We start from the raw sequence: 57671 nt of genomic DNA, 5'->3' as shown, positions 1-57671 counted from the left end.
AATCCGCGTGACGCCGATGCCGTAGCAGCCCATTTCCATCGGCCGAGGCTTTCCGGTTTCGTCGAGACAGGCCGCGTTCATCGCTTCGGAATACTTGGTGCCGAGCTGGAACACGTGGCCCACTTCGATGCCGCGGCAGATGTCGAGCACGCCCCTGCCGTCCGGCGACGGATCGCCCTTCTTCACATTGCGGATGTCGGCGACGACCGGCTCCGGCAGGTCGCGGCCCCAGTTCACGCCGGTGGTGTGATAGTCGACGTCGTTCGAGCCGACCACGAAGTCGCTCATGTTCGCGACCGTGCGGTCCGCGATCACCTTGACCGGCTTCTTCGTGTTGATCGGACCGAGATAGCCCGGCGGTGTGCCGAACGTCTCGACGATCTCGGCCTCGGTCGCCATGCGGAAATTACCGAGGCCCGGGAGCTTGGCCGCCTTGATCTCGTTCAGATCATGATCGCCGCGCAGCATCAGCAGCCAGATCGTCGGCTCGGCGCCTTCGTTCTCGGTGGCGAGCACGACCGACTTGATCGTGCGTTCGAGCGGAATGTTCAGCAGTTCGGCAACCGCCTCGCACTTCGCCTTGCCGGGCGTCGCGGTCTTCTTCATCTCTTCTGCCGGCGCCGCGCGCTCTGCGATCAGCGGTAGCGCTTCGGCCGCCTCGACGTTCGCGGCGAAATCGGAGGTCGGGCAATACGCGATGTCGTCTTCGCCGGTGTCGGCGATCACATGGAACTCATGCGAGCCGCTGCCGCCGATCGAGCCGTTGTCGGCCGCCACCGCGCGGAAGTCCAGACCGAGGCGCGTGAAGATGCGCACGTACGCGTCGTACATCTTGCGATACGACTCGCGCAGACCCTGCGCGTCCTTGTCGAACGAGTACGCGTCTTTCATGATGAACTCGCGGCCGCGCATCACGCCGAAACGCGGACGGATCTCGTCGCGGAACTTCGTCTGGATCTGATAGAAGTTGACCGGCAGTTGGCGATAGCTCTTGATCTGGTTGCGCGCGATGTCGGTGACGACTTCCTCGTGCGTCGGGCCCATCACGAAATCGGCCTGCTTGCGGTCTTTGAAGCGCAGCAGCTCGGGACCGTACTTCTCCCAGCGCCCCGATTCCTGCCACAGTTCGGCCGGCTGCACGGCCGGCATCAACAGCTCGATGGCGCCCGCCCGGTTCATTTCCTCGCGCACGATCGCTTCCACCTTGCGGATCGAACGCAGGCCGACCGGCAGGTAGTTATAGATACCGCCCGCGACGCGACGGATCATGCCCGCGCGCACCATGAGCTTGTGGCTGATGATTTCGGCGTCGGCGGGCGCTTCTTTGAGAGTGCCGATAAAGAAACGGGAAGCTTTCATTCAAGGTGTCCAAAAGCGGCGGCTTCCGGTAGGACCGCCAGAAAAGGGGAAAATGAGGGAAATCGACACAGATCCGCGGCGAAGCCGGAAGGGTTCGCCCGACTGGCGGCGCCCTGCCCCCGTGCGGCGCCGAAACCGCCGCGCAAAGCTTCTCTCACAAGGGATAGGCACGGAAAACCGACAGGCTACCGCAAACCCGGGCCTGTTGCGGCGAATCGCTCCATTCTGATGCGATTCGGTGCGTAGGGTCCGTTATCTGTTTATAATCAAAGCAATTTTAAAGGATTCGAAGGTGGTTGTATGCTGGATCGTGAAGGCTTTCGCCCGAACGTCGGCATCATCCTCTTGAACGCGCACAACGAGGTGTTTTGGGGCAAACGACTCCGTGAACATTCCTGGCAGTTTCCGCAAGGGGGCATCAAATATGGTGAGACCCCCGTGCAAGCGATGTATCGGGAGTTACACGAAGAGACCGGGCTGCTTCCTGAGCACGTCAAGGTGATCGGTCGCACGCGCGACTGGTTGCGTTATGAGGTGCCTGACAAGTTCATCAAGCGCGAAGTACGCGGTCATTACCGCGGCCAGAAACAAATCTGGTTTTTGCTCCGGATGGTAGGACGCGACTGCGACATCTGTTTGCGCGCCACCGACCACCCTGAGTTCGATGCGTGGCGTTGGAACGAGTATTGGGTGCCGCTCGACTGTGTGATCGAGTTCAAGCGGGATGTGTATCAGTTGGCGCTAACGGAGCTGTCCCGTTTCATGCGCCGGCCTGCGCCGCGTGCGGAAAAACCTGGCGGGCATCATGGGTCGCGTTATCCCCGGATAGCGTCGTCGATGCAAAGCCCGCCGGATTCCACGGTAAGCACGGTGGTCACCACCGTCACGACCGTAACTTCGGTCAGCGTCGAAACTTCGACGCACGTGCTGGTCGCGCCGGATTGCGGTCCCGGCTCACCGGATGCCAACATGAGATCGGATGATGAGCGCGAAACGGCCGAAGCCGACGAGGCCGTCGCCCCGTTAGTACGACGAGGCGTGCGCGATTAACCATTCCAGGCGGCGGCTCGCGCCGCCTCTCTCTGGCGCGGCTTTCGAGCCGCGTCTGTCTCTCGAGGGAATCAGATTGAAAGCACTTGCATTCGCCGTGGCGTGCGTCGCCACCGGCGCCCTGCTGGCAGGCTGTTCGAGCGCCGGCAAACCGACCAACAAAGACGACAGCGAGTTCACCTATCTGCTGGATCGCAAGAGCAACTGGGTTGAAAACAAGGTCGACACGTTGCCGCCGCTGCCCTCCGACGCGAACCTGCTGCCGTTCGAAGTCTCCGGCAATACGCCGCTGCAATTTGCGATCGACCCGAAGTCCGTCAGCGTCGGCGACGACGGCGTGGTGCGTTACACGGTGGTCGTCACGAGCCCGGGCGGTGCGCGCAACGTCAATTACGAGGGCATCCGCTGCGACACGTATGAATGGCGTCAGTATGCGGGCCTGAACGCCGATCACGACGGCTGGGACACGACGGTCGCAAACCCGTTTTCGCGGATAGAAAACGGCGCGCTGAATGCGTACCAGGCCGCGTTGTATCAGGACTATATGTGCGCAAACAAGATTCCGACCGGCAGCGCGCAGCACATCGTCGAGAACATTCGTTACAAGCGCACGCAGACGTCGCAGATTCATTGAGGCCGGTTGCGCGGCGCGCGCCCGACTCAGGCGCCGTTGCTTATCCGTGACGATTAAAAAGCCGTTCCAGCCTGCGCTGGAACGGCTTAATTGTTGGCTCTTCATACGCGCGATATGCGCGCCGCCTCGCAGATCAAAGCACCACGAGATTGTCGCGATGAATCAGTTCGGGCTCGAGCATATAGCCGAGCACTGACTCAATTTCGCCGCTCGGACGCCGCTGGATCAGTTTGGTTTCCGCGCTGCTGTAGTTCGTCAAACCACGTGCGACCTCGCGGCCTGACGCGCTCAGACACGCGATCACCTCGCCGCGCGCGAATGCACCCTGCACACCGACGATGCCGATCGGCAGCAAGCTCTTGCCGCCGGCGGTCAGTTTTTCGACCGCGCCGTCATCGATCACGACGTGGCCGCGCACCTGCAGGTGATCGGCCATCCATTGCTTGCGCGCCGCCATGCGCGCGGTGCGCGCGATCAGTTGGGTGCCGATCGCCTCGCCGGCCGCCAGTCTCACCAGCACGTCCGACTCGCGCCCACTCGCGATCACCGTATTGGCGCCGCTATGGGCCGCACGCTTCGCAGCGAGAATCTTGGTCAGCATGCCGCCGCGGCCGAGGCTCGAGCCCGCACCGCCCGCCATCGCCTCGAGCTCGGGCGCGCCGGCGTCGGCTTGCTGGACTAGTGTCGCGGTCGGGTCCTTGCGCGGATCTGCGGTGAAGAGGCCTTGCTGGTCCGTCAGAATGATCAGCGCGTCGCCCTCGATCAGATTGGCAACCAGCGCGCCGAGCGTGTCGTTGTCGCCGAACTTGATTTCGTCGGTGACGACCGTGTCGTTCTCGTTGATGATCGGTACAACTCCGAGCCCCAGCAGCGTGAGCAGCGTGGAGCGAGCGTTCAGATAGCGCTCGCGGTCAGCAAGGTCAGCGTGAGTAAGCAGGATCTGCGCTGTCTGGATGGAATGTTCGGCGAAGCGGCTTTCGTACACTTGCGCGAGACCCATCTGACCGACCGCCGCGGCCGCCTGCAGCTCATCGATTTCACGCGGCCGCTTCGTCCAGCCGAGCCGCTGCATGCCCTCGGCGATCGCGCCCGAGCTGACCAGCACCACTTCCTTGCCTTGCGCGCGCAGTGCGGCAATTTGCGCGGCCCAGCGGCCGATCGCCGCATGATCGAGGCCGCGCCCGTCGTTCGTGACGAGACTCGAACCGACTTTGACGACCAATCGCCGTGAATCTGCGATGACGGAACGCATTGTGCGCTGTCTCCCAAGATGACGCGTGATGCATACCGGCACCCGCCGCTGGCGCCGGCGCTCGAGTTGTTATTCCTGCGGATCGGTGCCGGCTTCGCGGGTTGCGGCCGGTACTTGCGTCCCGTCGCGGAAACGCACGTCGGAGGCCAGGTCTTCGGCTTCGGCCGCGCGTTGCGCGTCGGAGTGCTCGGCGAGGTAGTCGAACACGGCGTAGCAAAGATTTTCACAGCCCTGGCCAGTCAGCGCCGAGATCTCGAACACCGGACCGTCCCAGCCGAAGCCTTCGAGGAACGCCGCCACGCGCGCTTCGCGATCGTCCTCAGGCACCATGTCCAGCTTGTTCAGCACAAGCCAGCGCGGCTTCTGATAAAGCTCTTCGTCGTACTTGCGCAGTTCGTTGACGATCGCCTTCGCTTCGGCGACCGGATCGATCGATTCATCGAACGGTGCGATGTCGACGATGTGCAGCAGCAGCCCGGTGCGCTGCAGGTGACGCAGGAATTGATGGCCTAGGCCGGCGCCTTCCGCCGCGCCTTCGATCAGCCCCGGAATGTCGGCAATCACGAAGCTGCGGCTCGGCCCGACGCGCACGACGCCGAGGTTCGGCGCGAGCGTGGTGAACGGGTAATCGGCGATTTTCGGCTTCGCGTTCGACACCGACGAGATAAACGTCGACTTGCCCGCATTCGGCATGCCGAGCAGACCGACGTCGGCCAGCACTTTCAGTTCGAGGCGGACCATGCGGCGCTCGCCCGGCTTGCCGTCGGTCTTCTGACGCGGCGCGCGGTTCGTGCTGGACTTGAAATGGAGGTTGCCGAGGCCGCCGGCTCCCCCTTGCGCGATTTGCATGCTCTGGTTGTGCTCGGTCAGATCGGCGATCAGCTCGCCGGTTTCCATGTCCGTGATGGTGGTGCCGACCGGCATGCGCAGCGTGATGTCATCACCACCCTTGCCGTAGCAATCCGAGCCGCGGCCGTTTTCGCCGTTGCGCGCCAGATGTTTTTTCGCGTAGCGGTAATCAATCAGCGTGTTGATGTTGCGGTCAGCCACCGCGATCACGCTGCCGCCCCGGCCGCCGTCACCGCCATCGGGGCCGCCGAACGGGACGAACTTCTCGCGGCGCATCGACGCGCTGCCATCCCCTCCGTCGCCGGCGATGACTTCAATCCTCGCTTCGTCAATGAACTTCATGTGTTACTCCGTCCCGTGGTGTACTGCCCGATTCGATGCAGGGGTTGATACTGATTGGATGCTGCTATTTTGCCGCGCGCGCCGCGCGTTGATCAATCGACCGACCGGCATAGTCCGCCTATGAGGAGCGGTCGGCTGCGCGGCTTGGGCGCCAAGCTAAAGGGGCGCCGCAATAAAAAAAGCCCCGCGAACTTCGCGGGGCCTTTTTCCGGTCCTGAAGCCCGTGCCTGATTAAACTCAGGCTGCCGGGACGACGGAAACGGTGTGCTTCTTCGCCGCGCCCTTCGTCGAGAACTGGACGTGGCCGTCCTTCAGCGCGAACAGGGTGTGATCCTTGCCCATGCCGACGTTGTCGCCAGCGTGCATGCGCGTACCGCGCTGACGCACGATGATGCCACCAGCATTGATAGCCTGGCCGCCGTAAACCTTCACGCCGAGGCGCTTCGATTCGGAGTCGCGGCCGTTTCGGGACGATCCGCCTGCCTTTTTGTGTGCCATTTGATTTGCTCCTTAACCGGTGCGCTTACGCGTTGATCGCGTCGATGCGCAGTTCGGTATAGTTCTGGCGGTGGCCGCCATGCTTCTGGTAGTGCTTCCGGCGACGCATCTTGAAGATCGTCACTTTGGCGTGACGACCTTGCGACACGACGGTAGCCTTGACGGAAGCCCCACTGACCAGCGGCGTACCGAACTTAATCGATTCGCCTTCGCCCACTGCGAGAACCTGGTCGAGCGTGATTTCAGCGTCAATGTCTGCCGGTATCTGTTCTACTTTAAGTTTTTCGCCGACGGCAACCTTGTACTGCTTGCCACCGGTTTTTATGACCGCGTACATTGAGAACCTCACTCTGTATTCATTTTTCCCACGCACCGCGCGCGGAAACTGTCGATTATACATAGAGTTAGCTGCTCGGTCAAAACCTGCTTGCCAAACCGTCTACCGTCCGGCTTCGCCCTCCCTCGCAGGCGCTCGCAGATGGCGTACCTGCGACGCGCGGCGCCCCGCAGACGGCCTTGGCAGGCGCCCCGCGCGCCATGCGGAGCGCATCCACGCCGCAGCCGACGACCCGGAAGCGCCCCGATCGCCTTATAATTCGCGGCACTACCCAATTCAGCCATCATGTCGTCGACTGCCACCACCTCCCCCAACGTCGCCAGCCTGCTTGCTCCAATCGCCGAAGACATGCAGCAGGTCAATCGCGTCATCCGGCAACGTCTTGCGTCGGACGTGATGCTGATCAATCAGATTTCCGAGTACATCATCAGCGCCGGCGGCAAGCGGCTGCGGCCCGCGCTGCTGTTGCTGGTGGCGGGCGCGCTCGGCGATACGACGGGGCACCGGCACGAGCTGGCAGCGGTCGTCGAATTCATCCACACGGCCACGCTGCTGCATGACGACGTGGTCGACGAGTCCGACCTGAGGCGCGGCCGCCAGACCGCCAATGCGCTGTTCGGCAACGCGGCGAGCGTGCTGGTCGGTGACTTTCTTTACTCACGGTCGTTCCAGATGATGGTCGGCGTGGGCAAGATGCGCGTGATGGAAATTCTGTCGGAAGCGACCAACATCATCTCTGAAGGCGAAGTGCTGCAGTTGTTGAACATGCACGATGCCGACGTCGACGAAGCCCGTTACATGCAGGTGATCCGCTACAAGACCGCAAAGTTGTTCGAGGCGGCCGCCCAGCTCGGCGCGGTGCTGGCCGGCGCGGACGCGAAAACCGAAGCCGCCGCCGCCGAGTACGGTCGTCGCATCGGCACCGCGTTCCAGATCATGGACGACTGGCTCGACTACACGGGGACGGCCGAGTCGATGGGCAAGAACGCCGGCGACGATCTGCGCGAAGGCAAACCGACGCTTCCGCTCATCTATCTGATCGAACGCGGCACGCCCGAGCAGTCGGCGCTCGCGCGCGAAGCCATCGAGCAAGGTGGCACCGACCGTTTCGATACGATTTTCGACGCGATCACGCGCTCGGGCGCGCTGGATCACACGCTCGAGTGCGCGAAACAGGAGGCGCATGCAGCCGCGGCAGCAATATCGTCATTTCCCCATTCCATTTTCAAGGAGAGCCTGCTAGAATTATGCTCTTACTCGACGGCAAGACAGTCTTGAACGAGACTGAAACACCGAATTAGTCTGAATCGAGTCAGCAGTACCCAATCGGGGTGTAGCTTAGCCTGGTAGAGCGCTACGTTCGGGACGTAGAGGCCGGAGGTTCGAATCCTCTCACCCCGACCAGATTCTCCTTGTTAGCTCAAGGTTCAAAACCGCCGCAGCGTTGCTGGGCGGTTTTTTGTTTTGCGCGGCGCTTTTTTTCTTTGCTCTCGTGCTGCCCTTCGCCGCTTTCTTTCCTCCGGCTCGCCAGGCACAGCGCGTACGTTGCCACGTTGTCGTCCTAGCGGCGTCAGCCTTCGTCCACACCGGAGCGCGCGGCCCCCTCTGCTATATTCTCTCCATCCTTTCCCTTATTTTTCACGACGCGTGGAACAACTTCCCTTATGGGCGCAGATCGGCGCCGTCCTTCTGCTGCTTGTCTGCTCCGCCTTCTTTTCCATTTCCGAGACAGCGATGATGGCGCTCAATCGTCATCGCCTCAAACATCTCGCCAGCAAGAACACGCTCGGCGCAAAGACGACTCAGGGCCTGCTCGCAAAAACCGATCAGCTGCTCGGCGTGATCCTCATCGGCAACAACCTGTTCAACACGATCATTCCGGTACTCACGACATCGCTCGCGCTGCATACGTTCGGCCGCAATAGCCTCGTGCTGTCGATCGCGACCGGTATCGTCGCGTTCCTCATTATCGTGTTCGCGGAGATCACACCGAAGATCGTCGGCGCGACGTTTCCCGAGAAAATCGCGCTGCCCGCGAGCCTGCTGATCGCGCCGTTGATGCGCGTCGCGAGACCACTGATCTGGTTTGTCAACCTGTTCGCGACCGGCATCCTGCGCGTGCTGCACATCAACACGAAGGGCGCGCGCGACCAGCGGCTGTCCACCGAAGAACTGCGCACCATCGTGCTCGAGTCGGGAAGCTTCATGCCCACCAAGCACCGCAGCATCCTGCTGAACCTGTTCGATCTCGAAAACATCTCCGTCGATGACGTGATGATCCCGCGTCGCCGTATCGAGGCCCTCGACTTCGATGCCCCGTTCGAACAGATCCTGCATCAACTGGAGACCTGCTATCACAACAAGCTGATCGTCTACCGGGGCGACATCGACCGCGTGCTCGGTGTGCTGCACGTGCGCAAGACGCTGTCAGCGCTGCACAACCAGGAGCTCGAGCGCGATACCTTGCGCGAGCTGCTCGCCGAGCCGTACTTCGTGCCAAGCGGCACGCCGGTGTTCCAGCAGCTGCAATACTTTCAGGAGAGCCGGCAACGCATCGCGCTCGTCGTCAACGAATACGGCGAACTGCAAGGCCTCGTCACACCGGAAGACATCATCGAGGAACTGATCGGCGAATTCACCACGTCGATTCCGCGTAGCGCCAGCTCGCGCGGTGGCTGGAACGAGGCGGGCGAATGCATCGTCGCGGGAAGCATGCCGTTGCGCGAGCTGAACCGCTGGCTGCAACTCGGGCTACCCACCGATGGCCCCAAAACGCTGAACGGCCTGATTCTCGAAATCCTCGAAGACATCCCCGACGGCGACGTCTGCGTGCACATCGGAGACACCAAGCTCGAAGTGATGCGCAGCGACGATCAGGCGATCCGCACCGTCAAGCTTTTCAAACCGCCGTCGCGCACGAAGGCCGGTAAAGCAAGGTCAGGCTGAACTTCGCGCCGCCGCACGCTGATTTACGGTCAGCATCGCACAGGCTCGCGAAAGGCGCCATTAGCCGAATGGCCGAATGGCATTCGGACGCCCGCAACCGGAAGATGACGCCGTCATGTTCTAAAGGCGGCTCATCACCGGTCTCTCATGCAAACACCTTTTGCCACCGCCGCGGCATTGCCGCGCCCACTCGCTGTCGACGGCGAATCCAGCGCAACGAGTCTGAACGATCCCGACAACGCCCCGGCCGTGCGTCTGTTGACCGACACGTTGCACGAAGCGACGCGGCGCAATGCGTCGGATATCCACATCGAGCCGGCCGAGCATGGCTGGCGTGTGCGCCTGCGTATCGACGGCGTGCTGCATGAAATCCCGCGGCCGCCCGCCCATCTGCGCGACGCGTTCGTCACGCGTGTGAAAGTGCTCGCGCGCATGGACATCGCCGAGCGACGCGTGCCGCAGGACGGCCGGCTACGCCTGGCGACGTCGCCAGGGCGGCTCGAGGATTACCGCGTCAATTCGCTGCCGACACTGTTCGGCGAAAAGCTCGTGCTACGACGGCTCGACGCGTTGCCCGCCGATCTTTCGCTCGATTCGCTCGGCCTCGATCCGCGGCAGCGCGAAGCCGTCGACGCCGCGATCCGCGCGCCGCACGGTCTGATGCTCGTCACCGGACCGACGGGCAGCGGCAAGACACTATCGCTGTACTGCTTCCTGAACCTGCTGAATGGCGAGGCACGCAACCTCTGCTCGGTGGAAGACCCAGCCGAGATCCAGTTGGCCGGCATCAACCAGGTCAGCGTGCGCGAAAAAGCCGGACTGACTTTCGCGGTCGCGCTGCGGGCTTTTCTGCGTCAGGACCCGGACGTGATCATGGTCGGCGAAATCCGCGACAACGAAACCGCCGACGTTGCCGTGAAGGCCGCCCAAACCGGTCACCTCGTGCTGTCCACGCTGCATACGAACGACGCGCCCGCGGCCATCGCGCGGCTCATCGACATCGGTGTCGAGCCGTACAACCTTGCCGCCGCGCTGCGCATGGTGACCGCGCAGCGGCTGGTGCGGCGACTGTGCGTCGCATGCCGCGCGCCCGCGCCGCATTCGCCGGCGGCACTCCACGCCGCGGGCTTTGGCGAACATGAGCTCGACGGCTGGCAACCGTATGCGGCGACCGGCTGCGCGGTTTGTCATGGCATCGGCTATCGGGGGCGCGTCGGCATTCATCAGGTGATGCCCGTCTCCGACGCGATGCGTGAGCAGATCGTCGCGAGCGCGGGCGCGCACGAGTTGGCCCGCCTCGCGCAGATGGAACAGGTCGCGACGTTACGCGACGCGGCGCTTGCGCGCGTGCGCGACGGCACCACGAGTCTCGCCGAAGCGCTCGCCGCGACGGAGGTCGCATGAGTACCGCCGCGCTGTCACCAACCCGGTCCGTCTCAGCCGACCTACGCTTCAGATGGCGCGGCGTCGACGCGGACGGCACGCGCCAAAGCGGCACGCTGATCGCGCCCGACGCGAGCGCCGCACGCACGATGCTCAAACGCGACAACCTCTTTATCGTCGAACTCGCAACGCAAGGGCCGGCGCCACGCCCGAAGACGAGCGCGGCCGCTGTCACGCTGTTCACGCGACAACTGTCCAGTCTGCTGCGTGCCGGTTTGCCGCTCGCGCCCGCGCTCGAACTACTCGCGCAGGCGTCGACGTCGGGTCAGCGGCAAGGCATGCCGCGCATCGTCGGCACTGTCGCGCGCGACATCACCGCCGGCCTGCGGTTTTCGGCGGCCTTGCAGCGGCACCCGGCGCAGTTCAATGCGCTGTATTGCCAGCTCGTCGAGGTGGGCGAAGCGGCGGGCGCGCTCGTCACCGTGCTCGCCCGCCTCGCCGACGATCGCGAACGCGCCGCTGCGCAGCGCGCGAAGGTGCGCGCGGCTCTCACCTATCCAGCCGCGATCCTGCTGCTCGCGCTCGCGATAACTGCCGCATTGCTGGTGTGGGTCGTGCCGACGTTCAAGCAGATCTTCGATGGCTTCGGCGCGAAGCTGCCCGCGCCGACGCAGTTCGTGCTGGCGCTCTCGGCGGCCGCCGCGCGCTGGAGTGTGCCGCTGTTCATACTGATGCTCGCAATGAGCTCGGCCATCACGCTCGTGCTGCGTCGTTCGGTAAGCGCGCGCATCCGCTTCGCGCGCCTGTCGCTCGACCTGCCGGTGGCCGGCCCGCTGCTGCGCACGCTATGCGCGGCGCGCTGGAGTCGCGCGCTTGGCACCTTGCTGTCCGCCGGCACGCCGCTCGCCGACGCATTCGATTCGCTCACTCAGGCGACCGGCAATGCCTTCTTCGATCGCGCGACGGCAAGCATCGCCATCAGATTGCGGCGCGGCGAACGGCTCGCCGCGGCTATGCTCGCGGCCCGCTGCTTTCCTCCCGAAGTCGTGCAGCCCGTTGCGGTCGCGGAGGAATCCGGCGCGCTCGACAGCATGCTGCTCGATGTCGCGTCGCTTGCGGATCGCCAGGTCGACGACAGGATCGGCACGCTATCGAGCCTGTGTGAACCGCTCGTGATCGTCGTGCTCGGCACCCTGGTCGGCGGCCTCGTCATCGCGATGTATCTTCCCATTATTCAACTCGGCAACGTGGTGTAGCATCGCAGCCGAATCCACTTCGTCACCATGCAGGCTCCTCTTCCGCTCGTGTCACAAACTTCCTCCAGCCTGCTCGCGGGCTTACTGCCGGGCCGCTTTGCCAGCGATATCGGCCTCGCGCTCGCGAGCCTACCCGCCGGCGTGCAGATCGCATTCGCGATCGTGCTTGGCCTCGTGATTGGCAGCTTCCTGAACGTGGTCGTGCATCGATTGCCGATCATGCTCGAGCGTGCATGGCGCGCCGAAATCAGCGAGACCACCGACGTGCCGCCGCCCGACCACGGACTGCCCGCGCGCTACAACCTGTGGGTGCCGCGCAGCGCGTGCCCGCATTGCGGCCATGTGCTGAGCGCGTGGGAAAACTTGCCGGTGCTGAGCTACCTGCTGTTACGCGGCCGTTGTTCCGCGTGCGGCACGCATATCAGCGCACGCTATCCGCTGCTCGAAATCGCGAGCGCCGCTTTCGCGGCAGGCGCACTGATAGCGTTCGGCCCGACGCTGATGGCACTCGCCGCGTTCGGCCTGTGCGCGACGTTGCTCGCGATGAGCGCGATCGACGTCGACACGCATTTGCTGCCCGACTCCTTGACGCTGCCGCTGTTGTGGGCCGGCCTGATCGTCAATTTCAACGGCATGTTCACGAATCTGCATGATGCGGTGCTCGGCGCTATCTTCGGATATCTGGCGTTGTGGGCCGTGCATTGGGCGTTCAAGCTCGTGCGTGGTATCGAAGGCATGGGCTATGGCGACTTCAAGCTGCTCGCCGCGCTCGGTGCGTGGCTCGGCTGGCCCGCGCTGCCGCAGATCGTGCTGGTGGCCGCGGTGGCCGGTGCCGTGATCGGCCTCGCGGCGACGTGGCGCGGCCGAATGCGCTTCGAGGAGCCGCTGCCGTTCGGGCCGTTTCTCGCGGCGGGCGGTGTGTTGACGCTGTTTGCCGGCACGCCGCTTTATCTGGCTCTGGGGGGCTGAACCATGTTCGTTGTGGGACTCACTGGCGGCATCGGCAGCGGCAAATCGACGGTGGCCGACCTGTTCGCCGCGCGCGGCGTGCCGCTCGTCGACACGGACGTGATCGCGCATCGCATCACCGCGCCGCATGGCCTCGCAATGCCGCACATCGCCGCCGCATTCGGCGCGCAATTCGTCGCCGCCGACGGCTCCCTCGATCGCGCGCGCATGCGCACGCTCGTGTTCAGTGACGAGACCGCGCGCAAACGTCTCGAAGGCATCACGCATCCGCTGATTCGCGCGGAAACCGAGCGCGAAGAGCGCGAAGCGAAAGGACCGTATGTGATCGTCGTGGTACCGTTGCTGGTCGAGTCCGGGACCTGGAAGAACCGCGTGAATCGCGTGCTCACCGTCGATTGCAGCGTCGACACGCAGATCGCGCGTGTGGTGAGCCGCAACGGCTTCAGCCGTGAGCAGGTGCTCGCAATCATTGCGCGCCAGGCCACGCGCGAAGCGCGGCTCGCCGCCGCCGACGACGTGATCGTCAATGACAATGCGCCGCTCGAAGAACTCGAGGCGCAGGTGGACGCTCACCATCAAGCCTATCTGTCGCTGGCGAAGGGCGATGCCGAGTTGTAGCGCGCGCAGACGCGTCGTCACCGGCACATTGAACTTTGCGCGCACGCGGGAGCCGAAGCGCTCGTAACACCGGGAACTCACAAAAAAGTTGCGAAAGCGCGCAGAAAAAGTGCGTGATTGCCTGGGTAGTCCCACGGCATTAGAATGTTTTGCATTCCTGTCACCGACCACGCCCGAGGCGAGCCCGCTTGATCCTTTACGAGTACCCCTTCAATGAGCGAATCCGGACGCTGTTGCGGCTCGAAGATCTGTTCGAGCGCTTCACGTTCTTTCTGACTCAGGAAGACGCGCGGGAACATCACGTCGCACTGACAACGCTGTTCGAAATCTCCGAAGTGGCGGGCCGCGCGGATCTGAAATCGGATCTGATGAAAGAGCTCGAGCGGCAGCGGCAAACGCTCGCGCCATTTCGCGGCAATCCGGGCATCGAGCAGAACGCGCTCGAGGCGGTGCTCGGCGAAATCGAGCAGACGCTTGCGGGGCTCACGCAGATGCAAGGCAAGACCGGCCAGCATCTTGCAGACAACGAGTGGCTCGCGAGCATTCGCAGCCGCGCAATCATCCCCGGTGGTACCTGCAAATTCGACCTGCCCTCGTATTACGCGTGGCAACAGTTGCATCCCGATCAGCGTCGCCAGGACATCGCCAAGTGGGTGACACCGCTTTTGCCGCTGCGCGACGCGGCCACCATCGTGCTGCGGCTCGCGCGTGAGTCGGGCCAGGCATCGAAGGTGATGGCGATGCAAGGCAGCTATCAGCAAATGCTGTCGGGCCGCTCGTATCAATTGATGCAGGTTCGCGTCGCTCCCGAATTGCGCGTGATTCCCGAAGCGAGCGCCAACAAGTACATGCTGTGGGTGCGCTTTACGGTGCAGGACGGCGATCTGCGGCCGCGCGCGGTCGACGTCGACGTGCCGTTCCAACTCACGCTCTGCAGCCTGTAATCGCCTGTCAATAACCGCCGCATTGAGCAGCGCACACCGGATTTGACCGAACGCGCCTTTGAACCGGCGCGAAATAGCCCTATATTCGTTACTTGTTCCGTTTGCGATTGACCGTCCGACCGTATGCCTACCGTCGTCAAATGTCCTACCTGCGGTAAAGATGTCCGCTGGACCTCCGAGAGCCGCTTCCGTCCGTTCTGCTCCGAGCGCTGCAAACAGACCGATCTGGGCGCATGGGCCGCCGAAAAATACAGGATTGGCGGCAACGAACAGGAAGGATCTTCGTCCGAAGAGGAAACGCCGCGCGGCGACTACAACCCGCACTGAGCGAGTCAGTAAAAAAGCCACGCGAACCGGCGCTGCCGATACAGCGCCCGCTACCGCGTGGCTTTTTCAATCACTGCCTTCAATCACTTCTTCTCAGCCGCGAGCCACTCCAGCACCGGGATCGTGGCCGGCAGCAACGGCGAGACATCCGCAGGCAAGCTCTGCCAGACGAAGGCCTGGCCTTCACGGCCGTGCGGCTCGCCCGACCACTGCGTCACCTTGCAGAAGAAGAGGCGCACATAGGCGTGCGGATAATCGTGTTCGAGCGTATGCCACAGATGGCTCGCCTCGACCTCGATTCCCAGCTCCTCGTGCAGCTCGCGCGCGAGCGCGGCCTCGACCGATTCGCCCGCTTCGAGCTTGCCGCCCGGAAACTCCCAGTAGCCCTCGTACGGCTTGCCCGCCGGACGCTGCGCGAGCAGATAGCGCCCATCCGGCTGCACCAGCACGCCGACCGCGACTTCGGTGACCGGACGGCCAGCGCCGTTGGCGCCGGCGCTATTGCCGACGCCGGCGCTTTTGTCAGCGTCGCTCATGCCGGCGTTTTACGGCCGGACCAGTCGCGCGCGAACTGCCATGCGACCCGTCCCGAGCGCGAGCCACGTTCGAGCGCCCACACGAGCGCATCGCCGCGCGCCGATTCGATCTCGGCGTCGTCGCAACCGAAATGGCGCAGCCAGTGCGCGATGATCGTCAGGTAGTCGTCCTGCTTGAACGGATAGAAGCTGACCCACAGCCCGAAACGCTCGGACAGCGAAATCTTCTCTTCGACCAGTTCACCCGGATGAATCTCGCCGTCCGAAGTGTGCTTGTACGTCTCGTTGTCGCTCATGTACTCGGGCAGCAGATGGCGGCGGTTCGACGTCGCATAGATCAGTACGTTGTCGGACTGCGCGGCCACCGAGCCGTCGAGCGCGACCTTCAGCGCCTTGTAGCCCGACTCGCCTTCTTCGAACGACAGGTCGTCGCAGAACACGACGAAGCGCTCCGGCCGCTTCGCGATCAGATCGACGATGTCGCCGAGGTCGTGCAGATCGTCCTTGTCCACTTCGATCAGGCGCAGACCGTCTTTCGCATACGCGTTCAGGCACGCCTTGATCAGCGACGACTTGCCGGTACCGCGCGCGCCCGTCAGCAGCACGTTGTTGGCCGGCTGACCGCGCACGAACTGGCGCGTGTTCTGTTCGATCAACCCCTTCTGGCGATCGATGTTCTGCAGGTCGTCGAGCGTGATCGGCGAAATGGCATGCACCGGCTGCAAGTAGCCGCGACCCTGGCGCTTGCGCCAGCGGAAAGCGACCGCGGCCGACCAGTCGATGTCCGGCGCGGCGGGCGGAAGCATCGCTTCCAGGCGGCCGAGCACGGCTTCGGCCCGGTTCAGAAACTGTTCGAGTTTGTCCATGGCGAGTAGGCGGCCCGTGGCCGCGCTTTGAAGCTGATTACGAGCGGTAGTCGGCGTTGATGCTCACGTAGTCGTGCGACAGATCGCAGGTCCAGATCGTGGCTTGCGCATTGCCGCGGCCGAGCACGACGCGGATGCCGATCTCGCTTTTTTTCATCACGCGCTGGCCGTCTTCTTCGCGGTAGGCCGGGTTGCGTCCGCCGGCAGTCGCGACCAGCACGTCGTCCAGATACAGATCGATCTTGCCGACGTCGAGATCGTCAACGCCGGCATAGCCGATGGCCGCGAGAATACGGCCGAGGTTCGGGTCCGATGCATAGAAGGCCGTCTTGACGAGCGGCGAGTGGCCGATCGCGTAGGCGATCTGGCGGCATTCTCCGACGCTCGAGCCGCCTTCGACATGCACGGTCATGAATTTGGTCGCGCCCTCGCCGTCGCGCACGATCAGTTGCGCGAGGTTCTGCGCGACCTCGGTCACCGCGTCGCGCAGCGCTGCATAAGCGGGCGAATCGGTGGACGTGATCGCGGGCAGGCTCGATTTGCCCGACGCGATCAGGATGAACGAATCGTTGGTCGACGTATCGCCATCGATCGTGATGCAGTTGAACGAGCGATCCGCGACGTGCTTCACGAGCTCGTCGAGGACCGGCTGCGCGACGGCTGCGTCGAACGCGAGGAAGCCGAGCATGGTCGCCATGTTCGGCTTGATCATGCCGGCGCCCTTGCTGATGCCGGTCAGCGTGACCGTGTGACCACCGATCGTGACCTGACGCGAGCTCGCCTTCGGCAGCGTGTCGGTCGTCATGATCGACTGCGCCGCGTCGTACCAGTTCGCTTCCTTGCGGTTCGCGAGCGCGGCCGGCAAGCCCGCCTTCAGACGATCGACCGGCAGCGGTTCGAGAATCACGCCCGTCGAGAACGGCAGCACCTGCTCGGGCACGATGTCGGCGAGACGCGCGAGTTCCGCGCAGGTTTCGCGCGTCGCGGCGAGGCCCGGCTCACCGGTGCCCGCGTTCGCGTTGCCGGTGTTGATCACCAGCGCGCGAATCGGCTTGCCGCCCGCGCGCACGCGCTGCAGGTTCTCGCGGCAGACCGTGACGGGCGCCGCGCAGAAGCGGTTCTGCGTGAACACGCCGCCTACCGTCGCGCCTTCGTCGACGGAAATGACGAGCACGTCCTTGCGGTTCGGTTTGCGGATATTCGCTTCCGCCCAGCCTAGCGTGACGCCGGCGACGGGGTGGAGTTGAGCGGGATCGATCGAGGGAAAGTTGACAGCCATGGTCGCGACCTGTCGAAGAAAATGCCGGCGGACGCCGGCATCGGGGAAACGGAACTGATGACCCGGGTGTGTTGCCGGGTCACCCGCGAAATCAAAACGGCCAAACGGCGCTTAAAAACGACACGGCGCGCCCGGAAGCGCGCCGCATCGCCATCAGGCGATCTTGCCGTGGCACTGCTTGTACTTCTTGCCGCTGCCGCACGGGCACGGGTCGTTGCGGCCGACCTTCGGCACGTTGTCGGCATTCATGTGCACGGCCGCCTGCGGCGCTGCGCCGTGGCCGTGGCTCATCGCGTCGCCGATCATCGCGGCGGTGGCCGCTTCGGCCGCGACCGGCGCGGCGGCGCCGGCTTCCGCGAACTCGGCATGACGGAACTCGACGTTCTCCAGATGACCGCCCTGCTCTTCCATCTGCTCCGCGGCCGCTTCGAGCTGCTCCGGCGACTGGATCTGCACGTTCATCACGATGCGCGTGACTTCGAGCTTCACGGCGTCGAGCATCGCGGCGAACAGTTCGAACGCCTCGCGCTTGTATTCCTGCTTCGGGTTCTTCTGCGCATAGCCGCGCAGATGGATGCCCTGACGCAGATGATCGAGCGCGGCCAGATGCTCGCGCCACGCGCGGTCGAGCGTCTGCAGCATGATCGAGCGCTCGAACGCGCTGAACGATTCGCGGCCGACCAGTTGGACCTTCGCCTCGTACCCTTCGTCCGCGGCGGCCTCGACCGCTTCGAGAATCTCTTCCGCGCTGATCGAGTTCGACTCGTTGATCATTTCCTGAATCGCGAGGTCGAGCTGCCATTCGTTGCGCAGCACTTCCTCGAGCTCGGGCACGTCCCACTGCTCTTCGATGCTGCCCACCGGCACGAACTGATGCACGATGTCGCCGACCACGCCGTGACGCATCGCGCTGATGGTCTCGGTGATGTCGTTCGCTTCGAGCAGTTCGTTGCGCTGCTGGTAGATCACCTTGCGCTGGTCGTTCGATACGTCGTCGTATTCGAGCAATTGCTTACGAATATCGAAGTTGCGCGCCTCGACCTTGCGTTGCGCCGATTCAATCGAGCGCGACACGATGCCCGCTTCGATCGCCTCGCCTTCCGGCATCTTCAGGCGGTCCATGATCGCGCGCACGCGGTCGCCCGCGAAAATGCGCAGCAGCGGATCTTCCAGCGACAGATAGAAGCGCGACGAACCCGGGTCGCCCTGACGGCCCGCACGGCCGCGCAGCTGGTTGTCGATCCGGCGCGACTCGTGACGCTCGGTGCCGATGATGTGCAGACCACCCGCGGCCTTCACCTGATCGTGCAGCGTCTGCCATTCGTCGTGCAGCTTCTGGATGCGGCGCTGCTTTTCGTCGGCGGCGAGCGTTTCGTCCTGCTCGATGAACGACGCCTGCTTCTCCGCGTTGCCGCCGAGCACGATGTCCGTACCACGGCCGGCCATGTTGGTCGCGATCGTGACGCGCTGCGGACGGCCCGCTTCGGCGACGATCTCCGCTTCGCGCGCGTGCTGCTTCGCGTTCAGCACTTCGTGCGGCAAGCTGACCTGCTTCAGCAGATGCGACAGCAGCTCCGAGTTCTCGATCGACGTCGTGCCAACCAGCACCGGCTGACCTCGTTCGAAGCACTCGCGAATGTCGCGGATCACCGCGTCGTAGCGTTCCTTCGCGGTCTTGTAGATCTGATCCTGCTTGTCGATCCGCTTCGGCGGACGGTTGGTCGGGATCACGACCGTTTCGAGACCGTAGATCTCGTTGAATTCGTACGCTTCGGTGTCGGCCGTGCCGGTCATGCCGGCCAGCTTCGCGTACATGCGGAAGTAGTTCTGGAACGTGATCGATGCGAGCGTCTGGTTCTCGCTCTGGATCTTCACGTGTTCCTTCGCCTCGACCGCCTGGTGCAGACCGTCAGACCAACGGCGGCCGGCCATCAGACGGCCGGTAAATTCGTCGACGATGATCACTTCGCCGTTCTGCACGACGTAGTGCTGATCCTTGAAGAACAGCGTGTGCGCGCGCAACGCCGCGTACACGTGGTGCATCAGCGTGATGTTCTGCGGCGCGTACAGGCTTTCGCCGTCGCCGATCAGGCCCCACTCGGAGAGCAGGCGCTCGGCCTTTTCGTGGCCCGACTCGGTCAGGAAGACCTGACGGCCTTTTTCGTCCAGCGTGTAGTCGCCCGGCTTCTCGACGCCGGTGCCGTCCGCCTTCTCTTCGCCAATCTGGCGCTCGAGCAGCGGCGGCAACGCGTTCATGCGCACGTAGAGTTCGGTGTGATCTTCGGCCTGGCCGGAGATGATCAGCGGCGTACGCGCTTCGTCGATCAGGATCGAGTCCACCTCGTCGACGACCGCGAAGTTCAGGCTACGCTGCACGCGCGCGTCGGTCTCGTAGACCATGTTGTCGCGCAGGTAGTCGAAGCCGAATTCGTTGTTGGTGCCGTAGGTGATGTCGGCGGCGTAGGCTTGCTGCTTCGCCGTGTGCTCCATCTGCGACAGGTTGATACCGACCGACAGACCGAGGAAGTTGTAGAGACGCGCCATCCATTCGGCGTCGCGCTGCGCGAGGTAGTCGTTGACCGTGACCACGTGGACGCCGCGGCCCGACAGCGCGTTCAGGTAGACCGGCAGCGTCGCGACGAGCGTCTTGCCCTCGCCGGTGCGCATTTCGCTGATCTTGCCGTAGTGCAGCGCCATACCGCCGATCAGCTGCACGTCGAAGTGGCGCATCTTCAGCACCCGCTTGCTGGCCTCGCGGCAGACCGCGAACGCTTCCGGCAGGATCTTGTCGAGCGATTCGCCGCTCGCGACGCGCTGGCGGAATTCACCCGTTTTGGCGCGCAGTTGGTCATCCGTCAATTGCTCGATCTGCGGCTCGAGCGCATTGATCGCCGCGACGGTCTTTTGATATTGCTTGACTAGCCGCTGATTACGGCTGCCAAAAATCTTCTGTAGAAAACCGGTGGTCATCGGATCGGTGTCTGCGTCGCGGCTTCGGCTGGCTCGCGGTATGCACTATGCGCATACCGCGCCTGGGTCGGAAAGTCCTCGGCGGCTTAGTCCAAGAGTGAATTGTCGGGTAGCCCGACCTTCTTACGAAGATCGGGCCCCCCGAGAACCGTACGTGCGAGTTTCCCCGCATACGGCTCAAATCTACAAACAAAGTTCTGTCTACGACAGAACCGGCTTAGTTACTACAAGTTTACCAACGTGTACCTGCTGGTGACAGTGCGGGTGAAGCAAGACCCGGTTGGACAACTTGTCTGACCCGCCATGCATCCGATATTCCAGATGATGGTCGTGCCAGCCTGTTTCGTCCGTCAAGGCACAGCCGCAGTGCGCACACAACCCGCTCTGCGACATGTACAGCTTTGCCCACTGTTTCCGGTAGCGCATCGAATCCCACAGACGCGTCTGCCGCAGTTGCTCGCCATATTGCTCCCACTTCGGATCAAAGGGATTGAATTCTCCTTGGATCTTCTTGTGTCTCCTGATCGCCGTACCGCTGAGTTGGTACAACTCCATCAGGCCCCAACTGCCATCGTCTCGAACCGTCCGGACCGCGAACACCCACTGTCGAGCGTCGATTGAGTGGAAGTACTTCTGTCGCACCCAACTGCTGCTCTTTCGCGGATGTCGCCGCTTGGACCACCACCAGAGCCTCCGGAACACCAGATGCTCCATGCGGGTGTACGCCTTTTTGGCCGTAACCGGATGGTGATATTGCGCCCATCCGCGCAACATTGGGTTTAGCAGTCGGATCATCTCCTCCTGCTTCACCGTCTTGTTGCTGCTAATCGTTTCCGCCACCTTGCTGTAGAACGCTTTCGCGTTCTTTTTGCTCGGTTTGATGAGCATCTTTCCCGAGTACTTCCGGAAATTCCACCCAAGGAAATCAAAGCCGTCGTCAATGTGAGTGATCCGCGTCTTTTCCTCCGATAACTGCAACCCTCGAACCGCAAGGAATGCCTCCACCCAAGGTCGGACCTCTTGCGCCAGTATCTCTTTCGAGTCACCGGTTATCACGAAGTCGTCCGCGTACCGCACCACATTTACCTTCAGCCTTCGGGCTTTCATGATCCCCAGTTTTGCACCGAGATGCACCGCCAGTTCTCGTTCCAGCCCGTTCAGCGTTACGTTAGCCAACGTCGGGGAGATGATGCCTCCCTGCGGCGTACCGGCCTCAGTCGCCCGTAGCCGACCTTGATAAATCAGGCCGGCCTTCAACCATTTCCGAAGGATTCCTCTGTCCATCGGGACATTGGTTTCCAACCAGTCATGACTGATGTGGTCGAAGCACCCCTTGATATCCGCTTCTAGCACCCACTTGGCCGAGGCCTCTTGGGACATACAGACGCGGATTTGGGACATCGCGTCGGCTGTCGAACGATTCAACCTGAACCCGTAAGAGTTCAGGTCGCTCGTCGATTCCGACACTGGCTCCAAGGCCAGCAGATACAGAGCTTGCATCGCCCTGTCCCGCATGGTCGGAATGCCCAGTGGACGTTCCTTCCCATTTGCCTTGGGGATAAAGACTCTCCGTAATGGCAGAGGCTTGTATCCGCGCCGCTTCAACCTGCCGATGGCTTCCCACCGGCTTTCAGGCGAATCCCATAGCTCGCGATCGACTCCAGCCGTTCGCGCACCCTGGTTTTGCGTAACACGTCGTACCGCATACAGCTTTGCAGACAACGTGCGAGTTAGCATCCGTTGCAGGGCTTTCACCCTACGCCAGTCACCGTCCCGCGTCGCCTTCGCAATTCGAATCTGCATCCCTCTCACGTTCCGCTCAACCCGTCGCCAATCTACGGCGTACCAGTTGTCCGGCGCGCGGGAAAGCGCAGATCCGGTCTTTCGACCAGATACTTTCATGCTGCTCTCCTACCTGGAAAAGTCCCCAGACAGAAGGCGCATCTCCCCCAGCGGGGTAGATACACCCCGCTGGGGAACAACAAAACTCAATGCAGGCGCATGCACCTGCATCTGACCAAGTTACAGAGGGTAGTCAGCCGTCTTGCGACGGTAGACCAGACGGAAGTCTGCCCGCTTTCGCGTGGGGTGATGTTCCAACCCCTATCCGAACCATTACAGCCCGGCTTTCGCTTTTTCCGTCCTCCCATACCTGCACAATCAACAGCGTCCCTTGCGGTTCGCCTGCCAGCCTTACTGCGCTGGCAACCATACAGGCTTACCACGTTCCCGGCATGTCACACGACTGACTTAGGTTCTGCCTATTCCCCGGCGGTATCACGAACGACGTAACCCGAGATTCGAGCGGGCTATCCAACCGCATACCTTTTGGTTAGTGCCTATCAGCAGCTTTGGCACACAATGCTAACGAGGTTTATCAGCAGTTCACTTCCGTTAACCCTATCAGCCAGCCTAGCGCCTCACCCCCTTGCTGCTAGGAGTATCCAGACCGCCTCCTCGCGGAACCAATCTGCCCGAAACGTCCGGGGGCTACATTGTCAGAAGAGCTTCACACCCCACCGTTGCCAGTGACGCATGTCTTCCTAGGCTACTGCTGGTCGTACAGCAGGTTCACTACCCTCGTCTTCCAACAAACGAGGTCGAACAATGACACACCGAGCTTTCGCTCGTATCGTTTAGCGAAACCCTTGCCTGAAGGCTCGGGAATTGCAAACATCACCCCGCCCTGTCGGCGGAGGTGAAGCCGCTGACTGGGCGGGACCTGATGGTAATCAAGCCCATGCAACAAGGTTCCCGGCTGATTGCTCCGGTTTCCAATTTCACTACAAGGATGCTTCCCATAGGGTTGCATCCGCTTCCTAAAGTGCGGCCCACAAGGGGGCCGCCTGCGGAGGGCATGGTGAGTTACCTCAATAACCCTCTAGTCGATGCTCCGTAACGTGGAGCAGCCGGACACGAGCGTGCGTGTCGCACCGAATCGGGCATTTTAGCACGCGCCTCCGGCCGCGCTCGTGTCGCAGGCGTGACGGCGCCGGCCTCCGCCGGCCCCGCCCGGCAACCTCCGGCGCGGCGCGGACCGACTCCGCAAGCTGCCCGCGCGGTACAATCGCGGCGTGAGCGCGCATGGGGCGAGCTCACGTCGTCAATCCCAAACATGAGCCGTTTTTCGTCCTTTTCAAGGCCGCCGAAGCAGTTCGATCGGCGCCGTCCGCAACCGCTTGCCGAGGTACTCGGCCGCACGGACGCGTTCGCTGCGCTGCGCGCAGGCGTCGAGCAGATCGCCGCGCTCGAGAAAGGATCTGCGCGAGCTGCTGCCCGATTATCTGGCGACGAGCGTCGAGCCTGGCTTCATCAAGGAGGGCGTGCTGGCCCTGTTCGCCGCGCACAACGCGCTCGCGGCGCGTCTGCGGCATCTGGAGCCGCGGCTGCTGGCGGATTTGCAGCAGCGCGGCTGGCCCGTGCAGGCGCTGAAGATTCGCGTGCGGCCGCAGCCGCTGAAAGAACCGCCGCCCGTAAAACAGGCGCGCATGACGCCGGCGGCCGCCGCCGCGCTGCAGGCGTTGAGCGAATCGCTCGAGCCTTCGCCGTTGAAGGAGGCGCTGGCGCGCATGGCCGCGCGGCATCGGCGCAATCGCTGAACGCTCGACGAAAAAAAGGGCCCCGAGGGGCCGTTTTTCATTTGCTTGCCTGTTACGTTGGCTTTATGCGAACGCAGTCTGCGTCTCGTACGCGAAGCCGCGCGGGGCCTTCTGCGTGTCGTCGAAAGTGACGATTTCGTACGAGTCTTCGTGCGCGAGCAGCTCACGCAGCAACGCGTTGTTCAGACCGTGGCCCGACTTGTACGCGGTGTACGACGCGAGCAGCGGGTGGCCGACCACGTACAGGTCGCCGATGGCGTCGAGCATTTTGTGCTTGACGAACTCGTCGTCGTAACGCAAGCCGTCGTTGTTCAGGATGCGATACTCGTCGAGCACGATCGCGTTGTCCATGCTGCCGCCGCGCGCGAGGCCGAGCTCACGCATCATTTCCACTTCATGCGCGAAGCCGAACGTGCGGGCACGCGCGATTTCGCGCACGTACGACGTGTTGGCGAAATCCACTTCCAACGCCTGACCGGTTTTGTCCACGGCCGGGTGACGGAAGTCGATCGTGAATTTGAGCTTGAAACCGAAGTACGGATCGAGGCGCGCGAACTTGTCGCCGTCACGGATTTCGACCGGCTTCGTGACCTTGATGAATTTCTTCGGCGCGTTTTGCTCTTCGATACCCGCCGACTGGATCAGGAACACGAACGAACCCGCGCTGCCGTCCATGATCGGGATTTCCTCGGCGGTAACGTCGACGTAAAGATTGTCGATGCCAAGACCGGCGCAGGCGGACATCAGATGCTCGATGGTCGACACGCGCGCGCCGTCTTTCTGCAACACGGAAGCCAGACGCGTATCGCCAATCGCCAGCGCGGACGCAGGAATGTCCACCGGCGTGGGCAAATCCACGCGCGAAAACACGATGCCAGTGCCCGGCGCCGCCGGGCGGAGCGTCAGATTGACTTTACGGCCGGAGTGCAGCCCGATGCCGACAGTCTTGACGATCGATTTAATTGTGCGCTGCTTCAACATGGTGGCATTCTGTTCGATTGAAAATCCTAATCAGGATTTTTTATTTCATAGCGCGAATTATACTCCAATCCCCAGACCAGCGTCTTTGCGGGGAACGTGACAATCTGTTTCGCTGCATTACCCACTGGGCTCCCCGACGGAAAGCGTGACGGGCCGATGCCCCGGAACGGAGGCGTTTCCGGTCATCGGCCCGCGTAACGGCCTGTCACAAAAGCGTCGTAATCACCGTTGCCGTAACGCCACGCGGCATAAGCGCAGGGTCGCGACGAAGGTGCGACGTCAGCAACTAGCTCAACGTGGCGAGAATACTCGCTGCATCGCTGACTTCGAATTTGCCGGCAGCCTCGACCTTCAGCGTCTTGACCACGCCGTCGTCGATCACCATCGCGTAGCGCAGGGAACGGATCCCCATGCCGCGCGCCGACAGATCCTGCTCCAGACCAAGCGCCCGTGTGAAAGCCGCACTACCGTCCGCCATCATGCGCACCTTGCCCGAGGTGTGCTGATCGCGTCCCCACGCGCCCATGACGAACGCGTCGTTGACGGACACGCACCAGATTTCGTCGATGCCGGCAGCGCGCAACTGCTCGGCATGCTCGACATAGCCCGGTACATGTTTGGCCGAACAGGTCGGCGTGAACGCGCCGGGCAATCCGAAGATCACCACGCGCTTGCCCGCCGTCTGCTCGTGCACGTCGAAACTGTTCGGTCCGATCGTGCAGCCCGCCCGCTCGTCTTCGACGTACTCGAAGAGCGTCGCGTCGGGCAGCTTTTCACCTTCCTTGATCATGCTCAGTCCTTTGCATCGATGCGAGGCACGCTCGCACGTCCTCGTGTCGCAGTGAATTTCGGTTCGGCCCATTCAACTATAAGCCAACGCCGTTCGGCGGCAGCCACTTCGTCCGCTTCGCGAATCCGCAGAGGGCAGTTGCCCCTGCCGCGAATCAGACGATAAGCGACCTGCTTGCCGTTCACCCGCCACGCTCGTGCGTTCGTCCGCCAGCGCTGCATCTGCGACCTTACTCGCAACGCGGCAACGAAGCCTGCCCGTGCGCTCAGTCCGCCTGCTTGCGCAGGAATGCCGGAATGTCGTACGTATCGACGCCCTTTTCCTGCAGCGCCTGCACGTGCGAGGCCGCCGTGTCGCGCGAGGTGCGCCACACTGCCGGTGTATCGAGCGCGCCGTAGTCGGCCGTGCTGGCGTGGCCTGCCGCCGGTGCGTACGCCGCATGCGCCATCGCGCCGATCGGCTGGTTGTCGGTGCCGGTGCGCAGCAGCGTCATCGGTGCAGATTGCTGCTTCTTCGCCGCGCGGCCGAGGCCCGTCGCAACGACCGTCACGCGCAGCGCGTCGCCCATCGCGTCGTCGTACACGGCGCCGAAGATCACCGTGGCATCTTCCGCGGCATAGCTCTTGATCGTGTTCATCACTTCGCGCGTTTCCGACAGACGCAGCGAACGGCTCGACGTGATGTTGACCAGCACGCCACGCGCGCCCGACAGATCGACGCCTTCCAGCAGCGGGCTCGCGACGGCCTGTTCGGCCGCGAGACGCGCGCGATCGACGCCGGCAACCGTCGCCGTGCCCATCATCGCCTTGCCCTGCTCGCCCATCACGGTCTTCACGTCTTCGAAGTCGACGTTGACGAGACCGTCGACGTTGATGATTTCCGCAATGCCCGCGACCGCGTTGTTCAGAACGTCGTCAGCGCACTGGAAGCACTTGTCCATCTCGGCGTCGTCGCCCATCACCTCGAACAGCTTGTCGTTCAGCACGACGATCAGCGAGTCGACGTGATCCTCCAGTTGCTGCGAACCGGCTTCCGCCACGCGCATACGCTTGCCGCCTTCGAATTCGAACGGCTTGCTGACGACGCCAACGGTCAAAATACCCATTTCCTTCGCGATCTGCGCGACGACCGGTGCCGCGCCCGTGCCGGTACCGCCACCCATGCCGGCGGTGATGAACACCATGTGCGCGCCGCGCAGTGCGTCGGCGATACGCTCGCGTGCTTCTTCAGCGGCGGCGTGGCCCATTTCCGGCTTGGCGCCCGCGCCCAGACCCGTGTTGCCGAGCTGGATCACCGCGGTGGCGCGCGAACGCGACAGCGCCTGCGCGTCCGTGTTCATCACGATGAAGTCGACGCCTTGCACGCCTTTGTTGATCATGTGCTGAACGGCATTGCCGCCAGCGCCACCGACTCCGACGACCTTGATGATCGTGCCGCTCGTTTCGGTTTCCAGCATCTGGAATTCCATGTTGCCTCCGTCAAGATAAAAAGTTACCGCCACTCGGCGTTATCCGGCAGGAGATCGGGCAACCCCCTGTCGCGCGCCGGCCGCCGGCACCAGCGCGAATTTCTCGAAACCCGTAGTCAGAAGTTGCCGAGGAACCAGTCCTTCATGCGCGAGAACACCTGTCCCATCGACCCCGACTGCACCGCAACCTTGCGCCCGCGCATACGCTGCGAGCGTCCTTCGACGAGCAGACCCATCGCCGTCGAATAGCGCGGATTGCGCACGACGTCGGCGAGACCGCCCGCATACTCCGGCACGCCGATGCGCACCGGCTTCAGGAAAATGTCCTCACCGAGCTCGACCATGCCGATCATCATCGACGCGCCGCCCGTCAGCACGACGCCCGAGCTCAGCAGTTCTTCATAACCCGACTCGCGCACCACCTGCTGCACGAGCGAAAACAGCTCTTCGACGCGCGGCTCGATCACGGCCGCCAATGCCTGGCGCGACAGCGTGCGCGGCCCGCGCTCGCCGAGACCCGGCACTTCGATCATCTCGTCCGGATCGGCGAGCGCCTGCTTGGCGATGCCGTAGTCGACCTTGATGTCCTCGGCATCCGGCGTCGGCGTTCGCAGCGCCATCGCGATGTCGCTCGTGATCTGGTCGCCGGCGATCGGAATCACGGCCGTGTGGCGAATCGCGCCTTCGCTGAAGATCGCGATGTCCGTCGTGCCGCCGCCGATGTCGACCAGCACCACGCCCAGTTCCTTTTCGTCTTCCGTCAGCACCGCGAGCGACGACGCGAGCGGCTGCAGAATCAGGTCGTTCACTTCGAGGCCGCAGCGACGCACGCACTTGACGATGTTCTGCGCCGCGCTCACGGCACCGGTCACGATATGCACCTTCACTTCGAGGCGGATGCCGCTCATGCCGATCGGCTCGCGCACGTCTTCCTGACCGTCGATGATGAATTCCTGCGTGAGGATATGCAGCACCTGCTGGTCGGTCGGAATGTTGATCGCCTTGGCGGTTTCGATCACGCGCGCGACGTCGGCCTGCGTGACTTCCTTCTCCTTGATCGCGACCATGCCGCTCGAATTGAAGCTGCGGATATGGCTGCCGGCGATCCCGGTGAACACGTTCGTGATCTTGCAGTCGGCCATCAGCTCGGCTTCCTCGAGCGCGCGCTGAATCGACTGCACGGTGGCTTCGATATTCACCACCACGCCCTTCTTGAGCCCCTTCGATTCGCTCTGGCCGAGACCGATCACCTCGTAGTGACCCTCGCCCTTCAACTCGGCGACGATGGCCACTACCTTCGACGTTCCGATGTCGAGGGCGACCAGCAGATCTTTATAGTCTTTACTCATAGCGTGCTCAGTGCGTGTGATGTCCGTTTACTTCTTGCCCTTGTCGGGTTCGCTGATGAAGCGCATGCCAGTGGCACGAATCGCGAAACCGTTCGGATAGCGCAAGTCCGCATTCTCGATATCCTTTCCCCAACGTTGCGTCACCGCGCTCCATGCCGCGGTCAGGCGCTTGCTGCGATCGGCCAGCGTGTCCTGATTGCGTTCGCGGCCCAACTCCACCTGCGTGCCGTTCGACAGCTTCACCGTCCACGCGTAGCGCGGCGACAGCGTCACTTCCTCGGGCGTCTCGTGGATCGCCGCGAACCACTTCTGGAAGTCGTGATAACGCGCGACGACTTCCTTCGCCGTACCGTCCGGGCCGTCGAACGCCGGCAGGTCTCCGTCGAGCTCGCCCTGGTTCGCGGTGAACAGCTCGCCGTCGACGCTCACCAGCTGATCGCTGCCCCACGTCCCAAGCGGCTTGTACTCCTCGAGCGTGACAGCCAGTGCATTCGGCCACACGCGCCGTACGCTCGCGTGACGCACCCACGGCATCTGCTCGAACGCCTGCCGTGCGGCGTCGAGATCGACCGTGAAGTAGTTGCCCTTCAGTCGCCCCACCACGCCGGCGCGTACCGTCGGCGAATTGATGTGCTCGGTATCGCCGTCGATCTGGATCTCGCGCAGCGCGAAATTCGGGCGCTGGATCAGCCAGTAACCGCCCGCCGCCAGCAGCACGAGCACCAGCAACGCGTGCAACGCGTTGCTGGCGAGATTGAGCTGGCGAACGTTGTTCCACATGGTGTCGCTTGCGGTTGCCTTGGTTAATCCTGCAGCGTCAGCGCCAACACGCCGACCACCAGTTCCTGATAGCTGATGCCGACCGCGCGCGCCGCTTTCGGCGGCAGCGAGTGATCGGTCATGCCGGGCGCCGTATTCACTTCGAGGAAGTACGGCTTGCCTTCGCCGTCGAGCATGAAGTCCGCGCGGCCCCAGTCGGTGCAGCCGAGCACATCGAACGCGCGGCGCGCGAGCACCTTCAGGCGCGCTTCCTCTTCGGCGCCGAGACCGCACGGAATCAGATACTGCGTGTCGTTGGCGACGTACTTCGCGTGGTAGTCGTAGAACTCGCCGGCCGGCACGATGCGGATCACCGGCAGGTCCAGATTGCCGGCGATGCACGCGGTGTATTCGCCGCCGCCTTCGATGCTCTTCTCGACCACGACGATACGGTCGTGCTTCACGGCTTCGATCAACGCGGCCGGCAGCGCGTCCGCGCGCTTCACCTTGATCACGGCGACACTCGAACCTTCGCTCGCCGGCTTCACGAACAGCGGCAGACCGAGCTTCGCGACGATCTCCTTGGCGCGCGCTTCGTAGTCGTCACCGCGCAGCACCGCTTCGAACGGCGGAGTCGGAATGCCGAGCTGCTGCCACACGAGCTTAGTGCGGAACTTGTCGAGACCGAGCGCCGAGCCGAGCACGCCGCTACCGGTGTAACGGATGCCATAGAAATCCAGCGCGCCCTGGATCTGGCCGTTCTCGCCGTAGCCGCCATGCAGCGCGTTGAACGCGCGCACGAAGCCTTCATCCTTCAATGCGGACAGCGGACGCTCGGCCGGATCGAACGGATGCGCGTCGACGCCCGCGTCACGCAGGCCTTGCAACACCAGGCGCCCGGAATTGAGCGACACCTCGCGCTCGGCGGAATTACCGCCGAGCAGCACTGCCACCTTGCCGAATTGTTTAGGGTCGATACTGCTCATCTCACACCTTCTGTTCCTGAGCGAGTCGAACCGGCACACCGCCGATCGAACCCGCGCCCATCGTAATCACCACATCGCCGTCGCGCACCACCGCGGACAGCGCGTCCGGCACTTCATCCACCGTATCGACAAACACCGGCTCGACCTTGCCCGCGACGCGCAGCGCGCGCGCCAATGCGCGGCCGTCGGCGGCGACGATCGGCGCTTCGCCGGCCGCATAGACTTCGGTCAGCACGAGCGCGTCGACGGTCGACAGCACTTTCACGAAATCCTCGAAGCAATCACGCGTGCGCGTGAAGCGGTGCGGCTGGAACGCCAGCACCAGACGCCGGCCCGGAAATGCGCCGCGCGCCGCCGCCAACGTGGCGGCCATTTCGACCGGGTGGTGACCGTAGTCGTCCACCAGCGTGTAGGAGCCCGCGGCCTGGCCGTCGCTGAGAACCGGCACTTCGCCATAGCGTTGGAAGCGTCGGCCGACGCCGTTGAAATCCGCGAGCGCTCGCTGGATATCGGCATCTTTCACTTCAAGTTCAGTCGCAATTGCAATTGCGGCCAACGCGTTCTGCACGTTGTGCTCGCCCGGCAGGTTCAACGTGACGTCGAGCGGCGCCGCGTCTTCGCGCATCACGGTGAAATGCATGCGGCCTTCGCGAGCTTCGACGTTGACCGCGCGCACCTGCGCATCGGCCGCGAAACCGTAGCGGATGATCGGCTTCGACACGAACGGCAGGATCTCCTTCACGTTCGGATCGTCGACGCACAGCACCGCGATGCCGTAGAACGGCAAACGGTGCGTGAATTCGATGAAGGCCTGCTTCAGACGCGCGAAGTCGTGACCATAGGTGTCCATATGATCGGCGTCGATGTTCGTGATGACCTCGATCACCGGGAACAGGTTCAGGAACGACGCGTCCGATTCGTCCGCCTCGGCGACGATGAAGTCGCCGGTGCCGAGGCGCGCATTCGCGCCCGCGCTGATCAGCCGGCCGCCGATCACGAAGGTCGGATCGAGCCCGCCCGCGGCGAGCACGCTCGCGACCAGCGACGTGGTCGTGGTCTTGCCGTGCGTGCCGGCAATCGCGATGCCCTGCTTCAGACGCATCAACTCCGCGAGCATCACCGCGCGCGGCACGATCGGAATGCGGCGATGACGCGCGGCCAGCACTTCCGGATTGTCGCTGCGCACCGCGGTCGACACCACCACCGCGTTCGCGCCTTCGATGTTCTCCGCCGCGTGCCCGATCGAAATGCGCGCGCCGAGCCCGGCGAGGCGCTCGGTGACCGCGTTGCCCGACAGGTCCGAGCCGCTCACCTGATAGCCGAGATTGACGAGCACTTCGGCGATGCCGCTCATGCCCACGCCGCCGATGCCGACGAAATGAATGTGTTTGACGATGTGTTTCATTGCTTTCCTTCTGGGCTCACGCCCGCCATCGAACCCGCAGCCGCCACCGTCGCGCAGATCTGCGCGACCTGTTCGGTGGCATCCGGTTTCGCGAGCGAGCGCGAACGCTCCGCCATTTCCGCGAGACTCTCCCGCGTCTGGCTGCGCAACCAGTCGGCGAGCTTTTCCGCCGACAGATCGCGTTGTTGCACGACCAGCGCCGCGCCGTTGTCGGCGAGGAACGCTGCATTAGTGGTCTGGTGATCGTCGACCGCGTACGGGAACGGCACGAACAGCGCCGCGACGCCGACCGCCGAGATCTCCGACACGGTCATCGCGCCCGAGCGGCAGATCACCAGATCGGCTGCTTCGTAAGCGCTCGTCATGTCGTCGATGAACGGCACGAGCGAGACGTCCGCACCAGCCTGCAAACCAGCCGCCGCGTAGTTCTCGCGCAGCGCGTCGATATGCTTCGCACCCGCCTGATGCACGATGCGCGGCCTCTCGTTGGAGCCAAGCAGCGCGAGCGCGCGCGGCACGACTTCGTTCAACGCGGCGGCGCCGAGACTGCCGCCCACGACGAGCATGTTCAGCGGACCATTACGCTGCGCGTAGCGTGCTTTGGGTGGATTCGCCCGCGCAAGTTCCTCGCGAATCGGATTACCGGTCCATTCGCTGTGCGGCAGCGCATTCGGAAATGCGACCAGCACGCGCTTCGCGAGCTTCGCGAGCACCTTGTTGGCGAGACCCGCGATCGAATTCTGTTCGTGCAGCACGAGCGGCCGGCCGCTCAGCGCGGTCATCAGACCGGCCGGGAACGTGATGTAGCCGCCCATGCCGAGCACGACGTCGGGCTTCACGCGACGCAGCACGCTCAAACTCTGCGTGCACGCGCGCAGCAGATTCACCGGCAGCATCAGCTTGGTCTTCAGACCCTTGCCGCGCACGCCGCCGAAGCGCAGGTATTCCATTGGAATGCCGTGCTTCGGTACCAGCGTCGCTTCCATGCCCGCGGGGTTGCCGAGCCACACGACTTTCCAGCCCCACGCCTGCATCAGATGGGCAACCGCGAGCCCCGGGAACACGTGTCCCCCGGTGCCGCCGGCCATCACCATCAGCGTGCGTTGTGGCAGAGCCGTCATACCTTGCCCCCGCGCATCAACACCCGGTTCTCATAGTCGACCCGCATCAGCACCGCGATCGCCACGCAGTTCAACAAAATGCCCGAGCCGCCGTAACTGACGAGCGGCAACGTCAGGCCCTTGGTCGGCAGTAGGCCGAGGTTCACGCCCATGTTGATGAAGGTCTGCGCGCCGAACCATATGCCGACGCCCTTCGCGACCAGACCCGCGAACGTGCGATCGAGCGCGAGCGCCTGGCGGCCGATCTCGAACGAACGGCGCACGATCCAGTAGAACATCAGGATCACGACGAGCACGCCGACGAAACCCAGCTCCTCGCCGATCACCGCGAGAATGAAGTCGGTATGCGCTTCCGGCAGATAGTTGAGCTTCTCGACGCTGCCGCCGAGACCGACGCCGAACCACTCGCCGCGCCCGAACGCGATCAGCGAGTGCGTCAGCTGATACGCCTTGCCCTGCGCGTAGCGATCGTCCCACGGGTCGAGGTAGGCGAAGATCCGCTCACGACGCCACGGCGACGCCCACACCAGCAACGTGAACGTGCCCACCGCGGTCGCGACGAGGCCGCCGAACAGCTTGCCGTTCACACCGCCGAGGAACAGCACGCCCATCGCGATCGCCGCGATCACCATGAACGCGCCCATGTCCGGCTCGAGCAGCAGCAGCATGCCGACGAGACCGACCGCGACGGCCATCGGCAGAAAGCCCTTGGCGAAGCTGTGCATGTATTCCTGCTTGCGCACCGTGTAGTTCGCCGCGTAGATCGTCACCGCGAGCTTCATGATTTCCGACGGCTGCATGTTCGTGATGCCGAGCGGAATCCAGCGGCGCGCGCCGTTCACGCCCTTGCCGACGTGCGGGATCAGCACGATCACGAGCGCGACGAGCGAGATCAGGAAGAGCTTCGGTGCGTACTTGTCCCACGTCGAAATCGGAATGCGGAACGACGCGACGCCGACCGCCGCGCCGATCAGCACGAAGATGATCTGGCGCACGAGGAACGCCCAATCGCGATACGACGCGTACTTCGGCGAATCGGGCATCGCGATCGACGCCGAGTACACCATCACGACGCCGAGCCCGAGCAGCGCGACGACGACCCACAGCAGCGAGTGGTCGTAGTCGAGCATGCGCGAGCGCAGCGGCCGCACGCCGTTGACCGCGCTCGCGAGACCGCTGCCGCCCGTGCGGGTGGACGTGCGCGCCGCGGCGCCGTTGCCGCCGGAGGGTTCGCGCGAGCCGAAACGTTCCGACCAGCTCATATCATCGTCCCCCGTTCGGCCGCGATATCTTCGACCGTGCTGCGGAATACCGCCGCGCGGTGTGCGTAACCCTTGAACATGTCGAAGCTCGCGCACGCGGGCGACAGCAGCACCGCGTCGCCGGGCTGCGCGAGCGCGGTGGCCGCGCGCGTCGCGTCTTCAAGAGTCGCGTGATCGGTCATCGCGACGCCGCAATGTTCGAGCGCCGCGCGAATCTGTGGCGCGTCGCGGCCGATCAGCATCACCGCGCGGCACCAGCGCATCACCGGTGCGGCGAGCGGCTCGAACTCCTGACCCTTGCCGTCGCCGCCGGCGATCAGCACGACGCGCTGCGCGAGACCGTCGAGCGCGGCGACCGTCGCGCCGACGTTGGTGCCCTTGCTGTCGTCCACATAGTCGATGCCGTCGATCGACGCGATCAGTTCCACGCGATGCGGTTCGCCGCGATATTCGCGCAGGCCGTGCAAAAGCGGCGCGCCGGGCAGGCCGATCGCGCGTGCGAGCGCGTATGCGGCCAACGCGTTGGCGGCGTTGTGCAGGCCGCGGATGCGCAGTGCGTCGGCGGGCATCAGACGCTTCAACGCGATGTCGGGCGTTGCGGCTGCTTCGTTCTTGCGACGGCGCTTCGGCGTCGGCGCCCCGAAGGAAGTCCCCTTGGGGGACTCGTCGCTCGCGTCGCGATCTTGCGCTTCGACGAGCCACACCATGCCGTTGTCGCGCAGGAGGCCATAGTCACCGTCGTTCTTCGGCTCGGTCACGCCGAACGTGACGACCTCCGCGTCGCCGCTGGCGGGCGCGAGCGCCATTACGCGTGCGTCGTCGCGGTTCAGCACGCGCACCGTCCGTGTACCGAAGATGCGGCCCTTCGCGGCTGCGTACGCATCGAGTCCGCCGTGCCAGTCCAGATGATCCTGCGTGATGTTGAGCACGGCGGCCGCGTCCGGCGTAAACGTATGCGAGGTCTCCAGCTGGAAGCTCGACAGTTCGAGCACCCACACGTCGGGCAGCGCGGTCTGGTCGATCGCTTCGGAGAGCTTGTCGAGCAGCGACGGGCTGATGTTGCCCGCCACCGCGACCTTCTTGCCCGCGCGTTCGCACAGCAAGCCGGCGAGGCTCGTCGTCGTGGTCTTGCCGTTCGTGCCGGTGATCGCGATCACCTTCGGCGCGTAGCCGGACTCGCCGAGCGTGCGCAGCGCCTGCGAGAACAGTTCGAGTTCGCCCCACACCGGGATGCCCTGCTCGCGCGCCGCCGTGACCAGCGGCAGCAGATCGGCGGCCAGCGGCGACAGTCCCGGGCTGATCGCGACCAGTTCGACGCCTTCGAGCAGCACCGGCGAAAACGGACCGCCGACGAAATCGGCGTCGACGCCATGCGCTTCGAGCGCGGACAGATTCGGCGGCACTTCGCGCGTATCGGCCACGCGCAGCCGACAGCCGTGCCTGGCGCACCAGCGCGCCATCGCGAGACCGGATTCACCCAGTCCCAGCACGAGCACCATCGGCTTTTGCCGATCCCGAAACTTCTCGCCGAACATCGCCTGCTTCCTTAAATACTGCTGCTTAACGCAATTTGAGCGTGGACAAACCGAACAGGCACAACATCAACGTGATGATCCAGAAACGCACGACCACCTGCGTTTCCTTCCAGCCCGACAATTCGAAATGGTGATGCAGCGGTGCCATCTTGAAGAACCGCCGCCCTTCGCCGTAACGGCGCTTCGTGTATTTGAACCACGTGACCTGCAACATCACCGACAGCGTTTCCGCGACGAAAATGCCGCCCATGATGAACAGCACGATTTCCTGACGCACGATCACCGCGACCGTGCCGAGCGCGCCGCCGAGCGCGAGCGCGCCGACGTCGCCCATGAACATCTGCGCCGGGTGCGTGTTGAACCAAAGAAACGCAAGACCCGCGCCGCCCATCGCCGAACAGAAGATCAGCAATTCGCCCGCGCCGGGGATGTGCGGGAACAGCAGGTATTTCGAGTAGACCGAGCTGCCCATCACGTACGCGAACACGCCGAGCGACGCGCCGACCAGCACGACCGGCATGATCACGAGGCCGTCGAGGCCGTCGGTCAAATTCACCGCGTTGCTCGCGCCGACGATCACCAGATACGTCAACACGATGAAGCCCCACACGCCGAGCGGATAGGTCATCGACTTGAAGAACGGCAACAGCAGGTCGGCGCGCGCGGGCAGGCCCATCGACAGACCGCTGCGCACCCACGCCATGAACAGGTCGAACACGCGCACGTTGCTCGCCTCGGACACGCTGAACGCGAGATAAACCGCCGCGAACAGGCCGATCACCGATTGCCAGAAATACTTCTCGCGCGACGACATGCCGCGTGGGTCCTTGTAGACGACCTTGCGGTAATCGTCGACCCAGCCGATCACGCCGAAGCCGAACGTGACGAGCATCACGATCCAGATGAAGCGGTTGGTCAGATCGGCCCACAGCAGCGTGGCCACGGCGATGCCGAGCAGGATCAGCACGCCGCCCATCGTCGGCGTGCCCGATTTGACGAGGTGAGTTTGCGGTCCGTCCTTGCGAACGGCCTGGCCGACCTTCATCGCGGTCAGCTTGCGAATGACCGCCGGGCCGCAGACGAGCCCGATCAACAACGCGGTGATGGTCGCCATCACCGCGCGAAACGTCAGATAACTGAACACGCGCAAGAAGCTTGCGTCATTCTGCAGCCATTGCGCCAGCGCCAGTAGCATGCCTGGATCCTTCTATTTCAATGTGCAGCGGGCGTCGTGCCCGCGGCGTTGGGTTGTGGACTCGTAACGGCGTCCACCACGCGCTCCATCTGCATGAAGCGCGAGCCTTTCACGAGAAGCGTTGCGGCAGCGCCGAAGCCGGCCTGCTGCAGTTGCCCGACCAGTGCGCCGACATCGGCGACGTGGTGCGCGCCCGCGCCGTATGCGGTGCAGGCGTCGCGCGAGGCGTCGCCCATCGCATACAGCGCGTCGATACCGCTCTCTTTCGCATACGCGCCGATTTCGCGGTGAAACGTCGGGCCGTTGTCGCCGACTTCGCCCATGTCGCCCATCACGAGCACACGCGGCGATTCACGTGACGCGAGCACGTCGATCGCGGCGCGCATCGAATCGGGATTCGCGTTGTAGGTGTCGTCGATCACGGTTGCGCCCGCGAGCGTGCCGAGCACGGCCTGCTTGACCTGCAGACGGCCCTTCACCGCGCCGAACGATTCGAGGCCGCGCTGGATCGCGTCGAGCGACACGCCCGCTGCCAACGCCGCCGAGGCCGCCGCGAGCGCGTTGTGCGCGTTGTGATTGCCGAGCACCTGCAGCGTGACGTCGAGATGGCCTTGCGGCGTGTCGATATTCAAACGCTTGCCGTCGAACCTGCCCTTCACCGCGGCTTCGGTCGTGCGCTCCGCGCTGTTCAACGCGAAATCGATGATGCGACTGCCGGTCGCGGCGACGCGCCAGATGCTCGCGTATGCGTCGTCGGCGGGGAATACCGCCGTGCCTTCCGGCGACAGCACGTGAATCACGCTCGCGTGTTCGAGCGCGACCGCCTCGACGGTCGCCATGAATTCCTGGTGCTCGCGCTGCGCGTTGTTGACGACGGCAACCGTCGGCTCGGCAAGCTTCGCGAGCTGTTCAGTTTCGCCCGGATGGTTCATGCCGAGTTCGACCACCGCGAGCCGATGCGCGGCATGCAGACGGAAAAGCGTGAGCGGAAGGCCGATGTCGTTGTTGAAATTGCCCGCGGTCGCGAGACGCGCATCCGCGCCGACCGCGGCCGCGAAGATCGAGGCGATCATTTCCTTGACCGTGGTCTTGCCGTTGCTGCCCGTGACCGCGACGAGCGGCAGGTCGAACTGACGACGCCAGCCGCGCGCGAGCGCGCCGAGCGCTTCGCGCGTATCGGCGACGCGGATCGCGGGCACGCTCCAGCTATCCGGCGTGCGCGCGACGAGCACCGCCGCGACGTTGCGCTCGGCCACTTGCGGCAGGAAGTCGTGCGCGTCGAAACGGTCGCCCTTGATCGCGATGAACAGATCGCCGGGGCCGGCGCTGCGGCTGTCGGTCGACACGCGCTCGAAGCGCACGCTGTCGTCGCCGGTGACGCTCGCGCCGGGGATCTGCGCGGCGGCTGCACGTAGCGAGAACATGTTCATTCGCCACCTCCGCGTGTTTGTGTGGCGCGCGCGGCGAGTGCGAGGCGGGCGTGGTCCTGATCGGAGAAAGCGCGTTTCTTGCCCATGATTTCCTGTGTGGCTTCGTGCCCCTTGCCGGCCAGCACGATCACGTCTTCGCGCGCGGCGCCGCGGATTGCCTGCAGGATCGCGCTCGCGCGGTCCTCGATGCGGCGCGCCTTCGACGCTTCCTGCATGCCCGCGGCAATTTGCTCGATGATCGCGAGCGGATCCTCGCTGCGCGGGTTGTCGCTCGTCACGACGACGTCGTCCGCCAGCCGCTCGGCGATCGCGCCCATCAGCGGACGCTTGGTCGCATCGCGGTCGCCGCCGCAGCCGAACATGCAGACGAGTTCGCCGCCGCGCGCGGTCGCGATCGGCCGCAGTGCTTCGAGCGTCTTTTCGAGCGCATCGGGTGTGTGCGCGTAGTCGATCACGACGAGTGGCTCGTCGTTCTGCAGACGGCCGCCCAGACGCTGCATGCGGCCGTTCACCGGTTCGAGCTTCGCGAGTTCGGCGAGCGCCGCGTCGAACGGCACGTCGGCGGCGAGCAGCACGCCGAGCACCGCGAGCAGATTGCCGACATTGAAGAGGCCGAGCGTTTGCACTTCGACTTCGGCGTTGCCCCAGTCCGAGGTGCTCAGATGAAACGCGGTGCCGGTAGCGGTGGCACGCACGTTCGATGCAGTGAGCCACGCGTCGGCTTGCGGTGTGCCGTCAGCGTTGGCGTCGCCATGCTCGCCCTCGATGCCATACGCGATCGTGCGCGCGTGACTACGCGTGCTCGCGAGCAAACGCCGGCCGGCGGCATCGTCGCGATTGATCACGGCCGCGCGCAGCTCGGGCCAAGCGAACAGACGCACCTTGGCGGCTTCATAGGCCTCGAACGTGCCGTGATAGTCGAGATGGTCCTGCGTCAGGTTCGTGAACACCGCGATGTCGAAAGCGGTGCCGTTCACGCGCCCCTGGTGCAGCGCATGCGACGACACTTCCATCGCCACCGCCTGCGCGCCCGCGTCGCGCAATTGCGCGAGGCTGCGTTGCAATTGCGGTGCGTCGGGCGTCGTGAAGCCGGTGTGCACGAGTTGGCCGACGAGCCCTGTGCCGAGCGTGCCGACGATCGCGCAGCGCATGCCGCGCGCGGACAGCGCCGCGGCGACCCACTGGCTGCACGAGGTCTTGCCGTTCGTGCCGGTGATGCCGACCGCGAGCATCGCGTCGCTCGGATCGCGATACCACGCGCTCGCGATCGTGCCGGCGAGTTCGTTCAACGCCGGCACCGCATGTGCGGCGGCCGTGTCGAGCGTGCCGCTGAAACCTTCGGGTTGCACGAGCACGGCGGCCGCACCGCGCTTGATGGCCGCGTCGATGAATGCGCGGTTGTCCGCGCCATCGACCGCGTACGCGAAGAACGCGTCGCCGGCCGCGAGCGAGCGCGTGTCGGCGTGCAGATGCGCGCCTGGCTGCACGTGCGCGTGCAGCCAGGCGAGGGCGTCGGCGATCTGCCGGTGCGCTGGATGTTGCTCGCGCAGCGCGCTCATCGCTCGACTCCTGGATGATTTTTCGGGGTGGCGGAAATGGTCATCTTCTTCACGCCGGGGCTCGCCGACAGCTTCTTCACCACGGGCGGCGTGGCAGGCGCGCCGGGCGCGGGCGGCGCCGAATCGTCGGACACGACCATCTGCTTGACGGGCATGTCGGGCGGCACGTTCAGCGCGCGCAGCGTATCCCCGGCGATGCCCGAAAACACCGGGCCCGACACCTGGCCGCCGAAGTGGCTACCGGCCGTCGGCTCGTCGACCGACACCGCAACGACGATGCGCGGATTCGGCATCGGCGCCATACCGACGAACGAGGCGCGATATTTGGAGTGGTCGTAGCCGTGCGGACCGTGCTTGTATGCGGTACCGCTCTTGCCGCCGACGCGATAGCCGGGCACCGCCGCATCCGGCGACGTGCCTTGCGGCGACACCACGGTTTCGAGCATCGCGCGCACTTCACGCGCGGTGGTCGGCGAGAAGATCTGCGGACCGGTGGCCGGCGGGTCGCCCGGCGTGTGGAAAATCGTCACCGGCATGATTTCGCCGTCGTGCGCGATCGCGGTGTACGCGCGGCCGAGCTGGAACAGCGACACCGACAGGCCATAGCCGTACGACATCGTCGCCTGCTCGATACGGCGCCAGCTCTTCCACGGACGCAGACGGCCCGCCGCCGCGCCCGGAAAGCCGACCTTCGGTGCCTGGCCGAGACCGATGCTGGTGTACATGTTCCACATCTCTTCGGGCCGCAACTGCATCGCGATTTTGGTCGCGCCGATGTTGCTCGACTTCTGGATCACGCCGCCGACCGTCAGCACGCCGAAGCCGCTGTCGTCGGTAATCGGCGCGCCGTCGAGTACGAAGTGGCCGTTGCCCGTATCTACCAGTGTAGTCGGCGTCACCCGGTGCAGATCGAGCGCGAGCGACACCGTGAACGGCTTCATGATCGAACCCGGCTCGAACGTGTCGGTCAGGATGCGGTTGCGCAACTGGTCGCCGGTCAGGTGCGAGCGGTCGTTCGGGTTGTAGGTCGGGTAATTGACGAGCGCGAGCACTTCGCCGGTGCGCACGTCGATCACCATCGCCGCGCCGGCCTTCGCCTTGAATTTCTCGACGGCCGCTTTCAGGTTCGTATAGGCGATGTACTGGATCTTGCTGTCGATCGACAGATCGACGTCCTTGCCGTTGTGCGGCACGACCTGTTCGTCGACGTCCTCGATGATGTGGCCCATCCGGTCCTTGATCACGCGACGGCTGCCCGACATGCCCGCGAGCAGCTTCTGGTCGCCGAGCTCGACGCCTTCCTGGCCCTCGTCCTCGACGTTCGTGAAGCCGATCAGGTGAGCGGTGATCTCGCCTTCCGGATAGAAGCGCTTGTACTCGTCGCGCGAGTAAATGCCGGGGATGTCGAGCGCCGCGACTTTTTCTGCGACGTCGACCGGCACCTGGCGCTTCACGTAGACGAAGGTCTTGTCTTCCGACAGCTTCGAGCGCAATTCCCTAGTGGTCATGCCGAGCAGTTTGCCGAGCGCGTCGAGCTTGTCGGCGCCGAGGTCGTCGGGCACCGATTCGGGAATCGCCCAGATTGCGCGCACCGGCAGACTCGTGGCGAGCACGAGACCGTTGCGGTCGAGAATCTTGCCGCGCGTGGCCGGCATGTCGATGCGGCGCTGATAGCGGATCTCGCCCTGCTTCAGATAGAACGCGTTGCCCGGGCCCTGAATCCAGAACGCGCGCGCGGCGAGCGCGACGAACGCCATGAACAGCAGGAACACGACGAGCTTCGAGCGCCACATCGGCAGGCGCACCGACAGAATCGGATTGGCCGAAAACGCAACGCTCTTGTGGGCCGACGATTTTTTCATCGCGTGGCTCCGCGACGGGTCGCGACCGGCGCCGAGGCCGGCGCGGAAGTCGGAATGGGTGCGTCGATCGCCGTCGCGGCGCCCGGTGCGAGCGTCAGGTACTGGGTGCGGCCGGTGGTGACCGATTGCATCTTCAGCGAGGCGGTGGCGAGCTGCTCGATGCGCGACGTTTTGGACAGCGCGCTCTGCTGATATTGAAGCTGCGAATAGTCCTGCTGCAGCTGACGCTCCTGCGACTGCGCGCGCTGCAGCTGAATAAAGATCTGACGCTGCTGATTGGTCGCGTTGACGACCGACAAGGCACAACCCATCACGATGATCAGCAGGAAAATATTGAGGCGGTTCATGGCGCGATCCGCTCCGCCACCCGCATCACGGCAGAACGGGCGCGCGGGTTGCCGGCGACCTCAGCGTCGCTCGCGAAGACGCGGCCGATGATCTTGAGCGGAGGGCTCGGCAGGTCGACCGCGCGGATCGGCAGACGGCGATCCACCGCCGGCGCGCTCGCGTGCGCCTGCATGAATCGCTTGACGATCCGGTCCTCGAGCGAATGAAAGCTGATGACCACCAGCCGCCCCCCTTGCTCCAACAACGACAACGCTGCGTCTAGAACGACTTGCAGCTCCGCAAGCTCTTGATTGACGTGAATCCGTATAGCCTGAAAGGTGCGGGTTGCCGGGTCCTTGCCCTTCTCACGGGTTTTGACGACGTTAGCCACGATTTGGGCAAGCTCGCCCGTGCTGACGAGAGGCCCAAGACGGTCGGACTCTGCCCGGCGAGCAACAAGCGCCTTTGCAATCTGAAAAGCAAACCGTTCTTCCCCATAATCTCGTATCACCTCCGTCAATTCCTGCACCGTGGCCCGCGCGAGCCAGTCAGCGGCGGACTCGCCGCGCGTCGGGTCCATCCGCATGTCGAGCGGGCCGTCGGCGCGGAAGCTGAAGCCCCGCTCCGGATCGTCGACTTGCGGCGACGACACGCCCAGATCCAGCAACACCCCCGACACACGCCCTACCCCGCGCTCCGCCATCGCGGCGCGCAGTGAAGCAAAACTCTCGTGGACGATGGCAAAGCGCGGATCGGCGATCTTCTGCGCCGTCGCGATCGCGAGCGGATCTTTATCGAACGCGATCAGCCGCCCTGCTTCACCGAGCCGTTCCAGCACGAGGCGGCTATGGCCGCCACGGCCGAACGTGCCGTCCACATACGTGCCGTCGGCGCGCGTGACCAGCGCATCGACCGCTTCGTTCAACAGCACCGTGCGATGCTGCAATTCGTTTCCCATCGCAGAAGCCATATAAATGAGCCGCGATCAGAACGTGAAATCTTTCAACGCGTCGGGCATGCCCTCGGCGATCGCCGCCTGTTCCTTCGCGGCGTAGATCTGTGCATCCCACAGCTCGAAATGGCGGCCCATGCCGAGCAAGGTCACTTCTTTCTCCAGCGAGCCAGCCGCTCGCAACTCCGGCGACACGAGCACACGGCCTGCGCCGTCCATATCCACATCCATTGCATTGCCGAGAAAAATGCGTTTCCACCAGGCGGCGTTCATGGGCAGCTTGTCGACCTTGTCACGGAAGATTTCCCATTCGGGGCGCGGAAAGAGCAACAGGCAGCCGTCCGGGTGCTTGGTGATCGTCACCCGGCCCTCTGCCTGTGTTTGCAGCGCATCCCGATAACGAGAGGGAATCGACATCCGCCCTTTCGCATCGAGCGTCAGCGCCGACGCCCCTTGGAACACTTCGCTCTCCCCTATTGCGGCGCTGTTTGCGCCGCCCGCCCGGTCCGTGAAAATCTACCCGAAAGTGGTGCCGAGAACACACAAAAATACACTTTCTCACACTGTCTCCCACTTTAGAGGAACGCTAAACACGGGTCAAGGGAGCGCCGCGCTTTTCGAGCGGATTTTGTTTGCTAGAACAAGGACTTAGCGCGACTCCTTCACGTCCAGCATAAAACAGAAAACCGTTATAAATGAAAGGGCTAGTGCAACTTGTGAAGGTGATACGTGAAAAGTGCGAGGAAACAGCGCGAATTGAAAGAGATCGTCAAGGGATTCTGAAAGGGAAAAAAGCGGCGTCGCCCGGACCGACGACGAACGGGGCCCGCGGCGCCGTCTCGCTTGCGAAAATGCGTTCAGCGATGGCTGAGGCGATACGTGCGGTGCTCCGGTTAGCGAAGCGAAGCGGGTGAAACGCTCATATGTAATAGGCGGTGCGCGTCATCACCTTCGACATCGCACGCATCAACGCGCGTGCAGGAAACGGCAACTCGATGCCGCCCGCGTCCATCGCGGCCTTGCCGTGCTGCGCTTCATCGACGCGCATCTGCTCGACGATCGCGCGCGATTCATGGTCCGCGGCGGGGAGCTGATCGAGATGACTGTCGAGATGCTGCTCGACCTGGCGCTCCGTTTCGGCCATGAAGCCAAGACTCACGCGATCGCCGAGACGCCCCGCGGCGAGACCGATCGCGAGCGCGCCGGTGTACCACAGCGGATTGAGCAGACTCGGACGCGAGTCGAGCGCCTGGAGGCGTTTGGCGGTCCACGCCAGATGATCCTCTTCTTCCGACGCGGCGTGATCGAACATGGCGCGCAATGAAGGTGAGTCGGTGGCGAGTTTCTGCGCTTGGTAAAGCGCCTGCGCGCACACTTCGCCGACGTGGTTCACACGCATCAAACCCGCCGCATGCGCGCGCTCCGCGGGCGAGAGTTCGGGAGCTTCGGCCGTCGCCGCGCAAGCCTGCGGAAGCGGCAGCGGACGGCTCATCCGCGAGACCCCCGTCAGTGAGCGTAAACCCCGATCAAACTCGCCAATCAACTCGTCCAGCAACATAAAGCGCTCCCTGATTCGATAACCGCCGCATCGTTCCGGAAGGTCCGTGCGACAAGGCCTCGCGACGCGAAACCGGTGGCCCGACAGGCACCAATCCGCATGAAATGGGCGGTTAATTTGCGATTCTAGACCATGTTGCGTAAACGAAACAGCGGCCTTCCGGAGCGACTCCTTTTTCTTTGTTCCATGTATGCCTTTTGTTACATTACGTGGCAACTTCTCGCGAAGTTGGACAGCAAGGCCTTCAGCACCAACTAAATATTTCGCCTTGTACAAAAGATTCGTATTCCTTGGAGATCATTCGATGAAAAAGTCGCTTCTCGCTCTCGCAGCACTGGGCGCATTCGCAGGCGTCGCTCATGCGCAGAGCAGCGTGACCCTGTACGGCATCGTTGACGTTGGTATCAACATGAACACCAACTCGGGCGGTAAGCATCTGTACAACATGTCCAGCGGCGTCCTGCAAGGCTCGCGTTTCGGCCTGCGTGGCACTGAAGATCTGGGCGGCGGTCTGAAGGCCCTGTTCGTGTTGGAAAACGGCTTTGACGTGACCAACGGCAAGCTCGGTCAAGGCGGCCTGATGTTCGGTCGTCAGGCATATGTCGGTCTGTCGAGCCAGTTCGGCACGGTCACGCTGGGTCGTCAGTACGACTCCGTCGTCGACTACGTGGGTCCGTTCGAATCGGGTGATCAGTGGGGCGGCTACATCGCCGCTCACCCGGGCGATATCGACAACTTCAACAACGCGTATCGCACCAACAACACGGTCAAGTTCACCAGCAACAACTACAACGGCCTGACGTTCGGCGGCACGTATAGCTTCGGCGGCGTCGCCGGTGACTTCACGCACAACCAGATCTGGTCGTTGGGCGCTGGCTATAACAACGGTCCGCTGCAATTGGGCTTGGGTTATTTGAACGCGCGTACGCCGGCAGCTTCGGGCGGTCTGTTCAACAACGGCGGCACGATCGCAACGAATACGCCGGCCGTGGGTACTACTGCAGCTAACTTCGCAGTCACGACCCCGATCTACGCAGGCTTCGCATCGGCCAACACGTACCAGGTCGTCGGCGCGGGCGGTGCATACACGTTCGGCGCGGCAACCATCGGCCTGACGTATTCGAACATCCAGTTCGGCAACCTCGGCAAGACGTTCGCGTCGCCGTTCACTGGCCAGAAGGCAACGTTCAACAACGGCGAAATCAACTTCAAGTATCAGTTGACCCCGGCACTGCTGGTCGGCGCAGCGTATGACTACACGCGCGGCACGCAGATCGAAGGCAACTCGCGTGCTCAGTACCACCAAGGCGCGCTGGGCGTGGACTACTTCCTGTCCAAGCGTACCGACGTTTACCTGGTCGGCGTGTACCAGCACGCTTTGGGCGACACGGTCAACGCAACGGGTCAGGTGGTCGCAGCAACGGCAGGCATCAACGGCCTGACCGGTTCGACGAGCAGCAACCAGTTCACGGCTCGCATCGGTATCCGTCACAAGTTCTAATAAGTCGTAAAAAAACGCAGTTTGTCTCAAAGGCGCCTTCGGGCGCCTTTTTTTATGCGCGGATTTTTGTACGGGCAACAAAAAGCCCGGCGCACTTTCGTGCGCCGGGCTTTTGTTTTTCGCTCGCTTAAGCCCTGCCGTCGCGCAACTCGCGGCGCAGGATCTTGCCGACATTGCTCTTCGGCAACTCGGTGCGGAATTCGACGACCTTCGGCCGCTTGTAGCCGGTCAGTTGCGTTTTGCAGTATGCGAAGATCTGTTCGTCGGTCAGCGACGGATCCTTTTTCACGACGAACAGCTTCACTGCCTCGCCGGAATGCTGATCCGGTACACCCACCGCCGCGACTTCGAACACACCCGGCAGCTTTGCGACGACGTCCTCGACTTCGTTCGGATACACGTTGAAGCCGGACACCAGAATCATGTCCTTCTTGCGATCGACGATCTTCACAAAGCCGTCCGCGCCCATGATGCCGACGTCGCCTGATTTAAAGAAGCCGTCCGCCGTCATCACCTTGGCGGTTTCGTCGGGCCTGTTCCAGTAGCCCGCCATCACCTGCGGGCCGCGGATGCAGATCTCGCCGGACTGGCCGGGCGGCACTTCGTTGCCTTCGTCGTCGCGGATCGAGACTTCGGTCGACGGCAGCGGCAGGCCGATCGTGCCGTTGTATTCGGTGGCGGTGACGGGATTGCAGGTCACGCACGGCGACGTTTCCGACAGCCCGTAGCCCTCGACGATCGGCGTGCGCGTCAGCTCGAACCAGCGCTTCGCGACCGCCTCCTGCACCGCCATGCCGCCGCCGTTCGCGGTCAGCAGCTTCGAGAAGTCGAGCTTGTGGAAGTCGGGGCTGTTCAACATCGCGTTGTAGAGCGTGTTGACCGCGGGAATCGTCGTGATCGCATACCCCTCGAGCGACTTGATCATGCCGGGGATATCGCGCGGATTCGGAATCAGCACGCCGAGACCGCCGGTGCGGATCGTCAGCAGCCCGCACACGGTCAGCGCGAACACGTGATACAGCGGCAACGCGACGACCGTAATGAACTGATCGATATCCGTGCGGTTCGCGCGCACCGGATTGAGCCAGACCTCCGACTGCAGCACGTTCGCGATCAGGTTCCGGTGCAGCAGCGTCGCGCCCTTGGCCACGCCGGTGGTGCCGCCAGTGTATTGCAGGAACGCGATATCGTCGGGCCCCTGCTGGACCGGCTTGAACGTCAGACGTGCGCCCTCCGAGACCGTGTCGTTGAACTTGACGTGCCCAGCCAGGCTCCACGCCGGCACCATCTTCTTGACCTTGCGCACGACGAAGTTCACGAGCGGGCCTTTGATGCCCATCAGGTCGCCCATCGCCGCGACGACCACATGCTTGACCGGCGTATTGCGCACGATTGCCTGCAAGGTCCCCGCGAAATTCTCGAGCAGAATGATCGCCTCAGTGCCGCTGTCCTTCAGTTGGTGCTCGAGTTCGCGCGGCGTGTACAGCGGATTCACATTCACGACCACATAGCCCGCGCGCAGAATCGCGGCGAGCGCGACTGGATACTGCAGCACGTTCGGCATCATGATCGCGACACGCGAGCCGCGCGTGAGCCCTTTCGACTGCAGCCACGCTGCAAGATTGCGCGAAAGCTCGTCGAGTTCACCGTAGCTGATCTGCTTGCCCATGCACACGAACGCCGGCTTTGCGCGGTGTTCGCGAAAGGCTTCCTCGAGCAACTCGGCCACCGACGAATAGCGTGTCGGCTCGATCTCTGCTGGAACGCCGGGCGGATAAGATTTCAGCCAGATTTTCTCCATGCAGCGTCTCCTGAATTATTTTCGAATGGTCGTGCTAAAAACGCATCGTAGCATGGGCATATTGCGGCCAATGGGCAAAGCGATGAGGTTAGACGGCAGCCTCGAACTTGCGAGGCTGGGCGCCAGCTTCAATTTGCGGCGCGGCTTTCAGGCCCGCTCGACGTCGACGAGACAGTCGTAAAACGTCGCCGAACCGCCGAGATCGGTGAGTGCCTGGCTCGTCAACTGGTTCGCGTTGCGGCCGTCCGGCGCGAGCTTCTTCCACCAGATCGACAACCCGACGACCAGGCCTTCGCGCGCCCGGTCGGTCACGCGGGCACGCGCTTGCATCGAGCCGCGGTCGTTGAAGATGCGCACCTGATCGCCGTCGCCGATGCCGCGCGCGTGCGCGTCGGCAGGGTGGATGTCCAGGTGCGGCTCGCCTTCCGTCGCGCGCAGACTCTCGATGTTCACGAAGGTGCTGTTCAGGAAGTTGCGCGCGGGCGGTGAAATCATCGCGAGCGGATAGCGGGCCGCCAGTTCGGGCGCGCCGTCGGCCGATTCGTAGGGTGGCAGGTAGTCCGGCAGCGGGTCGAGGCCCTGTTGCGCAAGGCGCTCGCTGTAGAACTCGCACTTGCCGGATGGCGTGCGAAAACCACCGTCGGCAAATGGCGCATCAGGCACATTGAGACGGGCCCAGCCGGCTTGCTTCAGCATCGGCCAGTCGACACCGTCCAGCGTCTTGTCGTCCCAGCGAAATGCGGCTTGCGCGACGGCTTCGTCGCTGTCGAAGAGCGCCGGTTCCGTCATGCCCATGCGGCGCGCGAGGCTGCGGAAGATCTCGGTATTCGGCCGTGCGTCGCCGAACGGCGCGATGGCGGGCAGGTTGACCATCACGTGCGTGTGACCGTACGACTTGTGCACGTCGAGATGCTCGAGCTGCGTCGTGGCAGGCAACAGCAGGTCGGCATAATCCGCGGTGTCGGTCTGGAAATGCTCGAGCACGATCGTGAACAGATCCTCGCGCCCAAAACCCGCCGCGACGCGCTCGGAGTCCGGTGCGACCGCGACCGGATTCGAGTTGTAGACCACGATCGCCTCGACCTTGGGGCCGAACGTCGCGTCGCCCGGATGCAGCAACGCGTCGCCGATCGCATTCATATTGATCACGCGGCTCGGCTTCGACGGCCAACCGGGCATCAGGTCGGGACGCTGCAACGCGTGCGAGTCGACCGGTGCCCAACCGCTCGACGACAGCAGCGCCCCGCCCGCGCGCTCGCGCCATGCGCCGGTCAGCGACGGCAGACACGCGATTGCGCGCACTGCATTGCCGCCGCCACGCACCCGCTGCAGACCGTAGTTCAAGCGAATCGCGGCTTTCCGCGTGCTGGCGTAAAGTCGCGCAAGATCGGCGATTTCCTCTTCTTCGACGCTACAAATTTCACTAACCCGAGACAATGGATAGCTGAGCGCACGCACCTTCAAGTCGGCGAAGCCCAGCGTGTGCGCCGCAATGTACTCGTGATCGAGCAGATTCTCGGTAATCAGGACGTTCATGATGCCGAGCGCGAGAGCGCCGTCTGTGCCTGGCTTTAGCGCGATGTGTTGATGGCATTTCTCCGCGGTCAGCGAGCGATACGGATCGATTGCGATCAGCCGGGCGCCGCGACGTTTGGCTTCCTGCGCGCGCGTCCAGAAATGCAGATTCGATGCGATCGGATTCGCTCCCCAGATCAGGATCACCTCGCTCTCGGCGAAAAACTCGGTGTGCATACCGATGCCGGCGCCGTACGTGTATTTGAGGCCGGCAGCGCCGGCCGCCGCGCAAATCGCGCGATCCAGCTGCGATGCGCCGAGCTTGTGGAAAAAGCGTTGCGCGATGCTATCGCCCTGCACCAAGCCCATCGTGCCCGCGTAGCTGTAAGGCAGAATCGCTTCCGGCGCGCGACGGACAATCTCGCCGAGGCGGCTTGCGGCAAGGTCGAACGCTTCGTCCCAGTTGATTGGCTCGAAACGGCCCTCGCCCTTGCGGCCGACACGCTTCATGGGCGTCGTCAATCGGTTCGGATGGTATACACGCTCCGCGTAACGACTGACCTTCGTGCACAGCACGCCCTGAGTCGGCGGATGGTCGGGATCGCCGGCGACCTTGATCGCCCGTCCATTGTCGATGGTCACGCGCATCGCGCAGGTGTCGGGGCAATCGTGCGGGCACACGGCGCGCGCGAATTCGGTCGGGGCGTTCATCGGCAATGTGTCCTGGCGAGCAGTAAGCGGTCGCGCAAAGTGGAATTTTATTACGTCTATAGGCCGCCGACCTCGGCGGCGCCACCAAAAATGCCTTCGGCGTAGAATGAATCATCCGCAGTGCCCGGGCCGACGTGGTCCGCGGCGATCTCATGCTCGTCAAGCACAAACGCATAATCACTCCATCATGAAACTCATCCCCGAAATTCAGGCCGCTCGCGGCGAAATCCAGACCCTTCGACGAACCATCCATGCCCACCCGGAGCTGCGCTACGAAGAGACGGCGACTGCTGATCTCGTCGCGCGTTCGCTCGAGTCCTGGGGCATCGAGACCCACCGTGGTTTCGGCAAGACGGGCGTGGTCGGCGTATTGAAACGAGGTAACGGCTCGCGCGCGATTGGTCTGCGAGCCGACATGGACGCGCTGCCGATCCAGGAGCTCAACAGCTTCGATCATCGGTCGACGAACGACGGCAAGATGCATGCGTGCGGGCACGACGGACATACGGCGATGCTGCTCGGTGCCGCGCACTACCTGGCCAAACATGGTGCTTTCGACGGCACGATCGTGTTCATTTTCCAGCCGGCTGAAGAAGGCGGCGCCGGCGCGAAGGCTATGATGGACGACGGCTTGTTCAACAAATTCCCCGTGGACGCCGTGTTTGGCATTCACAACTGGCCGGGCATGCCGGCGGGCCACTTCGGCGTGACCGAAGGCCCGATCATGGCGTCGAGCAATGAATTTCGCATCGAAATCAAGGGCGTCGGCTCGCATGCAGCGCTACCGCACAATGGCCGTGATCCGGTCTTTGCGGCGGTGCAAATTGCCAACGGGCTGCAAAGCATCATCACGCGAAACAAAAAGCCGCTGGATACTGCGGTATTGTCGATAACGCAGATACATGCGGGCGATGCGGTCAATGTAGTACCGGACGACGCATGGATCGCGGGGACCGTTCGGACCTTCACTACAGAAACGCTCGACCTGATCGAGTCACGCATGCGCAAGATCGCGCACAGTACAGCCGAAGCATACGATTGCTCCGTTCAGATCCAATTCCACCGGAACTATCCCCCGACGATCAACAGCAGCGAGGAAGCGCGTTTTGCGGCGTCGGTCATGAAAGAGATCGTTGGCGCGGAAAATGTCGATGACGCGGTTGAACCGACCATGGGTGCCGAAGATTTTTCGTTCATGCTGCTGGCGAAACCGGGTTGCTATGCGTTTTTGGGCAACGGCGATGGCGGCCACCGCGAGGCGGGCCACGGCGCGGGCCCTTGTATGCTGCACAACGCGAGTTATGACTTTAACGACGAGTTGTTGCCGGTGGGATCGACGTATTGGGTCCGACTGGCGCAGAAGTTTCTGGCGCAAGGGAAGTAGAGAGTTGATGGAGCGGCCCCCTGAATCGCCGGACACAGTTTCCCACTTAAAATAGCGGGAAGGCATATGACTGTGTTTTTGACTAACAACAAACAAGAAGTGATGGAAGTGTTGATGGGACCGGAACGCCGGCGGCGGTGGTCAGCGGAAGAGAAGTTGGCGATGGTGAGAGAGAGTTTCGAGCCGGGCAAGTCGGTCTCGATGGTTGCACGCCAGCACGGCGTGAATCCGAACCAGCTGTTTCACTGGGCGCAAGCTGTATCAGGATGGCAGCCTGTCGGCTGTCAGTGCCGGCGAGGAAGTCGTACCAGCGTCGGAGCTGAGCGATGCGCTGAAGCAAATCAGGAAACTCCAGCGACTGCTCAGCAAAAAGACAATGGAGAACGAGATTCTCCGTGAGGCGGTGGAGGTGGCGAAGTCGCGAAAATGGATTGCGCGCTCCCCCTCATTGCCGGGGGCCGGCCCACGCCAGGAAGACGGACGATGCCGGGCTGGTCGAAGAAATACGGCTGACCGTCACTGACCTGCCGAGCTATGGTTATCGCCGGGTCTGGGGTATATTGCGTCGGCAGCGGGAGAACCAGTTGAAGAGCGTTGAGGCGGGCGGAGGTGTCGCTTGCTTCAATGCTGTTTGTTAATTTTGGCCGCGTAAACGCAAAAACCCCACCGCGGCGGGTGGGGTTTCTGACTGGGGGGAGCCTGACGATTACCTACTTTCACACGGGCAATCCGCACTATCATCGGCGTGGAGTCGTTTCACGGTCCTGTTCGGGATGGGAAGGGGTGGGGCCGACTCGCTATGGTCATCAGGCATGACGGGTTGCTGCGTCGCAGGGCTGGAGTCAACCGGTTGCGCCACAGCCAATCGGGAAGAAGCGTAAAGGATTCGAGTGTGGGGGGTTGTGTTGTTTCTGGCACAACACTGAATCCCAACCGTGCGTTTCTGTTGGCTCCCGCGGGAGTTCACACCAATCCCCTTCGGGGATCGGACCCGCGTAAGTGCTGAAGCACTACCGCGGGTCGAGACACACCTGTTATAGGATCAAGCCTTACGGGCAATTAGTATCAGTTAGCTCAGTACATTACTGTACGTGCACACCTGACCTATCAACGTCCTGGTCTTGAACGACCCTTCAAGGGGCTCGAAGCCCCGGGGATATCTCATCTTAAGGCGAGTTTCCCGCTTAGATGCTTTCAGCGGTTATCTCTTCCGAACATAGCTACCCGGCGATGCCACTGGCGTGACAACCGGTACACCAGAGGTTCGTCCACTCCGGTCCTCTCGTACTAGGAGCAGCCCCCTTCAAATATCCAGCGCCCACGGCAGATAGGGACCAAACTGTCTCACGACGTTTTAAACCCAGCTCACGTACCTCTTTAAATGGCGAACAGCCATACCCTTGGGACCGGCTACAGCCCCAGGATGAGATGAGCCGACATCGAGGTGCCAAACACCGCCGTCGATATGAACTCTTGGGCGGTATCAGCCTGTTATCCCCAGAGTACCTTTTATCCGTTGAGCGATGGCCCTTCCATACAGAACCACCGGATCACTATGACCTGCTTTCGCACCTGTTCGACTTGTCAGTCTCACAGTCAAGCACGCTTATGCCATTGCACTATCAGCACGATTTCCGACCGTACCTAGCGTACCTTCGTACTCCTCCGTTACACTTTGGGAGGAGACCGCCCCAGTCAAACTGCCTACCATGCACTGTCCCCGACCCGGATCACGGGCCAAGGTTAGAACCTCAAACAGATCAGGGTGGTATTTCAAGGACGGCTCCATTGAGACTGGCGTCCCAACTTCATAGCCTCCCACCTATCCTACACAGACCGGTTCAAAGTCCAATGCAAAGCTGCAGTAAAGGTTCATGGGGTCTTTCCGTCTAGCCGCGGGGAGATTGCATCATCACAAACACTTCAACTTCGCTGAGTCTCGGGAGGAGACAGTGTGGCCATCGTTACGCCATTCGTGCAGGTCGGAACTTACCCGACAAGGAATTTCGCTACCTTAGGACCGTTATAGTTACGGCCGCCGTTTACCGGGACTTCAATCAGGAGCTTGCACCCCATCATTTAATCTTCCGGCACCGGGCAGGCGTCACACCCTATACGTCCACTTTCGTGTTTGCAGAGTGCTGTGTTTTTATTAAACAGTCGCAGCCACCAGTTTATTGCAACCCTTTCACCCTTCTGGCGCAGGCCAGTCAGGCTATGAGGGCGTACCTTATCCCGAAGTTACGGTACCAATTTGCCGAGTTCCTTCTCCCGAGTTCTCTCAAGCGCCTTAGAATACTCATCTCGCCCACCTGTGTCGGTTTGCGGTACGGTCACTGTGAAACTGAAGCTTAGAGGCTTTTCCTGGAACCCCTTCCAGTTGCTTCGCCACCGAAGTGGCTCGCCTCGCACCCTTGAATTCTGCGCCCGGATTTGCCAAAGCGCCTTCTCCAATGCAAGGACCGGGACTTCCAACACCCGGACAACCTTCCGCGATCCGTCCCCCCATCGCATTTCACAATGGTGCAGAAATATTAATCTGCTTCCCATCAGCTACGCATTTCTGCCTCGCCTTAGGGGCCGACTCACCCTACGCCGATGAACGTTGCGTAGGAAACCTTGGGCTTACGGCGAGGGGGCCTTTCACCCCCTTTATCGCTACTCATGTCAGCATTCGCACTTCCGATACCTCCAGCACACTTTCCAGTGCACCTTCGCAGGCTTACGGAACGCTCTCCTACCATGCACATTACTGTGCATCCGCAGCTTCGGTATATGGCTTAGCCCCGTTACATCTTCCGCGCAGGACGACTCGATCAGTGAGCTATTACGCTTTCTTTAAAGGGTGGCTGCTTCTAAGCCAACCTCCTGACTGTTTTAGCCTTCCCACTTCGTTTCCCACTTAGCCATATTTGGGGACCTTAGCTGGCGGTCTGGGTTGTTTCCCTCTTGACACCGGACGTTAGCACCCGATGTCTGTCTCCCGTGATTGCACTCTTCGGTATTCGGAGTTTGCTATGGCGTAGTAATCCGCAATGGACCCCACAACCATGACAGTGCTCTACCCCCGAAGGTGAGACACGAGGCACTACCTAAATAGTTTTCGGAGAGAACCAGCTATTTCCAGGTTTGTTTAGCCTTTCACCCCTATCCACAGCTCATCCCCTAACTTTTCAACGTTAGTGGGTTCGGTCCTCCAGCACGTGTTACCGTGCCTTCAACCTGGCCATGGATAGATCACCTGGTTTCGGGTCTACACCCAGCGACTGGACGCCCTGTTCGGACTCGCTTTCGCTACGCCTGCCCTAATCGGTTAAGCTCGCCACTGAATGTAAGTCGCTGACCCATTATACAAAAGGTACGCCGTCACCCCTTCGCAGAGGCTCCGACTGTTTGTATGCATGCGGTTTCAGGATCTGTTTCACTCCCCTCCCGGGGTTCTTTTCGCCTTTCCCTCACGGTACTGGTTCACTATCGGTCGATCACGAGTATTTAGCCTTGGAGGATGGTCCCCCCATCTTCAGACAGGATTTCACGTGTCCCGCCCTACTTCTCGTACACCCAGTTCTTCCATGCTGTTTTCGTCTACAGGGCTATCACCTGCTATGGCCGCACTTTCCAGAGCGTTCGACTAACAATACAGATAACGTGTACCGGCTGATCCCATTTCGCTCGCCACTACTCTGGGAATCTCGGTTGATTTCTTTTCCTGCGGTTACTTAGATGTTTCAGTTCACCGCGTTCGCCTCACGCAGCCTATGGATTCAGCTACGGATACTCCATTAGGAGTGGGTTTCCCCATTCGGACATCTCCGGATCAATGCTCGTTTGCCAGCTCCCCGGAGCTTTTCGCAGGCTACCGCGTCCTTCATCGCCTGTGATCGCCAAGGCATCCACCACATGCACTTGTTCGCTTGACCCTATAACGGGTGTGTCTCTGTGTCGACCCACGTTAGCGCTTTAGCGCTTACGTGGGCCCCATCCCCGGAGGGGATAGACGCACTCGCTACAGGTTGAGTATTCGTGTTGCGCCGTATTCCAAAGCAATCTTTCGATCACCTTTAAAATACATCGATACAATCACAACCCTGATTCACCTACTCACACACCCATCTCCAGGTATGCTTTCGTGAATCTCTTTACTACTTCTTCCTGATTGTTAAAGAACGGCAGCCGGTATGAAGCCTGTGCCTCATACCGCTCTGACTGGCTCAATCGCCAATGCGCAACGCTCTGCCTTCATGCAGAACCCTGCGCATTGAGGATTGGTGGAGGATGACGGGATCGAACCGACGACCCCCTGCTTGCAAAGCAGGTGCTCTCCCAGCTGAGCTAATCCCCCAGTCCCACAGATAGTCCAGCGGCCCCAGCCCTTCAGCTCACCAGACAAGACACTGGTGGGTCTGGATGGATTCGAACCATCGACCCCCGCCTTATCAAGACGGTGCTCTAACCGGCTGAGCTACAGACCCCTGAGCCTGCCTGCGTTGCTTCTAACCACAGCCGATAAGCGTGAGCACTTGAGTGCAATGAATGCACAGCTCTGGAAAGGAGGTGATCCAGCCGCACCTTCCGATACGGCTACCTTGTTACGACTTCACCCCAGTCATGAATCCTACCGTGGTGACCGTCCTCCTTGCGGTTAGACTAGCCACTTCTGGTAAAACCCACTCCCATGGTGTGACGGGCGGTGTGTACAAGACCCGGGAACGTATTCACCGCGGCATGCTGATCCGCGATTACTAGCGATTCCAGCTTCACGCACCCGAGTTGCAGAGTGCGATCCGGACTACGATCGGTTTTCTGGGATTGGCTCCACCTCGCGGCTTGGCAACCCTCTGTTCCGACCATTGTATGACGTGTGAAGCCCTACCCATAAGGGCCATGAGGACTTGACGTCATCCCCACCTTCCTCCGGTTTGTCACCGGCAGTCTCCCTGGAGTGCTCTTGCGTAGCAACTAGGGACAAGGGTTGCGCTCGTTGCGGGACTTAACCCAACATCTCACGACACGAGCTGACGACAGCCATGCAGCACCTGTGTTATGGCTCCCTTTCGGGCACTCCCGCCTCTCGGCAGGATTCCATACATGTCAAGGGTAGGTAAGGTTTTTCGCGTTGCATCGAATTAATCCACATCATCCACCGCTTGTGCGGGTCCCCGTCAATTCCTTTGAGTTTTAATCTTGCGACCGTACTCCCCAGGCGGTCAACTTCACGCGTTAGCTACGTTACCAAGCCAATGAAGGCCCGACAACCAGTTGACATCGTTTAGGGCGTGGACTACCAGGGTATCTAATCCTGTTTGCTCCCCACGCTTTCGTGCATGAGCGTCAGTATTGGCCCAGGGGGCTGCCTTCGCCATCGGTGTTCCTCCACATCTCTACGCATTTCACTGCTACACGTGGAATTCCACCCCCCTCTGCCATACTCCAGCGCTGCAGTCACCAATGCAGTTCCCAGGTTAAGCCCGGGGATTTCACATCGGTCTTACAGCACCGCCTGCGCACGCTTTACGCCCAGTAATTCCGATTAACGCTCGCACCCTACGTATTACCGCGGCTGCTGGCACGTAGTTAGCCGGTGCTTATTCTTCCGGTACCGTCATCCCTCACGGATATTAGCCACGAGGTTTTCTTTCCGGACAAAAGTGCTTTACAACCCGAAGGCCTTCTTCACACACGCGGCATTGCTGGATCAGGCTTGCGCCCATTGTCCAAAATTCCCCACTGCTGCCTCCCGTAGGAGTCTGGGCCGTGTCTCAGTCCCAGTGTGGCTGGTCGTCCTCTCAGACCAGCTACAGATCGTCGGCTTGGTAGGCCTTTACCCCACCAACTACCTAATCTGCCATCGGCCGCCCCTGCAGCGCGAGGTCCCGAAAGATCCCCCGCTTTCCTCTCCCGAGCGTATGCGGTATTAATCCGGCTTTCGCCGGGCTATCCCCCACTCCAGGACACGTTCCGATGTATTACTCACCCGTTCGCCACTCGCCACCAGACCGAAGTCCGTGCTGCCGTTCGACTTGCATGTGTAAGGCATGCCGCCAGCGTTCAATCTGAGCCAGGATCAAACTCTTCAGTTCAAACCTGTTACTGTGTTCGGGCTCTCTCGAACCCGGTCGCTCACTCAACGTACTGACGATGATTGATCCGTCTTTCGACAGACAAACCTTCCTCCAATACTGTGTGAGGCTTCTGATACTTCTGCC

At 62.6% G+C, this 57671-nt stretch carries 43 protein-coding genes, 3 tRNA genes, 3 rRNA genes and 2 pseudogenes (1 of these 51 running past the window's edge); 15 read left to right on the top strand and 36 right to left on the bottom strand.

Annotation, left to right across the window (positions count from 1 at the left end):
• On the bottom strand, positions 1–1359 hold the 5' portion of the coding sequence (locus OKW35_RS29055; RefSeq protein ID WP_090801925.1) for a proline--tRNA ligase. 378 nt of this gene lie to the left of the window's left edge; the window shows 1359 of its 1737 coding nt (coding positions 1–1359); its start codon is at positions 1357–1359; the stop codon falls past the left edge of the window.
• A gap of 300 nt (positions 1360–1659) precedes the next feature.
• On the opposite strand from OKW35_RS29055, the gene OKW35_RS29050 reads away from it, so the two are divergent.
• On the top strand, positions 1660–2409 hold the full coding sequence (locus tag OKW35_RS29050) for an RNA pyrophosphohydrolase (RefSeq protein ID WP_429553890.1): 750 nt from the start codon (positions 1660–1662) through the stop codon (positions 2407–2409).
• Positions 2410–2485: 76 nt separating this feature from the next.
• Positions 2486–3043: a CNP1-like family protein gene (locus OKW35_RS29045; protein ID WP_184058542.1), complete on the top strand. Its 558-nt coding sequence runs from the start codon at positions 2486–2488 to the stop codon at positions 3041–3043.
• 133 nt (positions 3044–3176) lie between these two features.
• Here the strand turns inward: OKW35_RS29045 and proB are convergent, their stop codons facing one another.
• From proB to rplU, 4 genes are all read right to left on the bottom strand, one after another.
• Entirely contained in the window at positions 3177–4295 is a 1119-nt protein-coding gene (gene proB, locus OKW35_RS29040) for a glutamate 5-kinase (protein WP_184022882.1), read from the bottom strand.
• Between the two features lie 69 nt (positions 4296–4364).
• Positions 4365–5486, bottom strand: coding sequence for an Obg family GTPase CgtA (cgtA, locus tag OKW35_RS29035; protein WP_184058544.1), 1122 nt, complete (start codon positions 5484–5486; stop codon positions 4365–4367).
• Between the two features lie 237 nt (positions 5487–5723).
• The gene (rpmA, locus tag OKW35_RS29030) at positions 5724–5984 is read right to left on the bottom strand and encodes a 50S ribosomal protein L27 (protein WP_184058546.1); all 261 of its coding nucleotides are present in this window, start codon (positions 5982–5984) and stop codon (positions 5724–5726) included.
• A 25-nt stretch (positions 5985–6009) separates the two neighbouring features.
• Positions 6010–6321, bottom strand: a complete 312-nt coding sequence (rplU, locus tag OKW35_RS29025) for a 50S ribosomal protein L21 (protein WP_007180329.1) — start codon at positions 6319–6321, stop codon at positions 6010–6012.
• 285 nt (positions 6322–6606) lie between these two features.
• Here rplU and OKW35_RS29020 point away from each other — a divergent pair, with 285 nt between their 5' ends.
• Positions 6607–7599 (top strand): polyprenyl synthetase family protein, encoded by a 993-nt coding sequence (locus tag OKW35_RS29020; protein WP_184058549.1) that lies wholly within the window; start codon positions 6607–6609, stop codon positions 7597–7599.
• A gap of 49 nt (positions 7600–7648) precedes the next feature.
• Positions 7649–7725 (top strand) — tRNA-Pro (locus OKW35_RS29015).
• A 23-nt stretch (positions 7726–7748) separates the two neighbouring features.
• On the opposite strand, the gene OKW35_RS29010 is transcribed toward OKW35_RS29015, so the two are convergent.
• Positions 7749–7856 (bottom strand): hypothetical protein, encoded by a 108-nt coding sequence (locus tag OKW35_RS29010; protein WP_429553889.1) that lies wholly within the window; start codon positions 7854–7856, stop codon positions 7749–7751.
• A 112-nt stretch (positions 7857–7968) separates the two neighbouring features.
• On the opposite strand from OKW35_RS29010, the gene OKW35_RS29005 reads away from it, so the two are divergent.
• The 7 genes from OKW35_RS29005 to OKW35_RS28975 all read left to right on the top strand — a co-directional run bounded on the left by OKW35_RS29005 (position 7969) and on the right by OKW35_RS28975 (position 14764).
• Positions 7969–9267, top strand: a complete 1299-nt coding sequence (locus tag OKW35_RS29005) for an HlyC/CorC family transporter (RefSeq protein ID WP_184058551.1) — start codon at positions 7969–7971, stop codon at positions 9265–9267.
• A 147-nt stretch (positions 9268–9414) separates the two neighbouring features.
• Positions 9415–10671 (top strand): GspE/PulE family protein, encoded by a 1257-nt coding sequence (locus OKW35_RS29000; protein ID WP_184051022.1) that lies wholly within the window; start codon positions 9415–9417, stop codon positions 10669–10671.
• Positions 10668–11906, top strand: coding sequence for a type II secretion system F family protein (locus OKW35_RS28995; RefSeq protein ID WP_184058555.1), 1239 nt, complete (start codon positions 10668–10670; stop codon positions 11904–11906). Before OKW35_RS29000 ends, OKW35_RS28995 begins: the two co-directional genes overlap by 4 nt.
• A 27-nt stretch (positions 11907–11933) precedes the next feature.
• Entirely contained in the window at positions 11934–12875 is a 942-nt protein-coding gene (locus OKW35_RS28990) for a prepilin peptidase (RefSeq protein WP_184058556.1), read from the top strand.
• Between the two features lie 3 nt (positions 12876–12878).
• Positions 12879–13493 (top strand): dephospho-CoA kinase, encoded by a 615-nt coding sequence (coaE, locus tag OKW35_RS28985; RefSeq protein WP_429335348.1) that lies wholly within the window; start codon positions 12879–12881, stop codon positions 13491–13493.
• Between the two features lie 188 nt (positions 13494–13681).
• Positions 13682–14437 carry a cell division protein ZapD gene (zapD, locus tag OKW35_RS28980; protein WP_008921182.1) on the top strand — a complete coding sequence of 252 codons (756 nt, stop codon included), beginning with the start codon at positions 13682–13684 and terminating at the stop codon, positions 14435–14437.
• 123 nt (positions 14438–14560) lie between these two features.
• Positions 14561–14764, top strand: a complete 204-nt coding sequence (locus OKW35_RS28975; protein WP_084754177.1) for a DNA gyrase inhibitor YacG — start codon at positions 14561–14563, stop codon at positions 14762–14764.
• 83 nt (positions 14765–14847) lie between these two features.
• On the opposite strand, the gene OKW35_RS28970 is transcribed toward OKW35_RS28975, so the two are convergent.
• The 5 genes from OKW35_RS28970 to ltrA form a co-directional block, all read right to left on the bottom strand.
• A complete protein-coding gene (locus tag OKW35_RS28970) occupies positions 14848–15300 on the bottom strand; it encodes an NUDIX domain-containing protein (protein WP_429553888.1) in 453 nt (150 codons plus the stop codon).
• Positions 15297–16166, bottom strand: coding sequence for an ATP-binding protein (locus tag OKW35_RS28965; protein ID WP_090801949.1), 870 nt, complete (start codon positions 16164–16166; stop codon positions 15297–15299). The genes OKW35_RS28970 and OKW35_RS28965 overlap by 4 nt, the downstream gene beginning before the upstream one ends.
• A gap of 37 nt (positions 16167–16203) precedes the next feature.
• A complete protein-coding gene (gene argJ, locus OKW35_RS28960; RefSeq protein ID WP_184022870.1) occupies positions 16204–17445 on the bottom strand; it encodes a bifunctional glutamate N-acetyltransferase/amino-acid acetyltransferase ArgJ in 1242 nt (413 codons plus the stop codon).
• Positions 17446–17598: 153 nt separating this feature from the next.
• Entirely contained in the window at positions 17599–20415 is a 2817-nt protein-coding gene (secA, locus tag OKW35_RS28955; protein ID WP_090801952.1) for a preprotein translocase subunit SecA, read from the bottom strand.
• A 201-nt stretch (positions 20416–20616) separates the two neighbouring features.
• Positions 20617–22317, bottom strand: coding sequence for a group II intron reverse transcriptase/maturase (gene ltrA / locus OKW35_RS28950; RefSeq protein ID WP_429553887.1), 1701 nt, complete (start codon positions 22315–22317; stop codon positions 20617–20619).
• A gap of 1213 nt (positions 22318–23530) precedes the next feature.
• Here ltrA and OKW35_RS28945 point away from each other — a divergent pair.
• Positions 23531–24014 (top strand): annotated as a pseudogene (locus OKW35_RS28945) (DciA family protein).
• A gap of 63 nt (positions 24015–24077) precedes the next feature.
• Here the strand turns inward: OKW35_RS28945 and lpxC are convergent.
• The 18 genes from lpxC to coq7 form a co-directional block, all read right to left on the bottom strand.
• Positions 24078–24995 carry a UDP-3-O-acyl-N-acetylglucosamine deacetylase gene (gene lpxC / locus OKW35_RS28940; RefSeq protein ID WP_090801955.1) on the bottom strand — a complete coding sequence of 306 codons (918 nt, stop codon included), beginning with the start codon at positions 24993–24995 and terminating at the stop codon, positions 24078–24080.
• Between the two features lie 286 nt (positions 24996–25281).
• On the bottom strand, positions 25282–25785 hold the full coding sequence (locus tag OKW35_RS28935; protein WP_429553886.1) for a peroxiredoxin: 504 nt from the start codon (positions 25783–25785) through the stop codon (positions 25282–25284).
• 265 nt (positions 25786–26050) lie between these two features.
• Positions 26051–27253, bottom strand: coding sequence for a cell division protein FtsZ (gene ftsZ / locus OKW35_RS28930; RefSeq protein WP_184058571.1), 1203 nt, complete (start codon positions 27251–27253; stop codon positions 26051–26053).
• 116 nt (positions 27254–27369) lie between these two features.
• The gene (gene ftsA / locus OKW35_RS28925) at positions 27370–28602 is read right to left on the bottom strand and encodes a cell division protein FtsA (protein WP_008921172.1); all 1233 of its coding nucleotides are present in this window, start codon (positions 28600–28602) and stop codon (positions 27370–27372) included.
• A gap of 27 nt (positions 28603–28629) precedes the next feature.
• Complete coding sequence (locus tag OKW35_RS28920; protein WP_184051056.1) at positions 28630–29382, bottom strand: cell division protein FtsQ/DivIB; 753 nt, start codon at positions 29380–29382, stop codon at positions 28630–28632.
• A gap of 23 nt (positions 29383–29405) precedes the next feature.
• The gene (locus tag OKW35_RS28915) at positions 29406–30347 is read right to left on the bottom strand and encodes a D-alanine--D-alanine ligase (RefSeq protein ID WP_429335350.1); all 942 of its coding nucleotides are present in this window, start codon (positions 30345–30347) and stop codon (positions 29406–29408) included.
• 1 nt (position 30348) lies between these two features.
• Entirely contained in the window at positions 30349–31752 is a 1404-nt protein-coding gene (murC, locus tag OKW35_RS28910; RefSeq protein ID WP_187631316.1) for a UDP-N-acetylmuramate--L-alanine ligase, read from the bottom strand.
• The gene (gene murG, locus OKW35_RS28905) at positions 31749–32873 is read right to left on the bottom strand and encodes an undecaprenyldiphospho-muramoylpentapeptide beta-N-acetylglucosaminyltransferase (RefSeq protein WP_184022864.1); all 1125 of its coding nucleotides are present in this window, start codon (positions 32871–32873) and stop codon (positions 31749–31751) included. Before murG ends, murC begins: the two co-directional genes overlap by 4 nt.
• Positions 32870–34135 (bottom strand): putative lipid II flippase FtsW, encoded by a 1266-nt coding sequence (ftsW, locus tag OKW35_RS28900; RefSeq protein ID WP_184058576.1) that lies wholly within the window; start codon positions 34133–34135, stop codon positions 32870–32872. The genes murG and ftsW overlap by 4 nt, the downstream gene beginning before the upstream one ends.
• Positions 34132–35670: a UDP-N-acetylmuramoyl-L-alanine--D-glutamate ligase gene (murD, locus tag OKW35_RS28895; RefSeq protein WP_429553885.1), complete on the bottom strand. Its 1539-nt coding sequence runs from the start codon at positions 35668–35670 to the stop codon at positions 34132–34134. The genes ftsW and murD overlap by 4 nt, the downstream gene beginning before the upstream one ends.
• 25 nt (positions 35671–35695) lie before the next feature.
• Entirely contained in the window at positions 35696–36865 is a 1170-nt protein-coding gene (mraY, locus tag OKW35_RS28890; protein ID WP_184066915.1) for a phospho-N-acetylmuramoyl-pentapeptide-transferase, read from the bottom strand.
• A gap of 17 nt (positions 36866–36882) precedes the next feature.
• Entirely contained in the window at positions 36883–38295 is a 1413-nt protein-coding gene (locus OKW35_RS28885; RefSeq protein WP_429553884.1) for a UDP-N-acetylmuramoyl-tripeptide--D-alanyl-D-alanine ligase, read from the bottom strand.
• Positions 38292–39854 carry a UDP-N-acetylmuramoyl-L-alanyl-D-glutamate--2,6-diaminopimelate ligase gene (locus tag OKW35_RS28880; protein WP_429553883.1) on the bottom strand — a complete coding sequence of 521 codons (1563 nt, stop codon included), beginning with the start codon at positions 39852–39854 and terminating at the stop codon, positions 38292–38294. The genes OKW35_RS28885 and OKW35_RS28880 overlap by 4 nt, the downstream gene beginning before the upstream one ends.
• Positions 39851–41716 carry a peptidoglycan D,D-transpeptidase FtsI family protein gene (locus OKW35_RS28875; protein ID WP_429553882.1) on the bottom strand — a complete coding sequence of 622 codons (1866 nt, stop codon included), beginning with the start codon at positions 41714–41716 and terminating at the stop codon, positions 39851–39853. Before OKW35_RS28875 ends, OKW35_RS28880 begins: the two co-directional genes overlap by 4 nt.
• The gene (ftsL, locus tag OKW35_RS28870; RefSeq protein WP_090801975.1) at positions 41713–42063 is read right to left on the bottom strand and encodes a cell division protein FtsL; all 351 of its coding nucleotides are present in this window, start codon (positions 42061–42063) and stop codon (positions 41713–41715) included. The genes OKW35_RS28875 and ftsL overlap by 4 nt, the downstream gene beginning before the upstream one ends.
• Positions 42060–43013, bottom strand: a complete 954-nt coding sequence (gene rsmH / locus OKW35_RS28865; protein ID WP_184058589.1) for a 16S rRNA (cytosine(1402)-N(4))-methyltransferase RsmH — start codon at positions 43011–43013, stop codon at positions 42060–42062. Before rsmH ends, ftsL begins: the two co-directional genes overlap by 4 nt.
• Positions 43014–43028: 15 nt before the next feature.
• Positions 43029–43457: a division/cell wall cluster transcriptional repressor MraZ gene (gene mraZ, locus OKW35_RS28860; protein ID WP_013090620.1), complete on the bottom strand. Its 429-nt coding sequence runs from the start codon at positions 43455–43457 to the stop codon at positions 43029–43031.
• A 457-nt stretch (positions 43458–43914) separates the two neighbouring features.
• Positions 43915–44553, bottom strand: coding sequence for a 2-polyprenyl-3-methyl-6-methoxy-1,4-benzoquinone monooxygenase (coq7, locus tag OKW35_RS28855; RefSeq protein ID WP_429490280.1), 639 nt, complete (start codon positions 44551–44553; stop codon positions 43915–43917).
• Between the two features lie 304 nt (positions 44554–44857).
• Here coq7 and OKW35_RS28850 point away from each other — a divergent pair, with 304 nt between their 5' ends.
• On the top strand, positions 44858–46054 hold the full coding sequence (locus OKW35_RS28850) for a porin (protein ID WP_184058591.1): 1197 nt from the start codon (positions 44858–44860) through the stop codon (positions 46052–46054).
• 127 nt (positions 46055–46181) lie between these two features.
• Here OKW35_RS28850 and OKW35_RS28845 read toward each other — a convergent pair whose 3' ends face one another.
• A complete protein-coding gene (locus OKW35_RS28845) occupies positions 46182–47855 on the bottom strand; it encodes a long-chain fatty acid--CoA ligase (RefSeq protein ID WP_429408232.1) in 1674 nt (557 codons plus the stop codon).
• 147 nt (positions 47856–48002) lie between these two features.
• Positions 48003–50081: a molybdopterin-containing oxidoreductase family protein gene (locus OKW35_RS28840; protein ID WP_429553881.1), complete on the bottom strand. Its 2079-nt coding sequence runs from the start codon at positions 50079–50081 to the stop codon at positions 48003–48005.
• 187 nt (positions 50082–50268) lie between these two features.
• On the opposite strand from OKW35_RS28840, the gene OKW35_RS28835 reads away from it, so the two are divergent.
• On the top strand, positions 50269–51465 hold the full coding sequence (locus OKW35_RS28835) for a M20 aminoacylase family protein (protein ID WP_184022853.1): 1197 nt from the start codon (positions 50269–50271) through the stop codon (positions 51463–51465).
• Positions 51466–51567: 102 nt separating this feature from the next.
• Positions 51568–52043, top strand: a pseudogene (locus OKW35_RS28830) (transposase); the annotation flags it as partial.
• 119 nt (positions 52044–52162) lie between these two features.
• On the opposite strand, the gene rrf reads toward OKW35_RS28830, so the two are convergent.
• The 5 genes from rrf to OKW35_RS28805 all read right to left on the bottom strand — a co-directional run bounded on the left by rrf (position 52163) and on the right by OKW35_RS28805 (position 57545).
• Positions 52163–52276, bottom strand: a 5S ribosomal RNA gene (gene rrf, locus OKW35_RS28825).
• Positions 52277–52503: 227 nt separating this feature from the next.
• Positions 52504–55385, bottom strand: a 23S ribosomal RNA gene (locus tag OKW35_RS28820).
• Positions 55386–55731: 346 nt separating this feature from the next.
• Positions 55732–55807, bottom strand: a tRNA-Ala gene (locus OKW35_RS28815).
• A gap of 53 nt (positions 55808–55860) precedes the next feature.
• Positions 55861–55937 (bottom strand) — tRNA-Ile (locus OKW35_RS28810).
• Positions 55938–56012: 75 nt separating this feature from the next.
• Positions 56013–57545, bottom strand: a 16S ribosomal RNA gene (locus tag OKW35_RS28805).
• The 16S, 23S and 5S rRNA genes sit together here with 2 tRNA genes alongside, the layout of an rRNA operon.
• Between the last annotated feature and the right edge of the window lie 126 nt (positions 57546–57671).

Origin of the sequence: Paraburkholderia sp. MM5477-R1 (assembly GCF_050436385.1) — a bacterium.
GTDB lineage: Bacteria > Pseudomonadota > Gammaproteobacteria > Burkholderiales > Burkholderiaceae > Paraburkholderia > Paraburkholderia tuberum.
The sequence above is the reverse complement of the archived record's forward strand: the minus strand, read 5'-3'. Positions and strand labels throughout refer to the sequence as shown.

What these genes read in the sequence shown, in the direction of transcription:
- OKW35_RS29050 (WP_429553890.1), top strand. Translation starts at nt 1,660, where the DNA reads ATGCTGGATCGTGAAGGCTTTCGCCCGAACGTCGGCATCATCCTCTTG.
- proB (WP_184022882.1), bottom strand. Translation starts at nt 4,295, where the DNA reads ATGCGTTCCGTCATCGCAGATTCACGGCGATTGGTCGTCAAAGTCGGT.
- cgtA (WP_184058544.1), bottom strand. Translation starts at nt 5,486, where the DNA reads ATGAAGTTCATTGACGAAGCGAGGATTGAAGTCATCGCCGGCGACGGA.
- rpmA (WP_184058546.1), bottom strand. Translation starts at nt 5,984, where the DNA reads ATGGCACACAAAAAGGCAGGCGGATCGTCCCGAAACGGCCGCGACTCC.
- rplU (WP_007180329.1), bottom strand. Translation starts at nt 6,321, where the DNA reads ATGTACGCGGTCATAAAAACCGGTGGCAAGCAGTACAAGGTTGCCGTC.
- OKW35_RS29020 (WP_184058549.1), top strand. Translation starts at nt 6,607, where the DNA reads ATGTCGTCGACTGCCACCACCTCCCCCAACGTCGCCAGCCTGCTTGCT.
- OKW35_RS29000 (WP_184051022.1), top strand. Translation starts at nt 9,415, where the DNA reads ATGCAAACACCTTTTGCCACCGCCGCGGCATTGCCGCGCCCACTCGCT.
- OKW35_RS28995 (WP_184058555.1), top strand. Translation starts at nt 10,668, where the DNA reads ATGAGTACCGCCGCGCTGTCACCAACCCGGTCCGTCTCAGCCGACCTA.
- OKW35_RS28990 (WP_184058556.1), top strand. Translation starts at nt 11,934, where the DNA reads ATGCAGGCTCCTCTTCCGCTCGTGTCACAAACTTCCTCCAGCCTGCTC.
- coaE (WP_429335348.1), top strand. Translation starts at nt 12,879, where the DNA reads ATGTTCGTTGTGGGACTCACTGGCGGCATCGGCAGCGGCAAATCGACG.
- OKW35_RS28975 (WP_084754177.1), top strand. Translation starts at nt 14,561, where the DNA reads ATGCCTACCGTCGTCAAATGTCCTACCTGCGGTAAAGATGTCCGCTGG.
- OKW35_RS28970 (WP_429553888.1), bottom strand. Translation starts at nt 15,300, where the DNA reads ATGAGCGACGCTGACAAAAGCGCCGGCGTCGGCAATAGCGCCGGCGCC.
- OKW35_RS28965 (WP_090801949.1), bottom strand. Translation starts at nt 16,166, where the DNA reads ATGGACAAACTCGAACAGTTTCTGAACCGGGCCGAAGCCGTGCTCGGC.
- argJ (WP_184022870.1), bottom strand. Translation starts at nt 17,445, where the DNA reads ATGGCTGTCAACTTTCCCTCGATCGATCCCGCTCAACTCCACCCCGTC.
- secA (WP_090801952.1), bottom strand. Translation starts at nt 20,415, where the DNA reads ATGACCACCGGTTTTCTACAGAAGATTTTTGGCAGCCGTAATCAGCGG.
- ltrA (WP_429553887.1), bottom strand. Translation starts at nt 22,317, where the DNA reads ATGAAAGTATCTGGTCGAAAGACCGGATCTGCGCTTTCCCGCGCGCCG.
- lpxC (WP_090801955.1), bottom strand. Translation starts at nt 24,995, where the DNA reads ATGTTGAAGCAGCGCACAATTAAATCGATCGTCAAGACTGTCGGCATC.
- OKW35_RS28935 (WP_429553886.1), bottom strand. Translation starts at nt 25,785, where the DNA reads ATGATCAAGGAAGGTGAAAAGCTGCCCGACGCGACGCTCTTCGAGTAC.
- ftsZ (WP_184058571.1), bottom strand. Translation starts at nt 27,253, where the DNA reads ATGGAATTCCAGATGCTGGAAACCGAAACGAGCGGCACGATCATCAAG.
- ftsA (WP_008921172.1), bottom strand. Translation starts at nt 28,602, where the DNA reads ATGAGTAAAGACTATAAAGATCTGCTGGTCGCCCTCGACATCGGAACG.
- OKW35_RS28920 (WP_184051056.1), bottom strand. Translation starts at nt 29,382, where the DNA reads ATGTGGAACAACGTTCGCCAGCTCAATCTCGCCAGCAACGCGTTGCAC.
- OKW35_RS28915 (WP_429335350.1), bottom strand. Translation starts at nt 30,347, where the DNA reads ATGAGCAGTATCGACCCTAAACAATTCGGCAAGGTGGCAGTGCTGCTC.
- murC (WP_187631316.1), bottom strand. Translation starts at nt 31,752, where the DNA reads ATGAAACACATCGTCAAACACATTCATTTCGTCGGCATCGGCGGCGTG.
- murG (WP_184022864.1), bottom strand. Translation starts at nt 32,873, where the DNA reads ATGACGGCTCTGCCACAACGCACGCTGATGGTGATGGCCGGCGGCACC.
- ftsW (WP_184058576.1), bottom strand. Translation starts at nt 34,135, where the DNA reads ATGAGCTGGTCGGAACGTTTCGGCTCGCGCGAACCCTCCGGCGGCAAC.
- murD (WP_429553885.1), bottom strand. Translation starts at nt 35,670, where the DNA reads ATGTTCGGCGAGAAGTTTCGGGATCGGCAAAAGCCGATGGTGCTCGTG.
- mraY (WP_184066915.1), bottom strand. Translation starts at nt 36,865, where the DNA reads ATGCTACTGGCGCTGGCGCAATGGCTGCAGAATGACGCAAGCTTCTTG.
- OKW35_RS28885 (WP_429553884.1), bottom strand. Translation starts at nt 38,295, where the DNA reads ATGAACATGTTCTCGCTACGTGCAGCCGCCGCGCAGATCCCCGGCGCG.
- OKW35_RS28880 (WP_429553883.1), bottom strand. Translation starts at nt 39,854, where the DNA reads ATGAGCGCGCTGCGCGAGCAACATCCAGCGCACCGGCAGATCGCCGAC.
- OKW35_RS28875 (WP_429553882.1), bottom strand. Translation starts at nt 41,716, where the DNA reads ATGAAAAAATCGTCGGCCCACAAGAGCGTTGCGTTTTCGGCCAATCCG.
- ftsL (WP_090801975.1), bottom strand. Translation starts at nt 42,063, where the DNA reads ATGAACCGCCTCAATATTTTCCTGCTGATCATCGTGATGGGTTGTGCC.
- rsmH (WP_184058589.1), bottom strand. Translation starts at nt 43,013, where the DNA reads ATGGCTTCTGCGATGGGAAACGAATTGCAGCATCGCACGGTGCTGTTG.
- coq7 (WP_429490280.1), bottom strand. Translation starts at nt 44,553, where the DNA reads ATGTTGCTGGACGAGTTGATTGGCGAGTTTGATCGGGGTTTACGCTCA.
- OKW35_RS28850 (WP_184058591.1), top strand. Translation starts at nt 44,858, where the DNA reads ATGAAAAAGTCGCTTCTCGCTCTCGCAGCACTGGGCGCATTCGCAGGC.
- OKW35_RS28845 (WP_429408232.1), bottom strand. Translation starts at nt 47,855, where the DNA reads ATGGAGAAAATCTGGCTGAAATCTTATCCGCCCGGCGTTCCAGCAGAG.
- OKW35_RS28840 (WP_429553881.1), bottom strand. Translation starts at nt 50,081, where the DNA reads ATGAACGCCCCGACCGAATTCGCGCGCGCCGTGTGCCCGCACGATTGC.
- OKW35_RS28835 (WP_184022853.1), top strand. Translation starts at nt 50,269, where the DNA reads ATGAAACTCATCCCCGAAATTCAGGCCGCTCGCGGCGAAATCCAGACC.